The 57,671-nt window shown below is 71.9% G+C and carries 48 protein-coding genes and 2 pseudogenes (1 of these 50 running past the window's edge); 25 read left to right on the top strand and 25 right to left on the bottom strand.

Features of this window, described 5'->3' with window-relative positions; all coding sequences use genetic code 11:
* Positions 1-87 precede the first annotated feature (87 nt).
* From AB0O15_RS43155 to AB0O15_RS43175, 5 genes are all read right to left on the bottom strand, one after another.
* On the bottom strand, positions 88-1,068 hold the full coding sequence (locus AB0O15_RS43155; RefSeq protein WP_364332292.1) for a methyltransferase domain-containing protein: 981 nt from the start codon (positions 1,066-1,068) through the stop codon (positions 88-90).
* Positions 1,069-1,178: 110 nt separating this feature from the next.
* Positions 1,179-1,568 carry a DUF3040 domain-containing protein gene (locus tag AB0O15_RS43160; protein ID WP_364332295.1) on the bottom strand — a complete coding sequence of 130 codons (390 nt, stop codon included), beginning with the start codon at positions 1,566-1,568 and terminating at the stop codon, positions 1,179-1,181.
* A 172-nt stretch (positions 1,569-1,740) separates the two neighbouring features.
* A complete protein-coding gene (gene dinB / locus AB0O15_RS43165) occupies positions 1,741-3,036 on the bottom strand; it encodes a DNA polymerase IV (RefSeq protein WP_364332298.1) in 1,296 nt (431 codons plus the stop codon).
* 10 nt (positions 3,037-3,046) lie between these two features.
* Positions 3,047-4,180 (bottom strand): nucleotide pyrophosphatase/phosphodiesterase family protein, encoded by a 1,134-nt coding sequence (locus AB0O15_RS43170; protein ID WP_364332301.1) that lies wholly within the window; start codon positions 4,178-4,180, stop codon positions 3,047-3,049.
* Positions 4,177-4,920: a methyltransferase domain-containing protein gene (locus AB0O15_RS43175; RefSeq protein WP_364332303.1), complete on the bottom strand. Its 744-nt coding sequence runs from the start codon at positions 4,918-4,920 to the stop codon at positions 4,177-4,179. The genes AB0O15_RS43170 and AB0O15_RS43175 overlap by 4 nt, the downstream gene beginning before the upstream one ends.
* 57 nt (positions 4,921-4,977) lie before the next feature.
* Between AB0O15_RS43175 and AB0O15_RS43180 the strand changes: the two genes are divergently transcribed.
* Positions 4,978-5,799: an alpha/beta fold hydrolase gene (locus AB0O15_RS43180; protein ID WP_364332306.1), complete on the top strand. Its 822-nt coding sequence runs from the start codon at positions 4,978-4,980 to the stop codon at positions 5,797-5,799.
* On the opposite strand, the gene AB0O15_RS43185 is transcribed toward AB0O15_RS43180, so the two are convergent.
* From AB0O15_RS43185 to AB0O15_RS43200, 4 genes are read right to left on the bottom strand one after another with little or no spacing between them, the layout of a single operon-like run.
* Complete coding sequence (locus AB0O15_RS43185; protein WP_364332309.1) at positions 5,791-7,398, bottom strand: serine/threonine-protein kinase; 1,608 nt, start codon at positions 7,396-7,398, stop codon at positions 5,791-5,793. The two genes, AB0O15_RS43180 and AB0O15_RS43185, sit on opposite strands and share 9 nt — an antisense overlap.
* 30 nt (positions 7,399-7,428) lie before the next feature.
* Positions 7,429-8,616, bottom strand: coding sequence for an ABC transporter permease (locus tag AB0O15_RS43190; protein WP_364332312.1), 1,188 nt, complete (start codon positions 8,614-8,616; stop codon positions 7,429-7,431).
* A complete protein-coding gene (locus AB0O15_RS43195) occupies positions 8,613-9,242 on the bottom strand; it encodes an ABC transporter ATP-binding protein (RefSeq protein WP_364332464.1) in 630 nt (209 codons plus the stop codon). The genes AB0O15_RS43190 and AB0O15_RS43195 overlap by 4 nt, the downstream gene beginning before the upstream one ends.
* Before the next feature lie 26 nt (positions 9,243-9,268).
* Positions 9,269-10,474 (bottom strand): hypothetical protein, encoded by a 1,206-nt coding sequence (locus AB0O15_RS43200; protein WP_364332315.1) that lies wholly within the window; start codon positions 10,472-10,474, stop codon positions 9,269-9,271.
* A gap of 89 nt (positions 10,475-10,563) precedes the next feature.
* Between AB0O15_RS43200 and AB0O15_RS43205 the strand changes: the two genes are divergently transcribed.
* Positions 10,564-11,121 carry a hypothetical protein gene (locus AB0O15_RS43205; RefSeq protein ID WP_364332318.1) on the top strand — a complete coding sequence of 186 codons (558 nt, stop codon included), beginning with the start codon at positions 10,564-10,566 and terminating at the stop codon, positions 11,119-11,121.
* Here AB0O15_RS43205 and AB0O15_RS43210 read toward each other — a convergent pair.
* The 7 genes and pseudogenes from AB0O15_RS43210 to AB0O15_RS43240 all read right to left on the bottom strand — a co-directional run bounded on the left by AB0O15_RS43210 (position 11,111) and on the right by AB0O15_RS43240 (position 21,749).
* Complete coding sequence (locus AB0O15_RS43210) at positions 11,111-12,883, bottom strand: HAMP domain-containing sensor histidine kinase (protein WP_364332321.1); 1,773 nt, start codon at positions 12,881-12,883, stop codon at positions 11,111-11,113. The genes AB0O15_RS43205 and AB0O15_RS43210 overlap by 11 nt on opposite strands.
* Positions 12,880-13,554 (bottom strand): response regulator transcription factor, encoded by a 675-nt coding sequence (locus AB0O15_RS43215; protein WP_364332324.1) that lies wholly within the window; start codon positions 13,552-13,554, stop codon positions 12,880-12,882. The genes AB0O15_RS43210 and AB0O15_RS43215 overlap by 4 nt, the downstream gene beginning before the upstream one ends.
* A gap of 55 nt (positions 13,555-13,609) precedes the next feature.
* Positions 13,610-14,005, bottom strand: coding sequence for an SSI family serine proteinase inhibitor (locus AB0O15_RS43220; protein WP_364332327.1), 396 nt, complete (start codon positions 14,003-14,005; stop codon positions 13,610-13,612).
* A 142-nt stretch (positions 14,006-14,147) separates the two neighbouring features.
* Positions 14,148-17,585, bottom strand: coding sequence for an error-prone DNA polymerase (locus AB0O15_RS43225; RefSeq protein ID WP_364332330.1), 3,438 nt, complete (start codon positions 17,583-17,585; stop codon positions 14,148-14,150).
* Positions 17,586-17,597: 12 nt separating this feature from the next.
* Positions 17,598-19,679, bottom strand: a complete 2,082-nt coding sequence (locus AB0O15_RS43230; RefSeq protein WP_364332333.1) for a DNA polymerase Y family protein — start codon at positions 19,677-19,679, stop codon at positions 17,598-17,600.
* An 884-nt stretch (positions 19,680-20,563) separates the two neighbouring features.
* A pseudogene (locus AB0O15_RS43235) lies at positions 20,564-21,193 on the bottom strand (hypothetical protein); the annotation flags it as partial.
* Positions 21,194-21,233: 40 nt separating this feature from the next.
* Entirely contained in the window at positions 21,234-21,749 is a 516-nt protein-coding gene (locus tag AB0O15_RS43240) for an SAV_6107 family HEPN domain-containing protein (RefSeq protein WP_364332336.1), read from the bottom strand.
* A 475-nt stretch (positions 21,750-22,224) separates the two neighbouring features.
* Between AB0O15_RS43240 and helR the strand changes: the two genes are divergently transcribed.
* Positions 22,225-24,339, top strand: a complete 2,115-nt coding sequence (gene helR / locus AB0O15_RS43245) for an RNA polymerase recycling motor ATPase HelR (RefSeq protein WP_364332338.1) — start codon at positions 22,225-22,227, stop codon at positions 24,337-24,339.
* Here helR and AB0O15_RS43250 read toward each other — a convergent pair.
* Positions 24,281-26,227 (bottom strand): amino acid transporter, encoded by a 1,947-nt coding sequence (locus AB0O15_RS43250; RefSeq protein ID WP_364332341.1) that lies wholly within the window; start codon positions 26,225-26,227, stop codon positions 24,281-24,283. The genes helR and AB0O15_RS43250 overlap by 59 nt on opposite strands.
* Before the next feature lie 104 nt (positions 26,228-26,331).
* Here AB0O15_RS43250 and AB0O15_RS43255 point away from each other — a divergent pair, with 104 nt between their 5' ends.
* The 8 genes from AB0O15_RS43255 to AB0O15_RS43290 all read left to right on the top strand — a co-directional run bounded on the left by AB0O15_RS43255 (position 26,332) and on the right by AB0O15_RS43290 (position 35,241).
* Positions 26,332-27,141 (top strand): SDR family NAD(P)-dependent oxidoreductase, encoded by an 810-nt coding sequence (locus AB0O15_RS43255; protein ID WP_364332344.1) that lies wholly within the window; start codon positions 26,332-26,334, stop codon positions 27,139-27,141.
* 141 nt (positions 27,142-27,282) lie between these two features.
* The gene (locus tag AB0O15_RS43260) at positions 27,283-27,978 is read left to right on the top strand and encodes a monooxygenase (RefSeq protein WP_364332347.1); all 696 of its coding nucleotides are present in this window, start codon (positions 27,283-27,285) and stop codon (positions 27,976-27,978) included.
* Positions 27,975-28,550, top strand: a complete 576-nt coding sequence (locus AB0O15_RS43265) for a GNAT family N-acetyltransferase (protein WP_364332349.1) — start codon at positions 27,975-27,977, stop codon at positions 28,548-28,550. The genes AB0O15_RS43260 and AB0O15_RS43265 overlap by 4 nt, the downstream gene beginning before the upstream one ends.
* A gap of 7 nt (positions 28,551-28,557) precedes the next feature.
* Positions 28,558-29,292 (top strand): carotenoid biosynthesis protein, encoded by a 735-nt coding sequence (locus AB0O15_RS43270; protein ID WP_364332352.1) that lies wholly within the window; start codon positions 28,558-28,560, stop codon positions 29,290-29,292.
* A complete protein-coding gene (locus tag AB0O15_RS43275) occupies positions 29,289-30,356 on the top strand; it encodes a glycosyltransferase (protein WP_364332355.1) in 1,068 nt (355 codons plus the stop codon). Before AB0O15_RS43270 ends, AB0O15_RS43275 begins: the two co-directional genes overlap by 4 nt.
* Positions 30,353-31,810 (top strand): phytoene desaturase family protein, encoded by a 1,458-nt coding sequence (crtI, locus tag AB0O15_RS43280; protein ID WP_364332358.1) that lies wholly within the window; start codon positions 30,353-30,355, stop codon positions 31,808-31,810. Before AB0O15_RS43275 ends, crtI begins: the two co-directional genes overlap by 4 nt.
* Before the next feature lie 235 nt (positions 31,811-32,045).
* A complete protein-coding gene (locus AB0O15_RS43285; RefSeq protein WP_364332361.1) occupies positions 32,046-33,551 on the top strand; it encodes a GGDEF domain-containing protein in 1,506 nt (501 codons plus the stop codon).
* 103 nt (positions 33,552-33,654) lie between these two features.
* The gene (locus AB0O15_RS43290) at positions 33,655-35,241 is read left to right on the top strand and encodes a GGDEF domain-containing protein (RefSeq protein WP_364332363.1); all 1,587 of its coding nucleotides are present in this window, start codon (positions 33,655-33,657) and stop codon (positions 35,239-35,241) included.
* 21 nt (positions 35,242-35,262) lie between these two features.
* Here the strand turns inward: AB0O15_RS43290 and AB0O15_RS43295 are convergent, their stop codons facing one another.
* A complete protein-coding gene (locus AB0O15_RS43295; RefSeq protein ID WP_364332366.1) occupies positions 35,263-36,216 on the bottom strand; it encodes an ArsR family transcriptional regulator in 954 nt (317 codons plus the stop codon).
* A 57-nt stretch (positions 36,217-36,273) separates the two neighbouring features.
* Between AB0O15_RS43295 and AB0O15_RS43300 the strand changes: the two genes are divergently transcribed.
* Positions 36,274-37,497, top strand: a complete 1,224-nt coding sequence (locus tag AB0O15_RS43300; RefSeq protein ID WP_364332369.1) for an MFS transporter — start codon at positions 36,274-36,276, stop codon at positions 37,495-37,497.
* 23 nt (positions 37,498-37,520) lie between these two features.
* Here the strand turns inward: AB0O15_RS43300 and AB0O15_RS43305 are convergent, their stop codons facing one another.
* Together AB0O15_RS43305 and AB0O15_RS43310 are read right to left on the bottom strand one after the other, a co-directional pair.
* A complete protein-coding gene (locus tag AB0O15_RS43305; RefSeq protein ID WP_364332372.1) occupies positions 37,521-37,958 on the bottom strand; it encodes a GNAT family N-acetyltransferase in 438 nt (145 codons plus the stop codon).
* A gap of 114 nt (positions 37,959-38,072) precedes the next feature.
* Positions 38,073-39,008, bottom strand: a complete 936-nt coding sequence (locus tag AB0O15_RS43310) for a LysR family transcriptional regulator (protein WP_364332467.1) — start codon at positions 39,006-39,008, stop codon at positions 38,073-38,075.
* 81 nt (positions 39,009-39,089) lie between these two features.
* Here AB0O15_RS43310 and AB0O15_RS43315 point away from each other — a divergent pair, with 81 nt between their 5' ends.
* The 3 genes from AB0O15_RS43315 to AB0O15_RS43325 are packed head-to-tail and all read left to right on the top strand — an operon-like array spanning position 39,090 to position 42,462.
* The gene (locus AB0O15_RS43315; protein ID WP_364332375.1) at positions 39,090-39,788 is read left to right on the top strand and encodes a succinate dehydrogenase cytochrome b subunit; all 699 of its coding nucleotides are present in this window, start codon (positions 39,090-39,092) and stop codon (positions 39,786-39,788) included.
* Positions 39,789-39,790: 2 nt separating this feature from the next.
* Positions 39,791-41,719: a fumarate reductase/succinate dehydrogenase flavoprotein subunit gene (locus AB0O15_RS43320; protein WP_364332470.1), complete on the top strand. Its 1,929-nt coding sequence runs from the start codon at positions 39,791-39,793 to the stop codon at positions 41,717-41,719.
* Positions 41,719-42,462, top strand: a complete 744-nt coding sequence (locus tag AB0O15_RS43325) for a succinate dehydrogenase/fumarate reductase iron-sulfur subunit (RefSeq protein WP_364332378.1) — start codon at positions 41,719-41,721, stop codon at positions 42,460-42,462. Before AB0O15_RS43320 ends, AB0O15_RS43325 begins: the two co-directional genes overlap by 1 nt.
* Here AB0O15_RS43325 and AB0O15_RS43330 read toward each other — a convergent pair whose 3' ends face one another.
* A complete protein-coding gene (locus tag AB0O15_RS43330; RefSeq protein WP_364332381.1) occupies positions 42,463-43,017 on the bottom strand; it encodes a TetR/AcrR family transcriptional regulator in 555 nt (184 codons plus the stop codon).
* A gap of 28 nt (positions 43,018-43,045) precedes the next feature.
* On the opposite strand from AB0O15_RS43330, the gene AB0O15_RS43335 reads away from it, so the two are divergent.
* Positions 43,046-44,422, top strand: a complete 1,377-nt coding sequence (locus AB0O15_RS43335) for an FAD-dependent monooxygenase (protein ID WP_364332383.1) — start codon at positions 43,046-43,048, stop codon at positions 44,420-44,422.
* Here AB0O15_RS43335 and AB0O15_RS43340 read toward each other — a convergent pair.
* Positions 44,395-44,982 carry a TetR/AcrR family transcriptional regulator gene (locus AB0O15_RS43340; protein WP_364332386.1) on the bottom strand — a complete coding sequence of 196 codons (588 nt, stop codon included), beginning with the start codon at positions 44,980-44,982 and terminating at the stop codon, positions 44,395-44,397. The two genes, AB0O15_RS43335 and AB0O15_RS43340, sit on opposite strands and share 28 nt — an antisense overlap.
* 101 nt (positions 44,983-45,083) lie before the next feature.
* Between AB0O15_RS43340 and AB0O15_RS43345 the strand changes: the two genes are divergently transcribed.
* Both AB0O15_RS43345 and AB0O15_RS43350 read left to right on the top strand, forming a co-directional pair.
* Positions 45,084-45,875, top strand: coding sequence for an SDR family NAD(P)-dependent oxidoreductase (locus AB0O15_RS43345; RefSeq protein ID WP_364332388.1), 792 nt, complete (start codon positions 45,084-45,086; stop codon positions 45,873-45,875).
* Positions 45,876-46,257: 382 nt separating this feature from the next.
* On the top strand, positions 46,258-47,352 hold the full coding sequence (locus AB0O15_RS43350) for an IS630 family transposase (protein ID WP_364332391.1): 1,095 nt from the start codon (positions 46,258-46,260) through the stop codon (positions 47,350-47,352).
* A 480-nt stretch (positions 47,353-47,832) separates the two neighbouring features.
* Here AB0O15_RS43350 and AB0O15_RS43355 read toward each other — a convergent pair.
* A pseudogene (locus tag AB0O15_RS43355) lies at positions 47,833-49,546 on the bottom strand (discoidin domain-containing protein).
* A gap of 510 nt (positions 49,547-50,056) precedes the next feature.
* On the opposite strand from AB0O15_RS43355, the gene AB0O15_RS43360 reads away from it, so the two are divergent.
* Positions 50,057-50,521: a MarR family winged helix-turn-helix transcriptional regulator gene (locus tag AB0O15_RS43360; protein ID WP_364332394.1), complete on the top strand. Its 465-nt coding sequence runs from the start codon at positions 50,057-50,059 to the stop codon at positions 50,519-50,521.
* A gap of 44 nt (positions 50,522-50,565) precedes the next feature.
* Positions 50,566-51,951, top strand: a complete 1,386-nt coding sequence (locus tag AB0O15_RS43365; protein WP_364332397.1) for an MFS transporter — start codon at positions 50,566-50,568, stop codon at positions 51,949-51,951.
* Between the two features lie 238 nt (positions 51,952-52,189).
* On the opposite strand, the gene AB0O15_RS43370 is transcribed toward AB0O15_RS43365, so the two are convergent.
* Positions 52,190-53,062, bottom strand: a complete 873-nt coding sequence (locus AB0O15_RS43370; RefSeq protein ID WP_364332400.1) for a polysaccharide deacetylase family protein — start codon at positions 53,060-53,062, stop codon at positions 52,190-52,192.
* A gap of 333 nt (positions 53,063-53,395) precedes the next feature.
* On the opposite strand from AB0O15_RS43370, the gene AB0O15_RS43375 reads away from it, so the two are divergent.
* A complete protein-coding gene (locus AB0O15_RS43375) occupies positions 53,396-53,539 on the top strand; it encodes a hypothetical protein (protein ID WP_364332403.1) in 144 nt (47 codons plus the stop codon).
* Complete coding sequence (locus AB0O15_RS43380) at positions 53,536-54,198, top strand: HAD-IA family hydrolase (RefSeq protein WP_364332405.1); 663 nt, start codon at positions 53,536-53,538, stop codon at positions 54,196-54,198. Before AB0O15_RS43375 ends, AB0O15_RS43380 begins: the two co-directional genes overlap by 4 nt.
* Here the strand turns inward: AB0O15_RS43380 and AB0O15_RS43385 are convergent.
* Positions 54,158-54,571, bottom strand: coding sequence for a DUF4362 domain-containing protein (locus AB0O15_RS43385; protein WP_364332407.1), 414 nt, complete (start codon positions 54,569-54,571; stop codon positions 54,158-54,160). The genes AB0O15_RS43380 and AB0O15_RS43385 overlap by 41 nt on opposite strands.
* 60 nt (positions 54,572-54,631) lie before the next feature.
* Between AB0O15_RS43385 and AB0O15_RS43390 the strand changes: the two genes are divergently transcribed.
* From AB0O15_RS43390 to AB0O15_RS43400, 3 genes are all read left to right on the top strand, one after another.
* Complete coding sequence (locus AB0O15_RS43390; RefSeq protein ID WP_364332409.1) at positions 54,632-55,429, top strand: GNAT family N-acetyltransferase; 798 nt, start codon at positions 54,632-54,634, stop codon at positions 55,427-55,429.
* A gap of 38 nt (positions 55,430-55,467) precedes the next feature.
* Positions 55,468-56,847: a radical SAM protein gene (locus AB0O15_RS43395; RefSeq protein WP_364332411.1), complete on the top strand. Its 1,380-nt coding sequence runs from the start codon at positions 55,468-55,470 to the stop codon at positions 56,845-56,847.
* 93 nt (positions 56,848-56,940) lie between these two features.
* Positions 56,941-57,671, top strand: partial view of an alpha/beta hydrolase gene (locus AB0O15_RS43400; RefSeq protein ID WP_364332414.1) — the start only. The gene runs 1,012 nt beyond the window's last position; 731 of the gene's 1,743 nt are visible here — the first part of the coding sequence; it begins with the start codon at positions 56,941-56,943; its stop codon lies off the right edge, out of view.

Below are 57,671 nucleotides of genomic sequence, written 5' to 3' on the forward strand. Positions count from 1 at the left end.
ATAAGTCACCGCTTCAACCAAGACCCATCCCACGCCGCTTCGCGCCGCGGGATGCTGCCGCGTATCTGGTCACGGTCGATTTTCGAGTTAGGCGGCTGTCACGGTGAAGAGGGTGAAGGTGGCTACGAAGGGGGCGGTGGCCAGGCGGGACAGCCATGCCCTGGTGGCGTGGGGGTCGAGGGCGCCGGACTCGCGGCCTCGGCGGGCCAGTTCGGGCATGCGGAGGATGGCGTCGGCCTCGGCGTAGTCGGTGAAGAGGATGGCCTCGGCGGTCACCTCGACGCGGTCGAAGCCGGCGGTGTGGAGGAGGCGGGCCAACTCGCGGCCGACCGTCGCGTTGCGGATCACGTGGGTGGTCACATAGCGGGTGAAGGCGCGGCTGGTGGCCGTGTCGGGGTCGGCTATGGCCAGGGTGTCCCAGTCGGGGTCGGCGACCACGACGCGGCCGCCGGGGCGGACGACGCGGCGTAGTTCGGCGGCCGCCTTCGCCGGATCGGCCAGGTGTTGGAAGACGCGGTCGGCTCGGGCGCGGTCCACGCTCGCGTCGTCCAGTGGCAGGTGGTGGGCGTCCCCGGCCAGCAGCTCGATCGAGGCGTCGGTTTCGCAACGCCGCCGCGCCTCGTCGAGCATCATGGGATCGCGATCGACCCCGATCACCCGCCCCGCGTCGAACCCGACGAGGCGGCCGGTGTTCGGAAGGGCGCCTTCTGCCGGGGACACGGCGGGCAGGTGGGTGGCCGTGCCAGGGCGGATCGGCCGGGACATGGCGGGGAGATCGGAGGCCGAGCCGAGCGCAGGAGACCTGGGAGCCAGACCGGCCGGGCCGGAGCCCGCCATGGCGGGGAGACCACAGGCGAGGCCAGAGGTAACTGCGGCCGCCATAGCCGGAAGGTCAGGAGCGGCGCCAGAGGCGACCTCGGCCGCCATGGCCGGGAGGTCGGTGGCGGGGCCGCAGCCCACGTCGAGGACGGTCAGGCCGGGATGGAGGTCGAGCGCCGACATCAGGCGGCTCTTGTAGCGGCGGGCGGGGTCGGTGGTGGCGGCATGGTGCAGGTAGGCGACGGTCATGCTCGCAACATGTCAGGCGGATGTGGAGAAGCCGCGCCGGGATTGTGGGGATTGTGGGCAGGAAAAGGCGATGGCGGCCGTGGAGGCCGCCATCGTTGATCGCCCTCGCGCTAGCGGTGGCCCTCGGGGCGGTTCTTCCACCGCTCCTCGAGCCGGTCGAGCAGCCCGCCGGATTTGCGCGGGCGCCCGGTGCGGCGCGTGGCTGTGCCACCGACCGCGTGCAGATCGGTGCTCTGCCCCTTGCGCCGGCTGTGCATGGCGAAGGCGGCGGAGCCCAGCATGACGACGAAACCGCCCACGCCGAGCAGCGTGTTGCGGCTCACGGTGCCGTAGACGAGAAGAGCCAGCCCAGCGATGATCATGAACGCGGCGATCACCAAACGACGCCGTGCATGGAATCGCGGGTCGCTGGCCCGCACAGCCGAGGCGAACTTGGGGTCCTCGGCAAGCGACCGCTCGATCTGATCGAACAGCCGCTGCTCGTGCTCAGAGAGCGGCACGGCTTTCCTCCCCGGGCGCATGTCCGGCCCCGAGGCCGGGGTCGGGTCCGGCCATCTGACCGACACAACCAGTGTGACTGATATAACCACTGGACCCGACACATCGCTGTGGCGGATGTACCAGTGTGACACCGCTGACACCAGACAGACCACCGGCTGCCCTGGAGCAAGTCTACGAGTGGGTAGGCGGGTCGGAAAGCGGGACGACCGTCGAGTGCGGGTGATTTTCGGTTCTGCGCGGATCTCGGCGGCCGAGAAGGCTGGCCGGTCCGACGACAGATCGGCCGAAACGGGCAGCCGCGGCGTCGGCGGCGGCCTCCGCCTCACGCCAGCCACGCTCGGGCTCACCCAGGGTGAGCTGCCGCGATGTGGTTGAGGTGGGGCTAAGACCCTCGACGCGTACGCCGAGCAGCCGGATCTTGTCGGCCGGGCCGAGCGCGGTGAACAAACCCCAGGAGATCTCGAAGATCTCACGTGCCACATCGGTCGCGGTGGCAACTGTGCGGGACCGGTTGACGGTCTTGAAGTCGGCCAGCCGCACCTTGATCGCCACCGTGCGCCCGACCACCCCGGCCGCCCGCAGCCTCGCCCCGACCTTCTCGGACAGCGCCAGCAGGCTGCGCCGGAGCAGCTCGCGGTCGCCGCTGTCGGTGTCGAAGGTCATTTCGGCGCCGATCGACTTCTCGACCTGGTCGGGTTCGACCCGGCGCGGGTCGCGGCCCCAGGACAGCTCGTGGAGGTGGGCCGCGGACGCCTCGCCGAGGGCCGAGCGCAGCAGGCTGACCGGCGCCTGCGCGACGTCGCCGACCGTGGTCAGGCCCAGCCGGCGCAGCGACTCGGCGGCCCGCTCCCCCACGCCCCACAGCGCGTCGACCGGCAGCGGGTGGAGGAAGTCGAGGACCAGATCGGTCGGTACGACGATCATGCCGTCGGGTTTGGCCCGGGTGGAGCCGAGCTTGGCCACGAACTTGCTGCGGGCGACACCGACCGAGACGACGAGCCGCTGTTCGGAGAGGATGCGGTGGCGGATGTCACGGGCGATCACCGCGGGGCGGCCGAGGAGCCGCTGGGCGCCGGCCACGTCGAGGAACGCCTCGTCCAGGGACAGCGGCTCGACCAGCGGTGTCACGTCTCGGAACACCCGCATGACGGCCCGGGACGCCTCTCCATATGCCGCAAAATCGGGCGTCAGGAAGACCGCCTCGGGACACAGGGCGCGGGCGCGCATGCCGGGCATCGCGCTGCGTACGCCGAACCGCCTGGCCTCGTAGCTGGCCGAGCTGACCACCCCGCGCGGACCCGCCCCGCCGACCACGACGGGCCGGCCCCGGAGCTCGGGCCGGCGGCGCACCTCGACCGACACGTAGAAGGAATCCATGTCGGCATGCAGGATCGTGCAGCCCGTGTCGTCGGCCTCGGGCCCGAACCGCGGGTCACGCCCCGTTCCGACCGCCTGGCTGCGTCCCATGATCTGGAGACTACTGAGACCCTCTGACAGAACTGAGCAGCGGAACCGTCATCTCGGCCGCGGTGACCGAGCCGTGGTAGGCGACCAGCCGGCCGACCGAGGGCGGCTCGTAGGCGGACGCCAGGGCGACGACCCGGTCCAGGCAGACGATCACGACGTCGCCGATCCGGCCCAGGTTGCGATCGGCCACCGGACCGAAGACCTCGAGCGCCTCGGTACGCGACAGAACCAGCGCCGAGGAGCCGAACAGCGACGCCGCGGCGGCTTGCACATCCTCCTGCGCGCCCGGGGCCACGTGCAGGTAGCGGACCCGGGGCTCGCCGGCGACGGCGGCCAGTCCCTCGATGGCGGAGACGTCGAGCCGCGTGGTCGGGGGCACGTTGAGCTGCCCGTGGTCGGCCGTGACGAGCAGGGCCGAGCGCGGCGGCAGCCCGTCCACCAGCATCGCGACCAGCCGCTCGACCTCCCGGGCGGCCGCCGTCCACGCGGGCGACGCCACGCCGTCCTCGTGCCCGGCCCGGTCCAGGTCGCCGTGGTAGCCGTACACGATCCCCGGCCCGGCCCGCAGCGCCCCGAGGATGCCGGCGGCCTTCTCGTCGAGGGTCGAGGCGCCGACGAAGGCCGCGCCGCGATACGCCGACACGGTCAGCCCGGTGCCCTCGAACTCGGGCCGGGTGACCTGGGTGCACGCCACCCCGGCGGCCACGGCCCGCTCGAAGACCGTCGGCACCGGCTGCCAGCGCGCGGGCGGCGGGTCGTCGTTCCAGTGGATGTGGTTGAGGATCCGGCCGTCCGGCATCCGCGAGGTGAAGCCGAGCACCCCGTGCTGCCCGGGCGGCACCCCCGTGCCCAGCGTGACCAGGCTGACCGGTGTGGTGGAGGGGAAACCCGAGGTGAGGGTACGCGCGGCGAGCCCGTCGAGGCCCGGGAGCAACGGCAGCTGGTACGACCCCATGCCGTCGACCAGCAGCACGGCCACCCGGTCCACACCGTCGAGGGACTCCCGCAGACCGAGCACGTCAGCAGTGGCCGGAACGCCGAGCACCGCCGCCACCGAGGGCATGATCTCGGCCAGACTGCCCGTCCCGTACGCGGGCCGGACCTGCTCGAACGCGGAGTCGGGCAGGTCGTCCGGCGGCGTCACGGCCGCCGCGCGAAGACGTGCAGCTGGGACGCGATGTCCCGGAACGGCGGCTGGGCCGACAGCGACAGCTCCAGGTCGAGCAGCGCCTGCGGGTCGCCCTCGACCACCGAGGCGGGCAACAGGTCGGCGATCACCCGTACCCCATGGGCCTGCTCCACCTCGAGACCCGCCGAGCGCAACAGCGCCGACGCGCTCTCCATGTCGTAGCGCCGGCGCAGCGTGTCCCGCGGCCCGGACCGGCCGTCGGGGTCGGTGACCAGCGCCGCCGCCGCACCGAGCTGGCCGTTGACGGCCCGGCCGAGCACCGCGGCGGCCCGACCGGCGACCAGCACGCTGACCGCGCCACCCGGACGCAGCGCGGATGTGATCGCGGAGACCACCCCGGCCGGGTCGTCGACCACCTCGAGCACCGAGTGGCAGAGGATCAGGTCGACGCTGCCGGGCTCGATCAGACCGGCCAGCGACTCGCCGTCACCCTGCACGGCGCGGACCCGATCGGCCACCCCGGCGTCGGCGGCGCGCCGGGTCAGCGCGGCGAGCGCGTCGGGGCTGGCGTCGACCACGGTCACCCGGTGTCCCGCCTCGGCGACCGGCACCGCGAAGCCGCCGGTGCCACCGCCCACGTCCAGCACGGTCAGCTCCCGGCCGGCCGGCCGCCCGAGCTCACGGTCCAGAACGGCCCAGACGGCGGCGTTACGCGCCGAGACCGGGCGGGGCGCGCGCGTCGGTGTGCTCTCCACCCGCGCAGCGTAGCGGGCCTGCCCGGGGCCGGAACGGACCGCTGCCATAGTGGGCTGATGGACTTCTACGCCGAGACCCGCGGGCCGTACCGCCTGTGGGCCCGCGCCACCGGCCCCTCGGACGCGCCCGCGCTGCTCCTGATCATGGGTGCCAACGCGAACGCCCTGACCTGGCCGCCGGCCCTGATCGAGGCCCTCGAGGAGAAGTTCCGGGTGATCGTGTACGACCACCGGGACACCGGGCGGTCGACCTGGGCGTTCGACGAGCACCCGTACGGCATCGCCGACCTGGCCGAGGATGCCGTGGCCGTGCTCGACGCGGCCGGCGTTGACCGGGCCCACGTGGCCGGCATGTCGATGGGCGGCGTCCTCGTCCAGTTGCTCGCCGCCGACCACCCCGATCGCCTGCTCAGTGCGACCGCCTTCTGCACCGCCGCGGTGAGCGGGGACGGCCCGCCGATGCTCGACCCCGACCCGCGCCTGCTGGAACTGTGGGAGCACCTCGCCGACGAGCGCGACCGCGAGGCCGAACTGGACTGGCGGGTCGAGCACTGGCGGCTCCTCAACGGCGACAAGCTGCCGTTCGACGCCGCCTGGTTCCGCGCGATCGAGGAGGCCTGCATCGACCACGCCGGCACGCCCCGGAACGCCGCCGCGCACGCCCGCGCCGACCAGTCCGGGCTGGCGCGTGACCTGTCCCGGGTCACCGTCCCGTTCCTGGTCATCGACGCGCCGGAAGACCCGGTCAACCCGCCGCCGAACGCCGCGCATCTGGCCGCTCAGGTTCCCGGGTCGGAGCTGGTCACCGTGCCCGGGATGGGTCACGCCCTGCCCCCGGCCGTCGTCCCCGACCTGGCGCGCATCCTGCGGTCACGGTGACGCGCGCCAGTCCAGCCGGGCGTCGATGAGGTCGGTGAGGTGCTGCCACCAGGCCGCCAGCGTGATGCGGTCGAGCTGGAGCCACTGTCTGATGTGGGCCTTGCGGGGCCGGGCGCCGGCCGGGCGCAGCGCGTCGTCGAGCTGGTCGAGCGGGGCGCCCGGGCCGAGCAGCGGGTAGGCCTCCTGGATGTCCAGGGCCAGCATCAGCTCGTTGGCCATCGTGCCGGTCTTGACCATCAGGTCGGGCAGCCACCGTTCCGGCGGCATCTCCAGGTTGACCGCGGGCAGGCCGAGGTCGTAGCGGTTGGCGTCGAGCAACGGCAGGTACGCCCGGGACAACGACTGGCACAGCCAGTCCCAGTGCGGGATGCCGCTCAGGTCGTGCTCGCGGGTCGCCATCGCGAAGCCGGCCGCCTGCTCGGGGCGCGGCATCAGCGGGAGCCGGCCGGCCGTGCCGGCGAACACCGGCGTGGCCCAGCCGTCCTCCTCGGGGACGTAGGCCCGCAGCGTGTAGCCGGTCCGGTCGCCGATGGTCAGCTCGACGAGTTGGACCGGGAAGTCGGCGGGCAGGAACCCGCGCGGCCCCTGCGGATAGGCGGGCTGCTGGTGGCGCGGCTGCTGATAGGCCGGCGACGGCCTTTGATACGGCGACGGCGGCCCCTGATAAGCCGGCGGCCGATAGGCGGGAGGCGGCGTGGGAGTGGGGGTCGGGGTCGGGGTGGGCGCCGGGCGATACGGCGGGGCCGAGATCGACGGTGGCGGTGTCATCGCCACGGTGGCGTCGGCGCGGGCCGCGGTGGCGAGCAGCGGCCGGGCCTGCTCGGCGGTCAACCGGCGGGCCGGGTCCTTCTCCAGCAGGCCGGCGATGATCGGCCAGAGGTGCCCGGCGTCGGCCGGCGCGGCCGGCGGCATGGCCAGGATGGCCGCGATGGTGCCCTGGGTGTCCTCCCGCTGGAAGGGCGAGCGCCCGTTCACCGCGGTGTAGAGCGTGATGCCGAGCGCCCACAGGTCGGCCGGCGGGGCCGCGGGCACGCCGTTGATCCGCTCCGGCGCCATGTAGGCCGGTGAGCCGATCATCATCCCGGTCGCGGTCAGCGCGGAGGCGTCGTCCATGGCCGCGATGCCGAAGTCGGTCAGCATCGCCCGGCCGGTCTCGATCAGGATGTTGGCCGGCTTCACGTCCCGGTGCACGGTGCCGCGCTGGTGTGCGGCCGTCAGCCCGTCGAGCACCTGGAGCCCGATCTCGGCGACCCGGCCCGGCGGCAGCGACCCGGACTTGGCGATCAGATCGGCCAGCGACGGCCCGTCGACCAGCTCCATCACGATCCACGGCCGGCCCCCGTCGAGCGCGACGTCGTGCACGGCCACGATGCTGGGGTGCCGCAGCCGGGCCGCGGCCTGCGCCTCGCGCATCGCCCGCCGGATCCGCGGGTCGTCCTGGTCGACCGGGCCGGAGTCGGCGCCCGCCAGGTAGATCTCCTTGACCGCGACGTCGCGGTCGAGCAGCGTGTCGGTGCCCTGCCACACGGCGCCCATGCCGCCCCGGCCCAGGATGCGATCGAGCCGGTAGCGGCCGGCGATCACCCTCGCGTCCGTCACATCGGAAATCTACCGAACGGGTCAGGCCGCCTAAAGCGCCAGTGCCTCCGTAGGCGGGAGAGCCGCCGCACGCATCGACGGATAGACACCCGCGAGCACGCCGACCACCACCGCGCTGACCGGGCCGGCCAGCGTCGCGGACAGCGGGATGACCGGCGGCCAGCCGTGGTAGGCCGCGTAGCCGACCGTCGCCAGCACGCCGAGCAGCGTCCCGGCGAGGCCGCCCAGCGCCGCCAGCGCCACCGCCTCGGTCAGGAACTGGCCGCGGATCTGCCCCTTGGTCGCGCCCAGGGCCCGGCGCAGGCCGATCTCGCCGCGGCGTTCGAGGACCGAGATCACCATGGTGTTGGCCACCCCGATGCCGCCGACCAGCAACGCCACCCCGGCCAGGCCGAGGAACAGGGCCGAGAACGCGTTCTCGGTGGCCCGTTTCGCGGCCAGCGCGTCGGACGGCCGGCTGACCACCACGTCGGCCGGCTGGGCCGGGTTCACGGTCTCCGGGAGCACCCCGCGCACCTGCTCGATCGCCGGTTCCCGGGACTGCACGTAGAGAACGGTGGGGTGGCCGTCGAAGCCGAGCACGGACTGGGCCGCGGGCCAGCCGACGAACACCGACCGGTCGATCTCCGGCAGCAGCGGGACGGCGGCGAGGATGCCGACGACGGTGAACCAGCGCTTGCCGATCATCAGTTGCTGCCCGGTGCCGGTGACGCCCAGGCGGACGGCCGAGACCGAGCCGAGCACGACGGCCGGGAAGTGTGATGTCGCCTCGTTCAGCCACTGCCCGTCCTGGACGCGGGCGTTGATCGCCGGCAGCAGGTCGAGGCGGCTGGCCAGCACGGTCAGGCCCGAGCCGTCCTGCGGGTCGGTGCGGTCGGACCGGCGTACCACGGTGTGGGTGTTGGCGACCGCGCTGGCCCGGGTCACCGGCGCGATCCGCCGCACCATGCCGACCGACTCCTCGGGCAGCAGCACCGGCGGCTGCTGGTCGGGCAGCGCGCGGACCTCGAGCATGTTGGTGCCCAGGGCGCTGAGCTCGCGCATGAGCTGGGCCTGGCTGGACGCGGGGATGCCGGTGACGACGATCATGGTGGCGATGCCGATCGCGATGCCGAGGGCCGACAGCGCGGCGCGGGCCTTCCGCGTACGCAGGCCGAGAAACCCGAGTCCGAGCAGGTCGGTGACGGCCAGCCGGACCGGCGTGGTGTCCGGGGTCACGAGACCACCCGGCCGTCGCGCATGAAGACCCGGCGGGGCAGGGACGCCGCGATGTCCCGGTCGTGGGTGATGACCGCGATCGTCGTGCCCTCCTCGTGCAGCCGGTAGAGCAGCTCCAGCACGGCCTGGCCGGTGCGCGTGTCCAGCGCGCCGGTCGGTTCGTCGGCCAGCAGCAGAGCGGGATGGTGTACGAGGGCCCGCGCGATCGCCACCCGCTGCCGCTCACCACCGGAGAGCTGGTGCGGCCGATGCGCCACGCGATGCGACAGCCCGACCCGGTGCAGCGCCTCGACGGCCAGCGCCCTGCGTCGGCGGCGCGGCACACCGGCGTAGAGCAGGCCGGTGGCCACGTTCTCGGCGGCGCTGAGTCCCGCGGTGAGGTGGAACTGCTGGAACACGAAGCCCAGCCACCGGCCGCGCAGCGCGGAGAGGCGCCGGTCGGGCAGCCCGGCGATGTCCAGCCCGCCCAGCTCGACGGTGCCGGAGGTCGGGCGGTCGAGGGTGCCCATGATGTGCAGCAGCGTCGACTTGCCCGAGCCGGACGGGCCGACGATGGCCAGCATCTCGCCCGCCTCGATGTCGAGCGAGACACCGGCCAGGGCGACCACGCCGCCGGGATAGCGCATGGTGACGTCGCGTACGGAGAGGACGGTCACGAGGTCGTCACCACCTGGACGCCCTCGCCGATCCCGTCGCCGGTGACCTCGACCAGGCCCTTGGCGAACAGTCCGGTCTCGACGCCGACCAGGCGGTGGTCGGCGAGCTGCACGCCGTACCCGCCCTCACTGAGCGCCACCAGCGCGCCCACCGGGACGGCCAGGACTCCCTCCCGGGTCTCCCCGGCCAGGTCGACCTGCACCTGCGCCTGGTCGATCCCGCCCAGCTCGGCATCGCTGTCCAGGGTCACGGTGACGGTCCGCTTGGGTTCCGCGGTCCCGGCGCCGCCCTGCTCATCCTGCTGGATCTCGGTGCCGACGGCCGCCACCTCGCCGGGCACCGACTTGTCGCCGGGCAGCACGACCGTGACCTTGTCGCCGGCGCGGATCGTGCCGGCCTCGGCGACGGCGGCCGAGACGGTGACCACCTTCGCGGTCGACGTCACGGTCAGCAACGGGGTGGCGGCACTGTCCCCTTTGATCGCCGTGACCGAGTCGACCCGCACCGCGCCGGACAGCACCACGACGTCCCCCACGCCGATCCGGCCGGTCACGGGCATCCCGGCGTCCTTCTGCCACCGCTTGAGGGCCGATTTCAGGGCCGAGGTCAACACCCCTTCCCCCTTGCGTACGGTGACCCGCACGGTTTTGGCCTTGACCTTCGCCCCCGGGGAATTCGTCTCCCGGGAATCCGCCTCCGGGGAAGGGGCCGGGCCGGGGATCGACCGGGTGACCGTCTCCCCCGCGCCCGGCTGGTAGCCGATCGAGTACCCGAGGGCCTTCAGGTTGGTGGCGACGATCTTCACGTCGCGGCCGGCCGTCCCGGTCTCCCCGAGGTCGCGGTAGAGCGGCATCGACCCGTAGAACAGCGGCACCGGCCGGTCGTCGGCCCGATAGAGCTGCTGGCCGCGCTTGACCGCGGCGCCGGCGCGGGGCAGCCAGGTGATCACGCCGTCGCGCCCACCCTTCACCGGCTGCGCCCGGCCGTACCCGAGGCTGCCGGTCAGCGACTCGGTGACGGAGAGGTCGGTCTTCACCACGGCCACCGTCTGGACCGCGACCGGGGCGACGGCGGCCGGCGACTGCGGGTCCCGCCGCTCGTACCAGAGGACGCCGCCGGCGACGATCAGCACGAGGATCAGGACCGGCACGACGATCCATCGGCGGATCCGGCGCGGGGACGGGGATTGGTCGGGATGCACGGCCGAGATCCTGCCGACCGATTGTCAGAAGCCGGTTAGCTTCGGCGGATCTGACAGCCCTCTGACAATGCTCTGTGATGGTGCTCGGCATGCCTCAGAGAAAAATCGTCGCGGCGCTGGTCGCCGCCAGTCTTCTCGGCGGTGGTACCGGCCTGCTCGGCGGTTGCTCCGGTGAGAAGGCCGAAGCCCCGCCGGTGGCGACGCTGCAGAGCGCCGCCGCCCCGGCGGCGAGCTCGCCGGCCGTCAACGACGACCTGCGTCCCCTGGTGCGGCTGGACGCGACCGACGAGGAGCAGACCGCGCTCGTCAAGGTCTGGTCGACCTGTGTCCAGAAGGAGGGCGGCCCCGGGTACGAGGAGCCGAAGATGCTCTTCCAGTACTTGGCCGACAAGGACCCCAAGGCGATCCGGGTGGAGGCGGCCTGCCACAACAAGTTCCCGGAGAGCTACGAGGAACGGCAGAGGCGCAAGGACATCGCGGCGTTCCGGGACAACCAGCGGCAGTGGTACCGGTGCGCCCAGCAGGCCGGCTACAAGCTGACCACCCCGGACGAGGACGGCCAGTTCGGGATCACCGAGATCGGGCCGCAGGGCGACTTCCAGTCGCCCGGGATGGAGAACTGCCGCAAGGAGGCGTTCAAGGACTGAGCGGCAACCGCAGCGTCATCGTGGTGCCCTCACCGGGACGGCTCGCCGCGGTCAGCGTCCCCCCGTGTGCCTCGGCGAGCTTCCGGGCGATCGGCAGGCCCAACCCGCTGCCGCCGGTCGCCCGGGTCCGGGAGGAGTCGGCCCGCCAGAACCGGTCGAAGATCTTCGGCAGGTCGTCCGGCGCGATGCCGGTGCCGGTGTCCCGTACGGCGATGATCATCTCTTTTTCCGTTGAGATGGCCGACAGCGTGACCGTGCCGCCCGCCGCGGTGTAGCGGATCGCGTTGGACAGCAGGTTGCCGACCATCTGCCGGAGGCGCATCGGATCGGCCTCGACCGGAGGGTCACCACGCAGATCGGTGACGAGCTCGACCCCCGCCTGGTCGGCGGCGCCGCGCTGCGACTCGCCGATGTGCGTCAGCACGTCCCGCACCCGGATCGGCTCGGGGTGCAGCCGCAGGTCACCGGCGTCGGCGGCGGCCAGGTCGCTGAGGTCGTCGATGATGTGGTGCAACATCGTCGCCTCGTCGTGCAGCAGGTCCAGCAGGGCCGGGTCGGCCGGGACCACCTCGTCCTGGGCCGCCTCCAGCCACGCGCGGATGTTGGTCAGCGGGTTGCGGAGTTCGTGGGCGACGTCGCTGACCAGGTGGCGGCGCTGCTCCTCGGCCCGTTCGCGCCGCTCGGTCGCGTCGCTGAGGGCGCGCGCCAGGTAGCCGATCTCGTCCCGCCCCTTGATCGGCATCGGTGCGGGCGCACCAGCCGGTTCCATGGCCGCCTCGGTGAGCGCCCGCAACGGCCGGACCAGCCGGCGCCCGGTCAGCACGGTGAGCAGGATCGTCGCCAGCAGCACGGCGACGGTCACCCAGACGATCCGGACGGCGTTCTCGCCGGACAGGCTGAACACCGGCTCGTCGGCCGCGCCGGTGTGCGGGTCGGTGACGAAGAGCAGGGCGGGCTTGGCCACGTACGGCCGCAGCTGCCGGATCCGGGCCTGCGCCACGCACGACTGCACCTTGCGCAGGTCGAACCTCCGGTCCTTCAGCCCGAGCACCGAGAAGTTCCGGTCCAGGATGAGGATGCCGTGCTCGGTCACGTCGAGACAGTCCTCGGCCAGCCAGGCCAGGTCCTCCAGGGCCAGCGTCTCGGTGCCGGTGGTGCCGAGCGGGGCCTTGGCCCGGCAGAAGCCGACGACGAAGTTGGTGTCCGCGGTGGTGATCCGCACGGCCGGGCGGCCCTTGGCGTCGTCGATCACCTTGGCGTCGACCCCGCCCCCGCGGATGCAGTCCAGCTGGGTCCGGGCGGTCCGGCGGAGCTTCTCGCGTTCCCGCTCCGGCAGCAGGTAGGGGCCGGTCACCCGCGGGTCGATGCGGTCCGAGCTGTCGCTCAGCCCCGGGTCGAGCCGCAGGGCGTCGACCGTGGCCGAGGCCCGGGCGGTAGCCGGCGGGCGTTCCGGATGCGAGTCGGCGATGACCTGCCGGTCGTCGGTCATCAGGGTGATCCGCCGGCCCAGGCGCCGGGCCTCGCCGGCCACGGTCGGCTGGACCTTGGTCCAGTCACGGTGCGTGGCGGCGTACCCGATCATGGTGTCGTAGATGCTCTTGTCGTCGGCCAGCGAGCGGCCTTGCTCCTGGCGGATGGCCCGGCTGGTCGACTGGACGGCGAGCCAGGCGGTGGCCGCGATCGCCGCGACCGCGATCAGGATCGAGGTGGCGAGCAGGCGTCCGAGCAGGCTGCGGTGCAGGGGCACGCGGCCTGGGGTCACGTCGGGCTCGCCAGCTTGTAGCCCACGCCGTACACGGTCTGGAGCAGGGCGGGGTCGATCTTGCGGCGCAGGTTCATCACGTGGACGTCGATGGTGCGGCCGGTCGAGTGCCGGTCGATGCCGCGGGTCCGGGCGAGGAGTTGCGTCCGGGTGAAGACCCGGTCGGGCTGCCCGGCCATCGCGGCCAGGATCGCGAACTCGCCCGGTGTGCACTCGACGGGTACGCCGCCGGCCTCGACCCGGCGCCGCCCCGGGTCGACCACGAGCGGGCCGACCGTCAGCACCTCGCCCCCGGCCGGCGCCGTGGTGCGCCGGCGACGCAGCAGCGTCCGCACCCGGGCGACCAGCTCGCGAGGACTGTACGGCTTGGTCAGGTAGTCGTCGGCGCCGACGTCGAGCCCGGCCAGCAGATCGTCCTCGGCCGTCCGGGCGGTCAGCATCAGCACCAGCAGCTCACTGTCCCGGCGCAGCTGCCGGCACACCTCCAGCCCGTTCAGCCCCGGCATCATCACGTCGAGGATCAGCAGGTCGGGCGCCTTCCGCCGGGCCCGGTCGAGCGCGGCGTGACCGTCGTGCACCACGGTCACCTCGTGCCCACCGGCCAGGAGGTACTGCCGCAGCACTTCGGCCTGCCGTACGTCGTCCTCGGCCACCAGCACGTGCGCACACACGACGGCGACTATAGGTCGGTTCTTCCAGCCGTCGGAGAATCTGACAGGTTCCTGATCAGAACGTGAACAGGACGCCCGTCGCGCGCTTCATGTCGCAGGTGTTGCTGAACTTCTTCGACCAGGTGACGGCCTGACCGCGCCAGGTGCCGGTGACCGCGGCGGTGATCGGCGCGTACTCGAGCGTGCACATGGTCTTCGCCGGCTTGATCGTGGCCGGGTTGCCGTTCACCTTGGCCAGGGTCCGGCACACCTTCTCGGCCTGCGGGTGCACGCCGCCGGCCGGGTCGCAGGTCACCACCACCGCGGCGGCGAACCCGGCGGCGGCCTGGTAGGACAGCGTGAGCTCGGTCCTCGGCGCGCGGGCGCTCTCCTCCGGCCCGCCGGCCGCCGCGTTCGCCGGGCTGCCGATGAGAACCCCGATCAACGCCGCCGCCAGAACAATCTTCCGCATGATGCTCTCCCCCCGCTGGGTGGTGCCTATACGCGCTCAGAGCAAGACCCCTTGCTCTGAGCGCGTATAGGCACCGCTGGTCCGCATCCGGTATAGGGCACCAAAGGTGCAAAGGTTGCGGAACGGAATAAAGTCTGGCCGTTCAGCGGAAGTCGCGGGAGGGACCCACGATCGGCGGCGTGACCCCTTCGAGCCGGTCGGCGACCAGGTTGAGCACGCCCTCGGCCTTCTCCAGCCGGCCCCGCACGATCAACGCCGTGCTCGTCCTCGCCACCTTCCGGTAGCGCTGCCACAGCCCCGGCGAGCAGGTCACGTTGAGCATGCCGGTCTCGTCCTCGAGGTTGACGAACGTGACGCCGCCCGCGGTGGCCGGGCGCTGCCGATGGGTGACGATGCCGCCGACCCGGATCCGGGTGCCCGCCTCCACCGCGCCCAGCCGGGAGATGGGCAGCACGCCGGCGGCGTCGAACCGGTCCCGCACGAACTGGGCCGGGTGCGCGTCCGGGGACAGGCCGGTCGCCCAGACGTCGGACACCAGCTTGCCGACGTCGTCCATGCCGGGCAGGGCCGGGGCGTCGGTGCCGGTCACCGTACCCGGCAAGCGGTCGGGTTTGTCCTGCGAAGCCGCGCCCGCGGCCCAGAGCGCCTCCCGGCGGGAGAGCCCGAAACCCGCGAAGGCGTCGGCGGTGGCGAGGGCCTCCAGGCGGGCGGTGGAACATCCGGTACGCCGGGCCAGATCGGTCATGCTGCGGTACGGGCCGTGCGCTCGCCGTTCCTCCTCGATCCGCTTCGCGAGGTCGTCGCCGATCGTGCGTACCCGCTGAAGCCCCTGCCGCACCGCGGGCCCGTGCAACCCCCACGCGTGCGGCGCCTCCCCGGCCAGCGCGCCCCACCTGGTCCGCGCGTCCGACTCGAGGGTGGCCGCGGCGGCGCTGAGGTTGATGTCCGGGCGGCGCACCTCCACCCCGTGCCGGCGGGCGTCGTCGACCAGCGTCTGCGGCGAGTAGAAGCCCATCGGCTGCGCGTTCAGCAGCGCCGCGCAGAACGCCGCCGGGTGGTACCGCTTCAGCCACGCGGACGCGTACACCAGGTAGGCGAAGCTCATCGCGTGACTCTCCGGGAAGCCGTAGCTGGCGAACGCGGAGAGCTTGACGTAGAGGTCGTCGGCCAGTTCGCCGGTGATGCCCCGCTCGGCCATCCCGTCGTAGAGCCGCGTCTTGATGCGCTCCATCTTCTCCATCGAGCGCTTCGAGCCCATCGCGCGGCGCAGCTGGTCGGCCTCGGACGGGTCGAAGCCGGCCACGTCGATCGCGAGTTGCATCAGCTGCTCCTGGAAGAGCGGCACGCCCAGCGTCTTCTCGAGCGCGTTCCACATCAACGGGTGCGGGACGGTCGCCTTCTCCTTGCCGTTCTTGCGGCGGATGAACGGGTGCACCGAGCCGCCCTGGATCGGGCCGGGCCGGATCAGCGCCACCTCCACCACCAGGTCGTAGAACTCGGTCGGCTTGAGGCGGGGCAGGGTGGCCATCTGGGCGCGGGACTCCACCTGGAAGACGCCCACCGAGTCGGCCCGGCACAGCATCTCGTACACCTCGGGGTCGTCCAGGCGCATCGTGCTGATGTCCAGATCGGACTCCAGCATGTCGTACGCGTAGTGCAGCGCCGACAGCATGCCCAGCCCCAGCAGGTCGAACTTGACCAGGTCGATCGCCGCGCAGTCGTCCTTGTCCCACTGGAGCACGGTCCGCCCCGGCATCCGCCCCCACTCCACCGGGCACACCTCGATGATCGGCCGGTCGCAGATGACCATGCCGCCGGAGTGGATGCCCAGGTGCCGCGGGAAGCTCTGCACCTCGTTCGCGAACTCCACCACCTGCGCCGGGATGTCGTCCACGTCCAGCGTCGCGATGCTGCCCCAGCGGTCGATCTGCTTGCTCCAGGCGTCCTGCTGGCCGGGCGAAAATCCAAAGGCCTTGGCCATGTCGCGTACGGCGGAGCGCGGGCGGTACGAGATCACGTTCGCCACCTGGGCGGTGTGTTCCCGGCCGTACTTCTCGTAGACGTACTGGATGGCCTCCTCGCGGCGGTCCGACTCGATGTCCACGTCGATGTCCGGCGGCCCGTCCCGCTCCGGCGCCAGGAACCGCTCGAACAGCAGGTCGTACTCGACCGCGTCGACGTTCGTGATGCGCAGCGCGTAGCAGACCGCCGAGTTGGCCGCCGACCCCCGCCCCTGGCAGTAGATCTTCTGCTCCCGGCAGAACCGCACGATGTCGTAGACGACCAGGAAATACCCCGGGAAGTCCAGCTCCTCGATCATCCGCAGCTCGTGTTCGATCTGCGCGTACGCCTTGGGATGCGCCTCCGGCGGCCCATAACGTTCCCGGGCGCCCTCCATGGTCAGGTGCCGCAGCCAGCTCATCTCGGTGTGCCCGCCGGGCCTTCGGAAGTCGGGCAGCTTGGGGGCGACCAGCCGCAGGTCGAAGGCCAGGTCACCGCCGAAGATCGCGGCGTTCTCGACCGCCTTCGGCCAGGCCGCGAACCGCCGGCTCATCTCGGCGCCGGACCGCAGATGGGCGGTGCCCGCCGCCGGCAACCAGCCGTCCAGCTCGTCCAGGCTGCGCCGGGCCCGCACCGCCGCCAGCGCGGTCGCCAGCCGCCGCCGGCGCGGGGTGGCGTAGTGCACGTTGTTCGTGGCCACCGGGAGCAGACCGCGGCTGTGCGCGAGCTCGAAGAGGAAGTCGTTGCGCTCGTCGTCGTACGGGTCGCCGTGCGCCGTCAGCTCGACCGCGACGTTCCCCTGGCCGAACAACGCCACCAGCCGGTCCAGCTCCCGAGCAGCCGCCGCGGGCCCCTGCTCGCGCAACGCCTTCGGGACGCTCCCCTTACGGCAGCCGGTCAGCACCAGCACGTGATCCCGGAGCTCGCTCGCGACGTCCTCCAGGTCGCCGTAGTCGGGCTTGCCCTTCTCGGCCCCCCTGAGCTGGGCCCGCGAGATGGTGCGGGCCAGCCGCGCATAGCCTTCCGCGCCGTGCGCCAGGCACAGCAGGTGCCGGCCTTCCGGGTCGGCCTCGCCGTTCTGCGGTTTCGTCAGATCAAGCGAGAGCTCCGCACCCACAATGGTCGGCAGCCCCAGCTCACGGGCCGCCTCGGAGAACCGCACCACCCCGTAGAACCCGTCATGGTCGGTGACGGCCAGTCCCTTCAACCCGAGCCGCGACGCCTCCTCGGCCAGTTCCTCCGGATGACTGGCCCCGTCCAGAAAACTGAAGTTGCTGTGGCAGTGCAGCTCGGCGTAGTCCACCGTGGACTCGGTCCTGACCAGCGCCGGCGCCTCATACCGTTGCCGCTTCCGGCTCCAGGCCGGCGAGTCCCCGCCGTCACCATCCCCCGCCAGCGGATCAACAACCCGCGGCTCCCCCCGCGGCCACCCGCCACTCCCCGCCTTCCCCCCGCCCTCTTCCCCGTCGCTCTTTCCTCCTCCGCCCTTTCCCCTCTCGCCCTTTTCGCCCGGCTTCTTCTCCCCGGAGAGCAACCCTTCGAGTTCCGACCAGGACATCTTCGGGTTGTGGAAGCCCATCAGCCCGCCGCCCTAGTCATAGATCGCCTCGACGGCCCAGTGCCCACCCGCGAGCGAGAGCAACATGGCCCGCCCATCGGCGAGCGCCACCTGGAACCGGGCCCGCCGCCGCATCTCCTCAGCCGCCCACCACCGCTCCTCAACCGGCCAGGGCCCGGCCCACCCCACGATCTCCACCGCCGCCGCCCGCCCCAGCAACAACCCGACCGGCACCCCCGTCAACTCCAGCCGGGCACTGACCCGGACCGGCTCCCCCACCGCGTCCACCACCACCGCCCCCGGCTGCGGCAGCAACACCACGGCCGGCGCCGGCTTGGGCAACCGCCCCGGCCAGGGCGGCAACGCCGGCGCAACCCGCGCCTTCCGCCCCCGTCTCGCCACCGCCCCATCCCTCGTGCTCGGCCCAGCCGCGCCGGCAACCTCAGCTTTCGCCGCCACCCCACCGATTTCACCGGCCTTCCCCGCCGCGCCAGCCCTTCCCTCAACCGCCTCTTCCCCACCTTCGTCCTCGTCCTCATCCGCGCCAGGCATCGGAAGAAGCGACAAGGCCGCCCTTCCCTCTGATGTGGACACCAGCCGCAGGTCACCATCACCGCGACTTCCTCGCCCCTCGATGACCCGAAGGGCGGGCCTCTCCGCGCCTCGCGTTCCCTCTCCCGAGCCGGCCGCGGGGTTCGACATCGCCGCCTTCCCTTCCCGCACCTCGGACAAGGAGATCAACCCCGCCCCACTCTCCTTCCGCGGCGCCCCTTCCGCGGAGGGCCGGTCACCCAGGCCGGAAACCAAAGGCCCGCCGTCCGGGTCGGGGACGGCGGACAGCGGGAGCGGGATCGGGTCTGGGGTCACGGCCGTGATGGGGATGGTGGTCAGGCCCGGGTAGGGGTCTTGGGGGGCGGCGTTCGCGCGGGGCGGGGTTCGTTCGTCGCCCCAGGGGATGAGGGTGGTCTGGTCGTCGGCGGAGCGGCCTCCGGTGCGGACGGCGGTCATCACCGCGTCGGGGCCGAGCAGGCCCTGGATGCGGCTGAGGGCACGGTGGGCGCGTTCCCGCTCGGCGCCGGCGTCGCCCCACAGGCCCGGTTGCAGGCCCAGGTGGACGAGCACCCCGTCGGGAATCAGGCGCAACCGGACCAGTCCGGCGGTCGGCCGGTTGACGGCGCCGCGCCGCGCGCCGGTGAGCCAGCCGTCGAGTTGCCAGCGGACCCGTTCGGCGATCGCGGCCGCGGTGAGGGTGCCGTCGTGCCGCCACACCCGGTGCAGCTCCTGGCCGTCCGCGGTGACCGCTTCGATGCCGAGCCGGGTGCAGGCCAGCCCGTGCCCGGCGAGGATCTCGTGCAGCCGTTCGGCCAGCACCCGTCCCGCGAACGCCGCGACGTCCACCCGTTCCAGCGGTTCGTCGTACGTCTCGGAGACGTCCAGGTCCGGCGGCGGCCGGCGCACCGCGAGCGGCCGATGGTCGAACCCGGCGGCGAGCCGGTGGGCCAGCGCCCCGTCGAACCCGAACCGTGTCAGCACATCCGACGGCGGCAGCGCGGCGAACTCCCCCAGCGTCGTCACCCCGAGCCGGCGCAGCAGATCGGTCAGCTCCGGCCGGTCAAGAGCTTCGACCCCCACCCCGGAAAGAAATTCCCGGGTACGCCCCGGCGGAACGATGCGCCCCGCCCGAGCCGCCAGCCCCGCGGCGAAGACTCCTTCGGCGACCCCGGCCTGGCTCTCCACCTCACAGACCTGAGCCACCTGCTCGACGATCCGCTCGGCGGCCGCCTCCTCGCCCCCGAAGTACCGGGCCGGCCCCCGGGCCGCCAGCGCACAGGCCCCCGGCCGGATCACCTCGACCCCGACCGCGACCTCCTCGATCGCCGCGACCACCGGTTCGAACGCCCGGGCGTCCCGCCCCGCATCATGATCGACGACGACCAGCCGGGAACACCGCCCTTGCGCCTCCCGCCGCCGGAGCCCTCGCCGCACCCCGTCCGCCCGGGCCGCCTCCGAGCAGGCCACCACCCGATTCGCATGCAGCACCGCCACGGCCCCGTCGGAGGGAATCCCGTCCACGATCTCCGCCGCGACAACCGGCCAGTCCGGACACCAGATCATCAGCGTCCGAACCCCGGCCCGCTCGCTCACTCCCGCCCCGGCCCGGCTCCCGCCAACCCGAAGCCCCTGCGAATCCTGGCCACCCGGGCCGCCGAGCCGGCCGACAACCCCGACGCCCGAGACCTGGCAGGAACCCTCAAAGCCCTGGCGCCCGCAGACCGAACGCCTGCCGACGACCTCGAACCCCCGACGCCCAAGGACGACCTCGAAGCCCGGGCAACGGAACGCGCGGTCGCCGATCGCTCCGGCGCGGAGGCCCGAGCCGGAGCCCGAGCCGGAGTCGGAGTCGGAGCCGGCACAAATTCCCACCACACGGGCACGGCCGGCCGCACCGGCACCACCCGAACCGAACGAAGCCGACCCGCGGGCCGCGAGTCGCGAGTGGATCCGCGAGAACGCGACGGACGAGCGCCAACCGGCCGGACGCCCCCAGTCGGCGAGACATGACTCGCCACACACGACTGCGCCCCCGCCGCCGAGCCCGGCATCACCGCCAAACCAGACACCCCAAGATCCGCGGCATCATCCACGGACAAATCCACCACATCATCCGACCGGCGAAGCCGATCCGGCTCGCTCAAGGCGGAGGAGGGAGCCGGGGAGGAGAGAGCCGGGGAGGAGGACACAGCGGAAGAGGACACCGCCGAAGAGGACACCGCCGAAGAGGAAGCGGACACGGCGGGAAGGGAAGACAGCGAGGGAGAACCAAGCGGAAGGAAGCGCGGGGGCAGCGCCGAGGATGTGGGAGCAGGGAGGGCCGGGGACGGTGCGGGAGAGGCAACCGCCGGGGACGGCGCGGAGGCGGAGGCCGGGGACAGCGGCGGACCGGGCAGGGTGAGCGGACCGGCCGGGCCGAGGGGCGGGAAGGTCGGCGGGGCGGTGGAGCCCGGCATCCACATCGTCGCCTCGCGCGGGCGGTCGGCGGCGCCCCGGCCCCGGGCCAGGACCGTGACGCGGCGGCGGCGCAGGCGGCCGTGGCCGTGGCCCAGGCCCTCCCAGGCGCCGGCGGTCACGCGCAGGGTGACGTCGGCGCCGGGCCAGGCGCCGAACGGCATCAGGACGCTGCCCCGCTGACGCGCCCGCGCCACCAGGCGGGCCGCCACCGGCGCGGCCACCGGGCCGGGGATCGCCGCCACCACCACGTCGACGCCGTCGATCAGGGCGCCGGCCACCGTCGGCCAGTCGGGGCCGGGGTTGGGGATCAGGGCGAGGCGGTCGAGCGCTATGCCGCTCTCTTCGGCGGCCAGGGCGCCCAGGTCGGGCACGCCGACCACCGCGCACCAGGAACCGGCCCGGGACGCCGCGGACAGCAGCGCCAGCATCAGCGAGACGGTGCCGGACCGGCCGGCGGCCACCGCGATCGTGCTGCCGCGGCGCAGGCCCCGGCCGGGCAGCAGGGCGCTCAGCTCGGGCACCACCGGCAGCATCCGGTGGAGGCCGGGCGCGTCGGTCTCGCTCGCCGGGCGGACCAGCTCGGACAGCGCGGCCGCCCCCTTGATCAGGCGTCCCGCCATGAAGCTCGCCTCTTCTCGGAAGGAAGGAAAGGGTGATGGATCAGGCGGCCAGGCGACCGGCGGCGGGCAGCGGCGGCTGGTAGGCGATGCCCAGGGCGGTCTCGACGACCACCACGAACTGCTCGGCGGCGCGCAGCAGGTCGTCGGCCTCGCGCGGGCTGACCACGCGCGGGATGCCGGCCTCGGCGGCGGCGCGCTTGCCGGCGCCGAGGGCGAAGTAGTCGGCCCACTCGCTGAACTCGGGCGCGACCAGCACCAGCAGCGACCAGACGCTGGTCACCCGGGTGCGGCGGCCGGGCGCGGCGGGCCGGGCGCGGGCGGCGAGCACCGCGGCGGCGGCGCGCAGGGCGGCCATGTGTGCGCCGGCGTATCGCAGGCCGTCGGGACCGGTCTGTGCCGCCTCGGCCAGCCCGCCGCGAGCGATGCTCAGCAGCTGGGCGGGCGTGCGGTGGGGCAGCATGTGGGCGGGCACGGTGGGCGCGTCCGCGGACCGGGCCGCGGCGGTCGGCGCGTGTGCCAGACCGGTCACCACACCGGGGGCCGAGTTGCTCGCCATGGTCTTCTCCTCAGTACGTCACACATCCGATGAAGATGTCCGCCACGGAGGAAGAAACGCAGCGGGGAGGCCGTCGGCCGGGTGCGGGAGCTTCCCCACAACCACACCCGGCCGGACAGCGCCGGCGGGTCCGTCGCCCACCCCCGGGGGTCGGAGGGGGCGGGCGACGGTCCTGCCTTGGTGCGGGCCCGGATCCGCGAAAATCCAGGCCGCCTGCGGCGCTTCGCGGGCGCCGCACCGGGGCGGGAGCCGCGAATCTCCATCCCCGATCGCTAGCACGGCCGTTCTAATGATTCGAACAGACGTTCTAACTAGGGAAGAGAGTAACACCCGGGTACGACAAAAACGCAAGGCCGGAAAGGGGCTGGGGAGAAGGTGGCAGAAGGGGAGGTGTGATCACTCCCCGCCACTAAGAACATATATCAGACAGGGGGTCTTGCCGCAAGACCCCCGTAACCCCGCAAAATGGTCGACCGTGGCCACGAACCAGCGGGAGAGCAGCGTGTTCGACGTACCCCAGACCAAGGCCGACCCCGACCTGATCGCCCGCGACGAGGCGCACTTCGCCGCCATGGCGGACAGCCTCACCCGGACGATCGCCGGCCTGGCCGACCGGCTCGAGGTCGAGCGCCGGCGGCCGGCCGGCAAGGGCCGGCAGGCGGTGGACCGGGACGAGGAGGTGCAGCGGCTCTCGGCCCGCCTGCGTACGCTGCGCCGCTTCAGCCTCGACCTCTGCCTGGGCCGCATGATCGACGCCGACCGCCCGGACGAACCGATCTACATCGGCCGCCTCGGCCTGACCGACGACGACGGCCGCCGCCTGCTGGTCGACTGGCGCTCCCCGGCCGCCGAACCGTTCTTCGCCGCCACCCACGCCAAGCCGCTGGGCCTGATCAGCCGCCGCCGTTACCGCTGGTCGACCGGCTCGCCGCAAACGAGAGGGCGGATCACCGACTACTGGGACGAGGTGTTCACCCCGGAGGGCCTGGAGGGCCACGCCGCCCTCGACGACCAGTCCGCCTTCGTCGCCAGCCTGGGCAGCATCCGCTCGGCGCGGATGCGGGACGTCCTCAGCACCATCCAGGCCGACCAGGACGCGATCATCCGGGCCTCGTCGCACGGCGCCCTGGTGGTCGACGGCGGGCCGGGCACCGGCAAGACGGTCGTCGCGCTGCACCGCACGGCGTACCTGCTCTACTCCGATCCGAGGCTCGGCCGGCGGCACGGTGGCGTGCTGTTCGTCGGCCCGCACCAGCCCTATCTGGCGTACGTCTCGGACGTGCTGCCCAGCCTCGGCGAGGAGGACGTGCAGACCTGCACGCTGCGGGACCTGCTCCCCGAGGGCGCCGCGGCGCGCCCGGAGACCGATCTGGAGGTGGCGCGCCTGAAGTCGTCCGCGGCGATGGTCCGGGCGGTCGACGCGGCGGTCCGGTTCTACGAGGAGCCGCCGGCGACCGGAATGACGGTTTCGACAGAAGACGCCGAGGTACGCCTGACCGCCCGCGATTGGGCCGAGGCGTTCGCGTCGGTGTCCCCCGGCACCCCGCACAACGAGGCCCGCGAGGAGATCTGGGCCGAACTGGTCGCGATGACCGGCGGCGGGAGCGCCGAACTGCGTACCGCGCTCCACCGGGCCTGGCCGATGCTCGACCCGGCCGACGTCGTCGCGGACCTCTGGTCGGTGCCCGCCTACCTGCGCCGGTGCGCGCCCTGGCTGAGCGCGGGGGACGTACAACGGCTGCAGCGCGCCGAGGCGAAGACCTGGACCACCGAAGACCTGCCGTTGCTGGACGCCGCGCGGCAGCGCCTCGGCGACGCGGAGGCGACGCGGCAGGAAGCCCTGCGTACGGCGACCAGGAAAGCCGAACGCAAGCGGATGGACCGGGTGGTCGACGAGCTGATCGCCTCGCACGAGATGGACGACGGCCAGGGCCTGATGCCGATGCTGGTGCAGCCGGACCTGCGGGAGGTGCTGGACGACGACGCCGTGCTGCCGGGGAAGGATCCGGATCGGCTGGCCGGTCCGTTCGCGCACATCGTGGTGGACGAGGCCCAGGAGCTGACCGACGCGGAGTGGCAGATGCTGCTGCTCCGGTGCCCGTCGAGAAGCTTCACCATCGTCGGCGACCGGGCCCAGGCCCGGCGCGGCTTCCCCGAGTCGTGGCCGGAGCGGCTGGAGCGCATCGGCCTGAGCCGGGTCGAGATGACCCGGCTGACCATCAACTACCGCACGCCGGCCGAGATCATGGCCGAGGCCGAGCCGGTGATCCGGGCCGCGCTCCCGGACGCCAACGTGCCCACGTCGATCCGCACCGGCGGCATCCCGGTCCGGTACGGCGACCCGGCCGACCTGGACGCGATCGCCGGCGCGGACACCGAGGGCACCACCTGCGTGATCGGCGTCCCGGGCCGGGGCCTCACGCCGGAGCTGGCCAAGGGGCTGGAGTTCGACCGGGTCATCCTCGTCGACCCGCAACGATGGGGCGCGGTCGACCGCTACGTCGCGATGACCCGGGCGACCCGGGAGCTGGTCATCCTCCGACGTGGATACCGGGACGCCTCGCCGGGTCGGGCTCGGACGAGCGGATGATCTCGCGTACGACCGGAGCGGTGTCGCCCCGGCCGAGGAGCAGGTAGCGGAACAGGTGCTTGAGCGGGCTGCCCTCGGCCCACTCGAAGTAGCACCGCGGGCGTACCCCGGTCGCGTCGCGCAGCGCCAGCAGCACCGCGGCGATCGCGTTCGGCGCGGCCGGGCTCTGCACCCGCAGGATCCGGAAGCCCTCGACCTCGACCCCGCACACGTGCAGGGTCTCGCTGAACTCCGACGGGTCGACCACGTCCACCTCGAGGAAGAGCAGGTCGGCGACGCCGGGCACCGGGTTCAGGCCGCGCTGCTCGCGCTCCTTGGCCGCGTATTCGGCCTGGTCGCCGGCCTGGCGGCGGTTGGCCACGATGTTGAGCTGGCCGTCGTGGGCGATCGAGTCGGCGATGAACGTACGCGCCGGCCCGTCGAACTCGATCTTGTCGGCCCGGAGTTCGGTGGTTCGCGCGACCCGGGACACGAGGGACACCAGGATGATCCCGGCCACGAAGACGGCGGAGATCGCGATGCCGTCCGGCTTCTCGATGATGTTGTCGCCCAGGGCGTACACCAGAACCAGGGTGAGCACGGCGAAGCCGATGCTCGCGCCGCGCTGCCGGGACCGGATCGCCGAGATGGTCACCGCGACCGCCCCGGAGACCATCATCGCCAGGATGCCGGTGGCGTAGGCGCCGGCCTGCGCGTTCACGTCGGCCTGGAAGACCAGCGTGATGCCGATGCTGATGGCGGTGTAGACCAGCACGACCGGCCGCACCGCCCGCGCCCACTCCGGCGCCATGCCGTACCCGGGCAGGTAGCGGGGCACGATGTTGATCAGCCCGGCCATCGCCGAGGCGCCGGCGAACCAGAGGATCAGCACGCTGCTGATGTCGTAGACGGTGCCGAAGCCCTCGCCCAGCATCTCGTGCGCGAGATAAGCAAGAGCACGCCCGTTGGCCGGGCCGCCGGGCTCGAAAGCGGAATGCGGGATCAGCACCGTGGTCACGAAGCTGGTCAGGATCAGGTAGACGCTCATGATCAGCGCGGCGGTGGTCAGCAGCTTGCGGGTGTTCCGGATCCGGGCCTGCTTGTCCTCGGCCTTGATCAGCGGCATCATGCTGACCCCGGTCTCGAACCCGGACAACCCCAGGACCAGCGCCGGGAACGCCAGCACGGCCGGGCCGAAGGCGCCGAAGAAGCCGCCGTGCCCCTGGCTCAGCGCGTCCGTCCAGCCGCTGTAGTGGTCGGGGACGTGGGTCAGGCCGACGATGGTGACCACCGTGTTGAGGCCGAGGAAGATCGCGACCAGCGGGATCGCCACCACCACGGCCTCGGTGAAGCCGAGCAGGAAGACGAAGCCGAGGATCAGCAGCAGCACGATCGTGATCAGCACGTTGTGCCCGTGCAGGAAGCCGGGGAGGTTCGGGTTCTCGGCCATGTGCACGGTGGCGTCGGCGCCCGACAGGGTGATCGTGATGATCCACGAGGTGGCCACGAACCCGAGCAGGACCAGCACGAACAGCTTGCCCCACCAGAACGGCAGCAGCTTCTCCAGCATCGCCACCGAGCCCTGGCCGTTCGGGCTCTCGTGCGCCACCCGCCGGTACATCGGCAGCATGCCGGCCAGGGTGAGCGCCACGATCAGCAGCGTCGCGAGCGGGGACAGCGCGCCGGCCGCGAGCGCCGCGATGGCCGGCAGGTAGGACAGTGTGGAGAAGTAGTCCACCCCGGTCAGGCACATCACCTTCCACCAGGACTGCTGGTGGGTGCCCTCCTCGGACTCGGGCCCGACCGGCTGGACCCGGTTGGCGAGCAGCCACCGGCTCACCGCACGGCGCGGGACGTGCGGCCGGACGGGGCTGTCCACAGACTCCGGGACATCAATGTCAGTACTCACTGTGCTCTTTCCGTCACGTTCCGGGCTGCGCGTTCGATCGTCCGGTGCCAGGATGCACCAAGGAGAGTGCCAGGATGCACCAGGGAGACCAGCGGGGGGTACGCATGGCACGCACGATCCTGATCACCGGCGCGAGTTCGGGAATCGGCCTGGCCGCGGCCGAGCAGCTCGCCGCGCGGGGCGACGACGTGGTGCTGGTCGGCCGCGACGAGAAGCGGCTGGCAACGGCGGTCGACCGGGTCACGGCGGCCGGTCGGGGGCGTGAGCCGCGGTGGTTCCGGGCCGACTTCGAGCGGCTGACCGAGGTGCGGAAGCTGGCCGAGCAGGTGCTCTCCGCGTACCCGAAGATCGATGCTCTGGCCAACAACGCGGGCGCGCTGGTGCCGTCGAAGCGGATCACCGAGGACGGCTTCGAGGCGACCATGCAGGGCAACCACCTGGCGCCGTTCCTGCTCAGCGAGCTGCTGCGGGAGGCGTTGCGGGGCGGGCGGATCGTCACCACGGCGTCCGACGCCCATCGCGGCGCCCGGGTCGACCCCTCGTCGTTCACCGGGCCGCGCGGACGTTACATGGGCTTTCCGGTGTACGGCGTGAGCAAGGCCGCGAACGTCCTGTTCGCCGCCGAGGCGGCCCGGCGGTGGCCGGACATCACCAGCGTGAGCTTCCACCCGGGCGTGGTCCGGTCCAACTTCGGCGGCGGGCCGCTGCTGAAGCTCGCCTTCCGCTTCACGCCGTGGCTGCGGAGCGCGGCCAAGGCGGGCGCCGACCTGGTCCACCTGCTCACCGCGCCGTCCCTGGTCAACGGCGCCTACTACGTACGCGGCAAGGCGGCCTCGCCCTCCGCGACGGTGACCGACCCCGCGCTGGCCGCCCTGCTCTGGGACGCCAGCGCGGAGGCGGTTCACTCGCGGTAGAGCGAGGTCACCCGGATGTGGGTGAGCGGGCCGGTCGGTGGCCGCGATTGAGGCGTCCTGACCAGGGCATGATGGCGGAGTGTGGAACCATCTCAACGTGATCGCCGTGCCGGACGCCCCGAACGCGGCCGCGTAGACGCGATGTCGGTCAGCCTGCACGTCTGGCGGGTGCCGCGACGCCGGCTCGGTGCGGCCTTCCTGCGGATGGCGCTCGATCCGCGGCGGGTGCGGGCGCTGCCCGGTGTCACGTTCGCCAAATTCCTGGGTACGGGAACGGGCGTGTCCTTCGGCCCCTTCGACGCCGATCTCACGCGGTTCGCCGCGCTGGTCGTGTCCCGGGAAGCGGTGCCGTTGCCCTCGTGGGACCGCATCTGCTCGTCGTCCGCCGTGGTCGATCTGGTGCCACTCCACAGCGTCGGGACGTGGTCGGGGCGAAAGCCGTTCGCCGCCGCTCCCGACAAACCGGACGGCCTGGTGCTCGCGCTGACCCGGGCGCGGCTCCGGCCCTCGCGGGCGCTGACCTTCTGGCAGGCCGTGCCCCCGGTGGTCGCCGCGCTCGACCGGGCGCCCGGCCTGCTCGCCCGGTTCGGCGTCGGCGAGGCGCCGATCGGCTGGCAGGGCACGGTCAGCGTGTGGCGGGGCGCGGCGGAGCTGAGGGACTTCGCGTACCGTCAGCCCGAACACCGTGCGGTGATCGATCGAACACCCACGGACAACTGGTATGCGGAAGACCTGTTCGCACGGTTCGCGGTCCGGGGCATCACCGGCGACCGCGACCTGCTGGGCTGGGTGAACGAGAACAAGAACGAGTACGAGAAAGGGCGGGCGCAGCGATGAGGCTCGTGCCGTGGCAACCGGACGATCTGCTCCGGCGGCTGGACGACGTGGTGACGGTGTACGGCGAGGCGATGGGCTACCGCACCGAACTGCTGCAGACCCGCCGCGGCTACATCGGGGCCCACGTCCGCCGGCCCGGGTTCCGGTCGGTCGCCACGCTGTCCACCGAGGGGGCCCTGGCCGGTTTCGGGTACGGCTACACCTCGGGCCCCGGCCAGTGGTGGCACGACCAGGTGCGCGCGGCGTTGCCCACGGACTCGCGGGAGCAGTGGCTGTCCGACTGCTTCGAGGTCGTCGAACTGCACGTCAAGCCGGCCGCCCAGGGGCACGGCGTGGGCGCCCGGCAGCTGCGGGCGCTGCTGGCCATGGCCGACGGGCGTACCGTCCTGCTCTCCACCCCCGAGGCCGACGAGCAGCGGTCCCGGGCCTGGCGCCTGTACCGCCGCTTCGGGTTCGTCGATGTCCTGCGCGACTTCATGTTCCCGGGCGACGAGCGGGCCTTCGCGATCCTCGGCCGGGAACTGCCGCTGGCCGAACGCCCGGTCGACGCGCCGGGCATCGTCGGCATCTGAGGCCTTGATGCGGCGACTCCCCTGGGTGCTGCTCGGCGCCCTGGTGCTGGTGCAGGTCTGCTACCCGCTCGCTTCCGACCGCGCTCTTTTTTCGGTGGCGACGGTGGTGCTCGGCTACTTGTTCTCGATCGTCCACGCTTTTCTCAGTCGGGGCCTTCCTGCTTTGCTGGCCCTTCTCGGCGTGACCGTGGGCGGGTTCCTGATCGAGGCGCTCGGGGTGGCGACCGGGTTCCCGTTCGGGTCGTACTCGTACTCCGGCGCCCTCGGGCCGCAACTGCTCGGCGTACCGTTGATCATTCCCCTGGCCTGGACCTGGATGGCCTGGCCGGCGTGGCTGGCCGCGACCCGCCTCGGTTCCTCCCGGTGGGCGCGCATCGCGGTCGGGGCCTTCGGGCTGGCGGCGTGGGATCTCTTCCTCGACCCGCAGATGGTGGCCGAGGGGTATTGGCGATGGCTCGACCCCACGCCCGCGCTGCCCGGGCTGCCCGGTATCCCGGCGGCCAACTTCCTCGGGTGGCTGGGGTTCGCGGTGCTGGTGATGGCCCTGTTGTCCACCGTCGGCGGGTTGTCCACAGGGGACGATCGACCGGCTCTGGCCCTCTGGTTCTGGACGTACGCTTCCTCCGTGCTGGCCCACGCCGTGTTCCTCGACCTCCCCGCCTCCGCGGCCTGGGGCGGCGTCACCATGGGCCTGGTCGTGCTTCCGCTGGCGGTCCGTCTCGCCCGCCGGCGGCCGGCGTGAGCTGGCTCCTCCTGGTGCCGCTGGTGCTGCTCACCGGGCACACCGTGGTGAACGCGCTGCTGCTGCGACGGCCGCCGCGGGGCGCGGTGACCGACCGGCGGGTGGCGGTGCTCCTGCCGCTGCGCGACGAGGCCGACCGCGTGACCCCGTGCCTGTCGGCGTTGCTCGGGCAGCGTGGGGTGCCACAGCTCGAGATCGTGGTGCTGGACGACGGGTCGTCGGACGGGACGGCCGAGGTCGTGCGGTCGGTGGCGGGCGACATGGTGCGGCTGCTGACCGGGGCCACCCCGCCGGACGGGTGGCTGGGCAAGCCACACGCCTGCGCCCAGCTCGCGGCGGCGGCGCCCGACGCCGAGGTGCTGGTGTTCCTGGACGCCGACGTGATGCTCGCCCCCGACGCGGTGGCCGGTGGCGTGGTCGCGGCCGAGGGATTCGAGCTGCTCAGCCCGTACCCCCGGATCGTCGGCGCCGGCCGCCTGGTCCAGCCGCTGCTCCAGTGGTCGTGGCTGACGTTCCTGCCGTTGCGCGCGATGGAGCGGTCCCCCCGGCCGTCGCTGGCCGCGGCCGGTGGGCAGTGGCTGGTGGTGACCCGCGACGGCTACGACCGGGCGGGCGGCCACGCGGCGGTGCGCGACGAGATCCTCGAAGACATCGCCCTGGCCCGGGCGGTCAAACGCGCCGGCGGCCGGATCGCCCTGGCCGACGGCTCGGCGCTGGCCACCTGCCCGATGTACGACTCGTGGCCGGCCCTGGTCGCGGGCTACACCAAGTCGCTGTGGGCGTCCTTCCCCACGCGGCCGGCCGCCGGCTTCGTCGTGGTCCTGCTCCTCCTCCTGTACGCGGTCCCGCCCGTCCTGCTGCTCACCCGGTGGTGGCCGGTCGCCGCCGCGGCCTACCTCCTGGGCGTGACCGGCCGCCTGGTCACCGCCCGCGCGACCGGCGGCCGCGCCGTCCCCGACGCCCTGGCCCACCCGGCGTCCATCGTCACGTTCGCCTATCTGATCGCCGCCTCCTACCGGCGCCGCCGCAACGGCACCCTGACCTGGCGGGGCCGCGCCGTATGAGCCACGTCGTCGTGATCGGCGCCGGGGTCGGCGGGCTCGCCACCGCGATCCGTCTCGCCGCGGCCGGCCACCGGGTCGTCGTCCACGAGCAGGCCGGCGTCGTCGGCGGCAAGCTCGGCGTGTACGAGCGAGCCGGCTACCGCTTCGACACCGGTCCCAGCCTGCTGACGCTGCCGCGGGTGTTCGACGACCTCGGCCTCGGCCTCACGCCGGAGCGGCTGGACCCGGTGGTACGACACGTCTTCCCCGACGGCAGCGTGCTCGACTCGTCCTCCGATCCCGACGTGTTCCGCGAGCGGATCGCCGACGCCTTCGGGCGAGCGGCCGCCGACGACTGGGCCGCGTTCTGGGCGCGGGCCGAGCAGATCTGGGCCGCGTCCTGGGGCCCGGTGCTGCAACGGCCGGTCACCGCGGCGACGCTGCTGCGACTCTCGTGGCGGGTCAAGGACCTGCGGGCGATCGCCCCCGGCGCCTCGCTGCGCGGGCTCGGCCGCCGCTACCTGCGCGATCCCCGGCTGCGGGTGCTGCTCGACCGCTACGCCACCTACACCGGGGCCGACCCGCGCCGGGCGCCCGCCGCGCTGGCCGCGATCCCCTACGCCGAGCTGGCGTTCGGCGGCTGGTACCTGCCCGGCGGCCTCGGCACCCTGGGCGCGGCGCTGGCCCGGCGCGCCCGCTCGCTCGGCGTCGAGATCGTGCTCGACTCCCCCGTCGCCGCCATCGAACAGTCCGGCGGCCGGGTCAGCGGGGTCCGCCTCGACAACGGCCTCCACGCCGCGGCGGACGTCGTCGTGTCCAACGTGGACGCGCTGGTCACCTATCGCGACCTGGTGCCGTCGGCCGGGCGGGTCGCCGGGCTGGCCGACCGGAGCCTGGCCGGCTTCGTGCTGCTGCTCGGGGTGCGCGGTGCGACGCCGGAACTGGCGCACCACACGGTGTTCTTCCCCCGGAACTACGACGCCGAGTTCGACGCGATCTTCGGCGATCCCGGCCGGGGCCGGCGCGCCCGGCCGGCCGACAACCCGGCGATCTTCGTGACCCGGGCCGACGACCCGGCGGTCCGGCCGGACGGGCGCGAAGCGTGGTTCGTGCTGGTCAACGCGCCGCCGCACGGCAGTGGGTGGAATGCGGTCGACTGGCGGCGGCCCGGGCTCGCGCCGGCGTACCAGGATCGGATCCTCGCCCTGCTGGCCCGGCGCGGCCTCGACGTGCGCGACCGGCTGGAGTTCGCCGAGGTGCGCACGCCGGCCGATCTGGCCGCGGCGACCGGCGCGCCCGGCGGCTCGATCTACGGGACGGCCGGTGGGCTGATGCGGCCGCCCAACCGCGGGCCGGTCCCCGGCCTCTACCTGGTCGGCGGCTCCACCCATCCCGGCGGCGGCCTGCCGATGGTCACCCTGTCGGCCCGCATCGTCGCCACCCAGATCGAGGCCGACCTCCGTCAGAGGTCGTAGGTGTAGACACGCTCCGATCCTCTCCCGCCCCACCGGCACCATCCGGCCCACGTGGCGCATCTCTCGCCCAAGATCCACAATGCAGTGACCAGGGGCACACGGGTTGATCGGAACTCACCGTCGATGGCACGGTCACGCTACGGTGGCATGGCAACCGGACGGCAACCGGGTTGCGACGGTGACGCGACCCCAGAAACGCGACGATGGGGCGTTGGCGGGCGGAGGCGGGGGTGAGATGACGGCCGAGGTGGCGGTTCGTGACCATGTCGCGCTTCTGGCCGCGCTCGAGTGCTCCAGCAGCATCGACGAGTTCGCCGCCGTCCGCGCTCAGGCCGCTGAGCTGCGTGTTCTCGCCTCGGCGGCGGGAGATGACGAGGCGGCACACCGGTGCGACATGCTGATCGCCGACGTGCTCCTCCGCGAGGGGCAGCTGGGCGCCGGCGGCCGCAGCGCGCGGCGTACGCAGACGTGGGCCGAGCAGCACGCGAAGCCGTACGTCCTGGCCCGCGCCCATCGGGTGCTCGCGAACTTCTACCGGCTGCTCGGCGACTTCCCCGAGGCGCTGGCCCACGCCGTGCAGGGGGTGGCGAACCTGCCGGCCGACGCGCCGCCCGCGGTCCGCGCCCGCCACCTGCTCATGCTGGGCTGCGCGCTCGACGACAACGGCTCGTTCGACGAGGGTGAGCTGCGCTATCGCGAGGTGCTGCGGATCGCCGGCGAGCTCGGTGACGACGGGCTCACCCTGCGGGCGTTGAACAACCTGGCCTACAACGCGTACGAGGCGGGTGACGAACCCACGGCGAGCGCGCTGACCGGCCGGATGCGGGAGGTGGCGCGGCGCGGGCGCCCGCTCGCGGCGAAGGAGCTCGACACCATCGCGCGCGTGGCGTTGATGGCCGGCCGCCATGACGAGCTCGAGGCCACGCTGGCCGGGGCGGTCGACGGCACCATTCTGGACACCGACGGCGACGGCGCGGCGGAATGCCTGCTCACGCTGGCCGAGGCGCGTCGCGAGACGGGACGGCCGGCGGCGGCGCAGGCCGCGTTGGACCTCGCGGTGCGGTGGTGCGAGCGCAACGGCCTGACCCGGGTACGCGTTCAGGTGCGCCGGGAGCAGGCGGCGTTGTTCGCCGCCGCGGGGCGATACCGGGACGCGTACGAGGAGTTGCTGCTCTTCAACGACGGGCTGGCCGCCCTGCAGAGCACCCAGCGTGAGGCCCGCGCCCGGGCGATGCAGGCGGTGTTCGAGGCCGACGAGTTCCGCGAGCTGGCCAACCACGACTCGCTGACCGGGCTCTACAACCGGCGGTACGTCGACGAGCAGCTGCCCGCCCTGCTGGCGCGCGGCGGGTCGCTGTCGGTGGCGATCCTCGACCTCGACCACTTCAAGCAGGTCAACGACACGTTGTCGCATGCGACCGGTGACGCCGTGCTGCGGCAGATCGGCCGGTTGCTGCCCGACGGCACGGACGGCCCGGCGCTGGCCGCGCGCCTGGGTGGCGAGGAGTTCCTGCTGATCCTGCCGGGCTTCGACGCGGTCGCCGCGGTGCGCTGGTGTGAGGGGCTGCGGCTGACCATCCGCGACTTCCCGTGGGCCACGATCACCGGCGGGCTGCCGGTGACCGCGAGCATCGGCGTCGCCACCGCGTCCGGCCAGGTGACGGTCTCGGCGCTGCTGGCGGTGGCCGACGACAACCTGTACGCCGCGAAGCGGGCGGGCCGCGACCGCGTCGCCGCCTGAAAAAGCTCGTCCCAGCGGCAGGCTCATGGGCGGGCCGGGCCTGCCGATGGGAAGCGGCGAGTCCGGTGACCCACGCCGACGCCATCGCGAGGGAGGCGGCCCCGTGCCCAGTGCCGGCCAGCTGGACGACGCCCACGCGGCGGCGATCGAGCGGGCCTACGATCTGATCGGGCTGGCGCAGGGGCAGAACGTGGACGCCGAGATCGGCGCGGCCGAGGCCGAAGGGGCCGCGCGGGGCTGGACCGACGTACGGCTGCTCCTGAAGTGGGCCCGCACGATGGCCGCGCGCGAGTCCGGGAGCGACAACTCGGCCTATCTGCAAGCCATGCACGACCTGGCCGAGTCCACCGGCGAGACGTCGTTGCTCGCGCTCGCGCTGGCCACGGCGGCGGCCCGGCGCAGCAAACTCGAGCGGGCCCTGGACGTGACCGAGTCCACCGCCACCCCGCTGGTGCGCGCCGTGGCGCTGCTCGACGAGGAGAGCGGCCCGGTGATCCACCGCGCGGCCGCCCTGATCGAGGTCGGCGTGGCCGCGCAGGACCGGGGGTTCTGGGAGCTGGCCGTCGAGTACTACGACCGGGCCGAGCGGTACCTGGACGGCGCCGACGATCCGCGCCTGGCCGCGACGGTCCGGCTGCAGCGCCGGGTGCTCAGCTACAACCGGGCCGAGGTGGTGCTCGACTGGGCGAGCGCACAGGCCATGATCGGCGGCTGGGACTCGGCCGCGCTGAACGCCGCGGGTGCGCTGCCGTGCGGTTACGACGCCATCGACGGGGACTGGCCGGCCAGCTGGGAGATGGAGCACCGGGCCCATCTGCACCTGCTCACGGCCCTCGCCGGGATGCGCCCGTCCGACTTCGCCCGCCGGCGGGAGGAGGCCAGCACGGGCGTCTCGCGGGCCGCGGTCGTCGCGCTGGGCGAGGCCATCGGCGCCGCCCGCGCCGCCGATACCGCCGGCGCGGCCCGGCTCGCCATGGACCTGGCCGACCGTCTCGGCTGGGCCACCCCGCAGGGCACCCGGCTGCTGTGCATGAGCATCGCCGCCCGGCAGCCGGGAACGCCGGCCGCGGTGGCCGCGTACGCCGACGAGCTGGCGCTGCTGCGCTGGAACGCCCGGCTCGACCAGGCGACCGGCCTGCGGGACGCGATCGACGTCGAGCGTCAGCGGCGCGACCACGAGCAGCTCCGCCGGCAGGTGCTGGTCGACGAGCTGACCGGCCTGGCCAACCGGCGGGGCTACCGCGCCTATCTCAACGCGAGGCTGAACCCGGGGGCCGCCTCGGAGGAGCCGCGGGAGTACGCCGTCATGATGGTCGACGTCGATCACTTCAAGCGGGTCAACGACCGCTTCGGCCACGATGTCGGCGACCTCGTCCTGGCCCGGATCTCCCAGGTCCTGTCCGCGCAGGTGCGCCCGGTGGATCTGGCCGCGCGGCTCGGCGGCGACGAGTTCGTCGTGGTCCTCGCGGGGGTCGGGCCGGACCATCCGGAGAAGCGGGCGCAGGAGATCATCGACACGGTCCGAGAGCAGGCGTGGGACGAGGTGGCGCCCGGCCTCACGGTGTCGATCAGCATCGGTGTCCACCGCGGCGGCGTCCAGGAGCTGCCGACCCTGCTGACCGACGCCGACCGCAACCTCTACCACGCCAAGAACACCGGCCGCGGCCGGATCGCGGCGACCCGGCGGTAGGGCGTACGCCCTGATCGTTTTTCAAGCGAGAAGCGAAAGACCCAGATCGGTCACCGCGTACGTGACCGAGCGCCCGGTTCGCGTCCGGCTGACCAGCCCGGCCGCGTGCAGCACGGCCAGATGCCCGCCGACCGTGCCGAGACCCACCCCGAGCTGCGCGACGAGCTGACTGGTGGTGGCGGGCGCGGCCAGGGCCCGCAGCACGGCCGCCCGCCCGGCCCCGAGCAGCGGACCGAGCGCGTCGTCGTGTGGTGGAACCGGCGGCCCGAGCAGGTCGGCGATCCCCCGCGCGCGGTAGACGATGGTGAACGGCTGCGGCGGCTTGGACCGGACGATCAGGTCGCTGAAGATGCTCGGCGTGAACATCAGGCCCTGGCCCTTCACCTCGTACACCTCCGGATCGGACATCCGGATCGCGATGCCGCCGCCGGCCCACGTCACCCGCGGGTGCAGCTGGTCGAGGGCGGACGCCCAGCCGTAGGCGGCGAGGCGGCCGGCGCGCTGCACGATGTCGCGTTCGAGGACGGCGCGCAGCCGCGGCCATTCCGGCTCGATCAGGGTGTGCCAGGCCATCTCGAAGGCGTCGGCCAGCGCGTCGACCACCTCCGGGGCGTCGAGGATGCCCGGCTTCTGCCGCCCCGGGAAGGTGAGGTCGATCTCGGTGCGGGCCAGCGCGAGCGGCGTGGCCCGCAGCCCGGCCAGCTCGCCGGCGAACGAGCTGTGCGGTCCGATCGGCGGCGGCAGCAGGAAGTCGGCGTTGTAGCCGCCCTTCCGGAACATCGCGATCAGCGCGCCCACCTTGGGCTCGGCGCGGCGCAGCTCGGCCAGCCGCGCCCGGCGCCGCTCCACCCACGGCCGGATCGCGCCGGCCGGATCGACACCGCTCAGCAGGCGCAGCGCGGTGTGCGTCTCGATCAGCGGCGAGATCGCGTAGCTGCACGAGGCGAGCCCCGACTCACCCAGTTTGATCAGCATGTTTCGCCCACCGACGAAACCTTAGACGCTGGGATACGCGGTGACGACAGTGTTCCCATGACGACCTACCGGCAGGTCTTCGCCGTGGGCGAGTTCCGGGCGCTGCTCGGCGGCTTCGCCCTGATGCTCACCGGCGAGACCGTGAAGATGCTGGCCCTGGCCGTGCTGGTCTACGCCGGCACCGGCTCGCCGCTGCTGGCCGCGCTGGCCTACGTGGCCGGCTTCCTGCCCCAGGCGTTCGGGGGCACCCTGCTGCTGTCCCTGGCCGACCGCTGGCGTCCCCGCACCGTCCTGGTCGCCTACGACCTGCTGCGCCTGGCCGCCGGCGTGGTGCTGGCCGCCGGTTGGCTGCCGCCGCTGGGCATGATGCTGCTGGTCTTCGTGACCGGCGCCGTGTCACCCATCGCGATGGCGGCCCGCACCGCGGTGCTGCCCGACCTGCTCACCGGCGACCGGTACGTGCTCGGCCGGTCCCTGTTCACCCTGGTGTCGGCCGGGATGCAGGTGGTCGGCGCGGCGGTCGGCGGCGTGCTGCTCGCGGTGGTCGGCCCGGCCGGCGCCCTCTGGCTCGCGGCCGCCTCGTGTGCGGCGTCGCTGCTGGTCAGCCGGTTCGGCGTTCGCGACTGGCCGGCCCGCGGCGTCTCCTCGGGCGGAGCGGTCCGGGAAACCTTGCGGGTCAACGGCCTGCTGTTGCGCGACCGGCCGCTGCGGGGCCTGCTGCTGGCGCACTGGGCGCCGGTCGTGATGATGGTCGGGGCCGAGGGCGTGGTCGTCCCGTACGCCGCGGGCCTCGGCCGGGAGTCGGCCACCGGCGTCCTGCTGGCCGTGGCGGCCGGTGGGATGCTGGCCGGCGAGTTCCTGGTCGGCCGCTTCCTGCCGCCCCGGCGCCGCGAGCGCCTCACGCCCTGGCTGGCGCTGCTCCTCGGCGTACCCCTGTTGCTCTTCCTGTGGCAGCCCGGCGTGCTCGTGGCGGCGGTGGCCCTGGGCCTGGCCACGGCCGGGATGTCCTACCACCTCGGCCTGGCCCGGCGCTTCCTGGAGGCGGCGCCCGAGGCCCACCGGGGCCAGGCGTTCGGACTGCTCACCACCGGGATGATGACCCTGCAGGGCCTGACCATGGCCGGCGCCGGCGCGCTGGCCGAGTGGTGGTCCCCCGGCACAGTGATGGCCATGGCCGGCGTGGCGTCCCTGCTGGCGACGGCCACCCTGTGGCCCCGCCTCCGCCCGCCCACCGCGAACGCCCTGCTCGACGCCCCGGAGCGGTCCGAACCTCGACCGTGAACCGAAGGCGCCGGCCTCTCCGATCAGGACGGCCGGGCCACGTAGCCCGTCTTGACCGTGGACGAGAAGCCGCAGGACCGGTAGAACGCGTGCGTCGACTCCCGGCGCGAGCCGGTCATCAGCATGGCCTTGTAGCAGCCCGCCGCCCAGGCCGTCCGCAGCGTCTCGGCCATGATCCGCTTGCCGAATCCCTGGCCCCGCAACGACTCCTCGACCACGACATTCTCGATCACCGCGTACGGGGACGCCGACCGGCTGATGTTCGGGATGATGTTGAGATAGGTGGACGCGATCACGGCGCCCTCATGTTCGAGGACGAACAGGGTCAGCACCGGATTGCCGAGGATCCGGTGGAAAGCCGCCACATCGGATCCGTCGTCGAGAATCGGGTCGTCGGGGGCCAGCTGGCGGTAGAGGCGCATGACGTCGTCGAAATCGCCCGGCTGGGCCGCACGGAACATCGCCTGAGCGTAACAACCGGCCGGACCACCGATCTCCGCCCGGCGGTCGCGGCACGGGCCGGACCGGCCGCCTCCTCGCGGAGTGGGGACAGGGCCGTGGTGTGCGCGTACCCGTCAGAGGTTTTTGAGAACCGTCACGCCGGCGGGGAGGGCGTCGGGCAGAGAGATGTGGGTGAGGACGACGTTGCGGAGCGCGGCGGCCGCGTGGGGGAGGACGACGCGGCGGCGATGGGCCAGGGCGATCGTGCGGCGCAGGCCCGGCGCGGCCAGCGGGGTGGCGCGGAGCAGGGGGCGTTTGGCCAGCACCATGCTCGGGACCAGCGCCACGCCCAGGCCGGCCTCGACGAAGGCCAGGACCGCGTCCATCTCGCCGCCCTCGACCGCGAAGCGTGGTGTCACGCCGGCCTCGCGGCAGGCCGCCAGAGTCACCTCGCGCAGGTCGTAGCCGGGGCGGAACATCACCAGCGGCGTGTGGGCCAGCTCGGTCAGCTCGAGGTGCGGGGAGATCGTCGGCGGCGGGCCGGCCAGGCGGGAGGCCACGACCAGGCTCTCGGTCAGGATCGGCTCGGCCCGCAGCGCCGGGTCGGCGCCCGCGCCGGGCTCGACGATCAGGGCCAGGTCGAGGGTGTGTTCGAGCAGGCCGGCGCTGAGGTCGGGCGAGCTGCCCTCGGTGACGTGCAGGCGGATGTCGGGGTGCGCCTTCCGGTACGTACGCAGGACCGCCGGCACCAGCGACGAACAGAGGCTGGGCGTCGCGCCCAGCCGTACCTCGCCCCGGCGCAGCCCGACGACGTCGCGCACCGCGCCCACCGCCGCGTCGGCGTCGGCCACCATGCGCTGGGCCATCGGCAGCAACGTCTCGCCGGCCGCGGTCAGCGTCACCGCCCCGCGCACGCGGTCGAAGAGTGGCGCGCCGAGCGACGCCTCGAGCGTGTGAATCTGCTTACTCAAGGTTGGCTGCGCCACACCCAGCAAATCGGCTGCTTGCGTGAAATGCCGGGTTTCCACCACTGCGAGGAAGTAACGCAGCTGTTGCAACTGCATCTGAATAGCCTCCCTCTATCGAAACCTACCCCATCATGCATTGGACGAATCACGCCGCCACGACCTACCGTCCGGGACGTGGCGGTAATGACAAAAGCGCCGGTTCGCAGACCGGTCCCGGCGGCGCGCAGCACGGTCTCGCTGAAGCTCCTCATGGCGGTGACCGGTGTCCTGCTGGTCGCGTTCCTCTTCGCGCACATGGCCGGCAACCTCAAGCTCTTCGTGGGGGCCGAGAACTTCGACCACTACGCACACTGGCTGCGCACGCTGGGCACGCCGCTGCTGCCGGAGGCCTGGTATCTGTGGATCCAGCGGGCCGGCCTGACGGTCGCCCTGATCGGGCACGTCGCGGCCGCGGTGATTCTCGCGCGGCGCGCTCGCAAGGCCAGGCCCGTCCGGTACGCGCACCGCCCCAAGGTCCAGGGCTCGTACGCGGCCCGGACCATGCGCTGGGGCGGCGTCATCATCCTGCTCTTCGCGATCTTCCACATCCTCGACCTGACCACCGGCACGGTGAACCCGGCCGGCGGCGACAGCGAGCCCTCGGCCCGGGTGATCGCCGGCTTCGCGCCGGACCGCTGGTACGTGACGCTGTTCTACACCCTGGCCATCGTGGCGGTCGGATTCCATCTGCGGCACGGCATCTTCAGCGCCGTGCGTACCCTCGGCCAGCGCTCGGCGCGTGGTGAGCGACGTGCCCGTCAGGTCGCGCTGGTCCTGTCCCTGATCCTGGTGATCGGCTACCTCTCGGTGCCGTTTGCCGTCCTCACCGGATTGGTGAAATGACCATGGACCTCTGGCAGACCGGTGACCCCATCCGTGACCAGGCCGCGCCGGACGGGCCGGTCGAGACCCGCTGGGAGCGGCGGCGCTTCTCGGCCAAACTGGTCAACCCGGCCAACCGTCGCAAGCTTTCGGTGATCGTGGTCGGCACGGGACTGGCCGGCGGCTCGGCGGCGGCGACGCTGGCCGAGGCGGGCTACCGGGTGCGGTCGTACTGCTATCAGGACAGCCCGCGGCGCGCGCACTCGATCGCGGCGCAGGGCGGCATCAACGCGGCCAAGAACTATCGCAACGACGGCGACTCGGTCTACCGGCTGTTCTACGACACCGTGAAGGGCGGCGACTTCCGCGCCCGCGAGTCCAACGTGTACCGGCTGGCCGAGGTGTCGGTGAACATCATCGACCAGTGCGTGGCGCAGGGTGTGCCGTTCGCCCGGGAGTACGGCGGGCTGCTGGACAACCGGTCGTTCGGCGGCACGCAGGTGTCCCGCACGTTCTACGCCCGGGGCCAGACCGGTCAGCAGTTGCTGCTCGGGGCATACCAGGCGATGGAGCGGCAGATCGCGGCCGGGAACATCGAGATGCACGCCCGGCACGAGATGCTCGAGCTCATCGTGGTCGACGGCCGCGCCCGCGGCATCGTGGTCCGCGACATGGTCACCGGCGAGATCACCACCGACCTGGCCGACGCGGTGGTGCTGGCCTCGGGCGGGTACGGCAACGTGTTCTTCCTGTCCACCAACGCCAAGGGCTGCAACGTGACGGCGACCTGGCGGGCGCACCGCAAGGGCGCGCTGTTCGCCAACCCGTGCTACACCCAGATCCACCCCACGTGCATCCCGGAATCGGGTACGCACCAGTCGAAGCTGACGCTGATGAGCGAGTCGCTGCGCAACGACGGCCGGGTGTGGGTTCCGCTCTCGGCCGCGGACTGCGGCAAGCCGGCGGCCGAGATCCCGGAAGAAGCTCGCGACTACTACCTCGAGCGGATCTATCCGTCGTTCGGCAACCTGGTCCCCCGCGACATCGCGTCGCGTGCGGCCAAGAACGTCTGTGATGAAGGTCGTGGGGTCGGGCCGGGTGGGCTCGGGGTCTATCTGGACTTCGCGGACGCGATTTCACGGCTGGGCCGGGACGCGGTGGAGGCCAAGTACGGCAACCTGTTCGAGATGTACCAGCGGATCACCGGCGAGGATCCCTATGAGGTCCCGATGCGGATCTATCCGGCGGTGCACTACACGATGGGCGGGCTCTGGGTCGACTACGACCTGCAGTCCACGATCCCGGGCCTCTTCGTGATCGGTGAGGCCAACTTCTCGGATCACGGGGCGAACCGGCTGGGCGCGTCGGCGCTCATGCAGGGGCTCGCCGATGGCTACTTCGTGTTGCCCAACACGATCAACAACTATCTGGCCGCCGGACCCTTTCCTGACATTTCTGACAGTGATCAGGTCTCGGAGGCGACCACGGCGGTCAAGGAGCGGATCGACAAGCTGCTGGCCGTGAACGGCGACCGGACCGTCGACTCCTTCCACCGCGAGCTCGGCCACATCATGTGGGAGTACTGCGGCATGGAGCGCACCGAGGAGGGCCTGACCAAGGCGATCGGCCTGATCCGCGGCCTGCGCGACGAGTTCTGGACCCGGGTCAAGGTGCCCGGCGCCGGCGAGCAGCTCAACCAGAACCTGGAGAAGGCCGGCCGGGTCGCCGACTTCTTCGAGCTGGCCGAGCTGATGTGCATCGACGCGCTGCACCGGCGGGAGTCGGCCGGCGGCCACTTCCGCGCCGAGTCGCACACCCCCGACGGCGAGGCGTTGCGCCACGACGACGAGTTCTCGTACGTCGCGGCCTGGGAGTTCGGCGCTGTTCCCACCCTGCACAAAGAAAATCTTGAATTCGAGTACGTCCACCCGAGCACCCGGAGCTACAAGTAATGGACATCCAGGTTCGCGTCTGGCGCCAGTCCTCAGCCGAGGACCGCGGCCGGATGGTCAGCTACGACGTCAAGGACATCTCCCCCGACGCCAGCTTTCTGGAGATGCTCGACGTACTCAACGAGAAGTTGATCCTCGACGGCGACGACCCGGTCGCCTTCGACCACGACTGCCGCGAGGGCATCTGCGGCATGTGCGGCATGATGATCAACGGTGTGGCGCACGGCCCCGAGCGCGCCACCACCACCTGCCAGCTGCACATGCGCCACTTCAACGACGGCGACGTGATCGACGTCGAGCCGTGGCGCGCCGCCGCCTTCCCGGTGATCAAGGACCTGGTGGTCGACCGCGGCGCCTTCGACACGATCATCCAGGCCGGCGGCTACATCTCGGCGCCCACCGGCACCGCCCCCGACGCCCACGCGACGCCGGTGCCGAAGTCCGACGCCGACGCCGCCTTCGAGGCCGCCACCTGCATCGGCTGCGGCGCCTGCGTGGCCGCCTGCCCGAACGGCTCCAGCATGCTGTTCACCGCGGCCAAGGTCACCCACCTGGGCCTGCTCCCCCAGGGCCAGCCCGAACGCGACACCCGCGTCATCGACATGATCACCGCCCAGGACGAGGCCGGTTTCGGCGGCTGCACCAACGCCGGCGAGTGCACCACGGTCTGCCCCAAGGGCATCCCGCTGACCCTGATCGGCCGCCTCAACGCCGACTATCGCAACGCCCTCCGCAAGCGTTAGTCAGTTCTTGCCGGCGATGGCGGCGTGGATGAAGTCGGTGAGGGTGTCGACGACCTCGTCGCCGCCCTCCCAGGTGGCGATGAAGCCGTGCAGCAGGGTGGTGATCATCCTGGCCACGGTGAGCGGGTCGGGCAGTGCCAGCTTGGCCAGGTGGTCGGCGATGTGCTGGACGTCGGGCTCGACCATCTCGCGCATCCGGCGGGCGAAGGACGCGTCCACCGTGGCCGCCTGCTCCAGGGCCACCATGACCGTGCGGTGCCGGCGGTAGAAGTCCCAGTAGACGGCCACGTGCCAGCGGACGGCGGACCGGTCGCGGAAGTCGTCGCTGTGGCCGGCCGCCGCCGCGCTCTCGTCGCCGATCTTCAGCAGGTCGGCCAGGAGCGCCTCGAGCAGCGCCTCCTTGTTGGCGTAGTGGGTGTAGAACGAGCCCGCGGCCCGGCCCGCCTCGGCCGTGATGTCGGTGATCTTGGTGTTCAGGTAGCCGAGCCGGCCGAACGCGCGGACCGCCGCCAGCTTCAACTCGGCCCCGGTCTGAGCCGCCTGCTCCTTGCGCACGGCGACGAGCCTACCGTACGGTGAATCCATGTTCAGTGAATCGCAATTCAGTGAATCCGTAACCATCGTCGGGGCGGGGGCGACCGGGCTGACCCTGGCCATCGAGCTCCAGCGCCGCGGCGTACCCCATCGCATCTTTGAAGCGTCGCCCGGGCCGTTCGAGGGATCGCGGGGCAAGGGCCTGCAGCCGCGGACCCTGGAGGTGCTCGACGACCTGGGCGTGCTCGACCGCTTCCTGGCCCACGGCTCGGAATATCCGGCGATGCTGGCGCACCTGCCCGACGGCGAGCGGCGCGTGTGGCGGATGGGCGATTTGCACCCGCCGACGCCGGAGGTGCCGCGCCCGAACTCACTGATGGTTCCCCAGTGGCGCACCGGCCAACTCCTGCTGGAACGGCTCGTCGAGCTGGGCGGCCGGGTCGAGTTCGGCGCCGCGGTGACCGGCCTTCAAGACACCACGATCACGCTGGGTACGGGTGAGCAGGTGCACGCCGGCTACGTGGTCGGCTGTGACGGCGGGCGCAGCACCATCCGCAAGCTGCTCGGCGCCACGTTCGAGGGCGAGACGTACGAGTCGGAGCGGATGCTGATCGCCGACGTGCGCCTGACCGGCCTGGACCGCGACTACTGGCACGTCTGGCCGGTCGGCCAGGGCTTCCGCCTCAGCCTGTGCCCGCTGCCCGGCACCGACGACTACCAGCTCACCGCCCCCGGCGCCACGGTCGGCGAGATCGAGTCGCTGCTGCCGCCCGGCGTCACGCTCACCCACGTCGGCTGGACGTCGGAGTACCGCGCCAACATGCGGATGGTGTCCCGGTTCCGCTTCGGCAACGTGTTCCTGGCCGGCGACGCCGCCCACGTGCACTCGCCGGCCGGCGGGCAGGGCCTCAACACCGGCATCCAGGACGCCTACAACCTGGGCTGGAAGCTGGCCACCGGCTCGTCCGAGCTGCTCGACACCTACCAGGCCGAGCGCCTGCCGGTGGCCGTCGGCGTCCTCGGCGTCAGCACCGCCCTGCACCGCTCCCCCTCGACCGACCGGAACGACCCGAGGCTGCGGCAGCTGTCACTGTCCTATCGGGACGGTCCGCTGGCCGGCCCGACGCTGCCCGGCCCGGTGCAGTCCGGCGACCGCGCTCCCGACGCGCCGTGCGGCACGCTCCGCATCTTCGACGCGCTCCGCGGCCCGCACGCCACGCTGCTGGCCTTCGACGTTCCCGACGCGGCACTTCCCGCGGACACACCCGATCTCCACGTCCGCCGCGTCGTCCAGCCCGACGCGCCGGCCGGTCCGCGCGCCCTGGTCGACCTCTCCGGTCACGCCCATCGCGCCTACGGCGTTCAAGATCCGACCCTGTTCCACGTACGCCCGGACGGCTACGTCCGCAGCGTCGCCAGGCCCTGACCGCCCAGGGCGCCGATCACGCTCCGCACCAGCAGGTCGACCCGCGCGCCCTGATCATCGTCCACGCCCGCCAGATCGGGCGCGCCGGCCGGCAACTGGTCGACCTCGCTCAGCAGGGCCAGATAGACCCGGCAGCACCAGGCCGGCCCGGCCGCGGTGATCAGGCCGGCGTCGTGCATCCGGGTGAACAGCAGTTGCAGCCCGGCCACGACCTCCGGGCTCAGCGACGGGCAGAGGGTCACCGGGTCGGCGGTCGCGTTCATCGCGAACCGGTGGGTGACCTTGAGCTCGAAGACCGTCTCGGTCAGCCGGTGCAACGCGACGATCGGCGGCGCCGTGTCGACCCGGGCCTGCTTGAGACCCTGCAGGTAGCGCTCGTTCAACTGCACCGTCAGGGCCTCGACCAGCGCTTTGCGCGAGGCGAAACGCCGGTGGACGGTGGCCCGGGCCAGGCCGGCCACGTCGGCGACCCGCTCCAGCGAGGCGTTCGGATCGTCGGCCAGCACCGTGGCCGCCGCCTCCAGGATGCGCGCCGTGCTGCGTTCCGCGTCTGCCCTCATCACACCTCCCTGCGTCACCGCACACTCTACTAGACCATTAACTGAGTCTCGTACGTCTCATTTATTGACATTACGCGTACGTACGTGATGCAGTTTCTGGCATGGATCTCAAACTTTCCGGCAAGCGCGTCCTCGTCACCGGGGGCAGCAAAGGCATCGGCCTGGCCGTCGTGCGGGCCTTCCTCGACGAGGGCGCCGAGGTCGTCGCCGCATCACGGACCAAAACCCCCGAACTCGACGCCACCGGCGCCACCTTCGTGGCCGCCGACCTCGCCGAGCCCGACGGCCCGCGCCGAGCCGTCGAGGCCGTCCTCGCCGCCGACCCCCGGCTCGACGTGCTGGTCAACAACGCCGGCGGCGGCACGATGCCGGACGGCGCCTTCGACGACCTGCTCGATGGCAGCGACGACGCCTGGACCGACGCGTTCGCGCTCAACCTCAACGCGGCCGTACGCACCACCCGCGCCGCCCTGCCGGCCCTGCTCCAGACGCGGGGCGCCGTCGTCACCATCGGTTCCACCGCGGCCCGCGACCCCCGCGGCGGGCCACTGCCCTATGTGGCGGCGAAGGCGGCGGTCACCGCGTTCTCCCGGGGCCTGGCCGAGAAGTACGCCGGCGCCGGAGTCCGGTTCAACGTCGTCACACCGGGCACCACCCGCACCGACGTCTTCGAGAGCAAGGACGGCTACGCCGCCCAGCTCGCCACCCACCTGGGCCTCGAACACGCCGCCCTGGTGGCCGCGCTGCCCACGCAGAACGGCATGCTCACCGGCGCGATGATCGAGCCCGACGAGATCGCCCGCGCGGTGCTCCTGCTGTCGTCGCCGACCATGCCCAGCGCGGTCGGGTCGAACTGGCTGGTGGACGGCGGGGCTCTCAAGACCGCCGCCTGAGTGACCCCGACTGTCCGCCACTCCGGCTGTCCCGCCACTCCGGCCCACTTGTGGGGCGCCCGGTCTGTGGGCCGCTGTCGGCTCCGGCCGAAGCTGGGGTTGGGCGCGCTAGCGCCCTGCTCCCTATCGCCCGGAACGCGACCACCTGTGGATAACTCCACAGATCGTCACAATCGCGCGCTACATTTCCTGCCCACCCACAGGGGTGGGGGTGGCGGCGGTGGCCGCGACAATTTCAAGATCGGCTGTTCCGCCACTCCGGCTCATTGTGGGGCGCCCGGCCCGTCGGCCGCTTTCGGCTCCGGTTGTGGCCGGGGTTGGGCGCGCTAATGCATCGTGATGCTGTTGTCTTTACGTGATGTTGGTGTGGTTGGCTGGTCGGGTGGATCTGACGGCCGACCAGCGTGTTGAGCTTCGTGCTCTGACCACGAGCATCGAAGTCTCGGCGGCGGTCGGGACGCGCGCGCGGATTGTGTTGTGGCATGCCGAGGGCCGGATGAAGAAGGACATCGCGGTGTTGGCCGGGGTGTCGCGGCCGACGGTGGATCTGTGGCTTGCTCGCTACGGCGCTGATGGTGCAGCCGGTCTGCTCGCGGCTCGGCCTGGTGGGCCTCGTGATCAGGTGCCCGCGGATGTCCGGTCGAGGGTTTTGGCTCTGACCCGCACGACACCGCCGGCTGAGACAGGTTTGTCGCACTGGTCCACCCGGACGATGGCCGACTACGTGACCCGCACCGGCACCACACCGGTGTCGCATCACTGGGTTGCGAATCTGTGGCGTGAGCACGGCCTGAAACCGCAGCGGCAGGGCACCTTCAAGCTCAGTAAGGATCCGCGGTTCGCCGAGAAGGTCGCCGACATCGTCGGGCTGTATCTGGACCCGCCCGGCGGGGCGGTCGTGCTCAGCCTGGATGAGAAGACCCAGATTCAAGCCTTGGATCGCACCCAGCCGTTGCTGCCGATCGAGTTCGACCGCAGCGAGCAGCGCACCCACGACTACGTGCGGCACGGCACGACCAATCTGTTCGCCGCGTTGAACGTGGGCACCGGTGAAGTGCTCGGCGATTGCGTGCCTGCCCGTAACGGGCCCGCGTTTCTGGCCTTTCTGAAGAAGGCCGTCGCCCCGCACACCGGCCGCGAGATCCATGTGGTGCTGGACAACCTGTCCACTCACACCACCCCCGGCGTGATGGCCTGGCTGGACGCCAACCCGAACGTGCACTTCCACTTCACCCCGACCGGCTCCAGCTGGCTGAACCAGATCGAGACCTGGTTCGGCATCATCACCCGCCAGGCCATCCGCCGCGGCACCTTCGCATCCGTCCAGGTCCTCGTCCGGACCATCCGCGCCTACATCGCCTCCTGGAACACCAGGCCGCGACCGTTCACCTGGACCGCAACCACCGACGAGATCCTCGCCAAGGTCCGCCTCACCCAGATCAACATCAAGAAACTCGTCGCGAACAACTCAAAGTAAATCGGTCAGCATCACGACGCGCTAGCGCCCTGCTCCCTATCGCCCGGAACGCGACCACCTGTGGATAACTCCACAGATCGTCACAATCGCGCGCTACATTTCCTGCCCACCCACAGGGGTGGGGGTGGCGGCGGTGGCCGCGACAATTTCAAGATCGAGTATTTCGCCACTCCGCCCTTTTGTTCGGTGCCCGCTTGGCGGGCGACTCTCGGCTCCGGGCGGGCCCGGCGCGCGGACGCCTCGCTGCTTCTTGTGGGCGGGGCGCCCGCGCTCGGGTGGCAAGGGACGACGGTTGCGCTCAACCGGCAGGGCGATTGTGCCCAGGCGGCGGGGCGCGGCTAGACGCCTGCGCTCAGGCGGCGGGGCGAGGCTTGACGCCTGTGTTCAGGCCGTGGGGCGAGGCTTGACTCCTGCGCTCAGGCGGCGGGGCGAGGCTTGACGGCTGCGTTCAGGCGGCGGGGCGAGGCTTGACGGCTGTGTTCAGGCGGTGGAGTAGAGCTCGAGGGTGGAGAGTTGGCCGGCGGGCCAGCCCGTGTTGGCGGTGAAGGTCAGGCGCACATATCGGGCCGACGTTGGTGTCCACGTCGCCGTCACCGTGTTGGCGGCGGCCGGGTCGAAGGTGCGGGCCGTGGTGGCGGCGAGGGTTGTGAAGGACGAGCCGTTGGTGCTGCCCGCGATCGTGAGGGTCTGCGTTCGGGCGCCCCACGCCGGTGGGAGCTTGAGGACCGCGCGGCCGACTGTTGACGTTGCGCCCAGGTCGACCTGGATCCACTGGGGGAACGCGTTGTTGGCGCTCTCCCAATAGCTGCCGCTGTCACCGTCGACGGCGTTTGCGGGTACGTAGCCCCTGGGTGTGACCGCCGGCCGAGGTCGCGCGCCCGCGGGCCAGGTCGGTGACCGGGGGCGGCGGGGTGCCGGTGGTCGGCGGGGTGGGGCGGACGGCGGTCAGGGGGATCTGGCCCTTGAGCATCCGGCCGCCGTCCGTGGTGATCCGCAGGTAGTAGTCGGCGGAGCAGAAGGTGCCGTCCTCGTCGAGGGCCCGGATGCCGCTGCCGGCCGGCACCGAGGCGGCCGTCTCGGCGGTCTTGGCGATCTGGTTGCCCTCGTTGTACTCGTCGAACATCGACACGTAGAGGCCCTGGGCGCCGAGCCGGATCATGTTGTAGAGGCTGCGCCAGTAGAAGTCGCCGTGCCGGCGGGCGCCGCTGGACAGGTCGCCGGGCAGCACACAGGGCTGGTAGTCGATGCCGTGCGCGTTGCAGTCGGCCTGGTCGGCGGTGTTGACGTTGGTGTAGAACCAGTCGAGGCCGTCGAGTGTGCCGGTGCGGCCGACCATCCACGGCGAGATCATGTGGAAGGCGTGGTAGACGTCGAGGAAGCCGGGCCGGCTGTCGTTCTTGCCCTCGCGCCAGTAGGTCGGCACGCCGCCGATCACGTAGAGGCCCAGCGCCTTGAGCCGGTTGACCACGTCGAGGCAGGCGGCGGGTGCGAACGGGCGGCCGTCGTCGTCGAAGCCGAAACCCCAGACGCAGACGACCGGTTTGCCGTTCTGCCGGGCGTACGCCGGGGACGAGGCGTGCGCCGACATCTTGGTGACCCAGTCGTTGGCCAGCTCGGACTGCATGTTGGTCCAGCCGGTGACGTCGTACATGACGTAGAACTTGCGGCCGGTCGCCTCGGCCGCCGAGCGCACCTTCTGGGTCATCGCGTCGCGGGTCGGGCCTTCGTCGCCGACCGGGTTGAACCGTTGCAGGGCGGCGGTGTCGATGCCGTACGTCTGCATCCAGCGGAAGTGGGTGTCGACGGTCTGCTGGTCGTACGAGGAGAACAGCGTGGCCGGGCGGCCGTCACCGAGATTGGGGTACGCGGTCGGGTAGACGTGTGTGTAGTCGCGGTTGTCCGGCCAGGACACGATCGTGGTGTTGCTGGGGGACGGCGGCTGGAAACGGTCGCGGCTCCAGTGCCACCAGCCGCCGATCGGCGCGCCGTCGCCGGGGCACGAGAACCAGCCCTGGTAGCCGACGCTGATCTTGCCGACGACGTCGCCGGGCGGCGACCCGAGGACGTCGCCGGGCGGGGACCCGAGGACGTCGCCGGGCGGGGACGCGGCGGAGGCTGGTGTGAAGCCGGCGAGCAGGGGCGCGGCCGAGCCCAGGGCCGCGGCGGAGAGAACGGTACGTCGGGTGACGGCCATGGGGAACTCCAGCGATCCGAGAACGGGGATGGGGACAGATCGACAGTTATCTTTACAGTCGTCGTCACGCGCTCGCAATAGTTGGACCGTTCATTGCAATAGCTCGTGTCTTGCGCTGGAAATCTGACGCAGGGCGATCAGGCCGGCCGCCGCGCTCACCACGATCGCCACGACCAGGGCGACCGGCGCCCCCAGATGCACCGCGGCTGCGAACTTGAGCTGACCGGGGTCAATGTTGTCAACGGAACGTTGACGGCTCGACCATCATCCGAGCCGGATGGCGGGGAACGGCCTGGCGTCGCAGCAAGGCCGCCGAGAGGGCGGGACTGTGTGCCCGCCGTACCCCACCTGGCGTTGACTTTGATCTTTATCTAGTTGTCCGGGATGGAGGGTCGCCATAGCGTTACTGGCAGCGACGTACGGCCGGCGGGTTGGCACGGGGGCAGACCCGCCGGCCGTACCTGTCACGGGATTATCCGGAAGCAGATGATCCCGCGATAGGATCAGTTCATGGCCACTCACTCCCCCGAGCGCACCGAGCGTGACATCACCGGCCTGCTCAACATGGCCGGTCACGCCCTGTCCAACCGGCTCGCCGCCGCCCTGGCCGACATCGACCTGACCCCACGCATGCAGTGCGTGCTCGTCCACGCCATGGAGGGTGAGCGCACGCAGATCCAGTTGGCCGCCCTGGCCGACCTCGACAAGACGACGATGGTCACCACAGTTGACGAGCTGGAACGCCGGGGTCTCGCTGAGCGACGACCGTCGAGCACGGACCGTCGCGCCCGCATCATCGCCGTCACCGAGGGTGGCCGGGCCGCGGCCGAGCACGGGCAACGGATCGTCGACGCCGTGCACGCCGACGCGCTGTCCGGCCTGCCGCCGGCCGAGCGGGAGGCGTTCCTCGAGACCCTCGGCCGGCTCGCCGACAACCGGGAGACCGGCCCCGTGCGCCGGGCCCGAGGTAGGTGACTTACAGATAGTCTACTAACAGATTATCTGTTACGGTCGGAGCCATGACTGCTTCGACCGATCGCCGCGGCGCCGCCCTCGCGGTGCTCTGCGCCATGGCCCTGATGATCGTCCTGGACAGCACGATCGTGGCCGTCGCGATCCCCGACATCCAGCGTGACCTGGGCTTCTCCGAGGCCGGCGTGGCCTGGGTGGTGAACGGCTACCTGATCTCCTTCGCCGGCCTGCTGCTGCTCTCGGGCCGGCTCGGCGACCTGATCGGCGCGTGGCGCGTCTTCCTGGCCGGCCTGGTCGTGTTCACGCTGGCCAGCGCGCTGTGCGGGTTCGCCCCGACGGCCGGCCTGCTGGTCGCCGGGCGCTTCCTCCAGGGCGCGGGCGGCGCCCTGGCCGGCGCCGTCGTCATCGGCATGATCGTGCGGCTCTACCCCACGCCCGGCGCGCAGGCCCGAGCGATGGGCATCTACAGCTTCGTGCAGGCGGGCGGGGCCGCGGCCGGCTTCGTGCTCGGCGGCATCCTCACCGAGGCGGCCGGCTGGACCTGGATCTTCCTGATCAACGTGCCGGTCGGCGTGCTGGTGGCGATCTTCGCGCTGCGTACGCTCCCCCGCGAGCCCGCGCCCGGCCTCGGCCGCGGCCTCGACGTCGCCGGCGCGGCGCTGATCACCGCGGGCCTCTCCGCCGGCGTGTACGCGATCGTGCAGACCACCTGGCCGCTCGGCCTGGTCGCGGTGCTGCTGATCGCCGCCTTCGTCCTCCGGCAGAGCCGCGCCACCGAGCCGCTGATCCCGCTGCGCCTGCTCGCCCGCCCCTGGTTGCTCCTGGTCAACGCCACCGTGGTCCTGGTCTTCGCGACCGGCATGGGCTTCCAGTTCCTCAACGCCCTGTACGTACAACGCGTGATGGGCTTCGACGCCCTCGGCACCGGGCTGGCCTTCCTGCCCACACCGATCGTGATCGGCCTGGTGTCACTGTTCGTCGCGCCGCGCGTCACGGCCCGCTTCGGCCCACGCCCGGTGCTCGCGGCCGGCCTGACCCTCCTGCTGGGCGGCCTGTTGCTTTTGGGTCAGACCCCGTCCGCGTACGCCACCGGCATGCTGCCCGCCCTCATCGTCATGGGCCTGGGCGTCGGAATCACCGTCCCGCCGATCATCATGCTCGCCATGGCCTTCACCGCCCCGTCGGACACCGGCCTGGTCTCCGGCCTGACCAACACCGCCCAGCAGGCCGGCGGCGCCCTGGGCCTGGCCGTCCTGGCGGCAACGGCGGCCGCGGTGTCCGGCCCGAACCCCACAGTGGACGCCCTGCGAACCGGCTACGGGGTGGCCTTCCACGTCGACGCGGCCTTCGTCCTGGGCGCGCTCCTCCTGACCCTGCTGGCCCTCCCGTCAGCGCGCCCTGACGAAGTCTCGAATTATTTGCTGAACGCGTGAACCGGGGCGGTTTGGCGCCCGTGGTGGCGGTGAACCCGGGCCGCTCCGGACCGGGTGATCACCCTGTGGAGGGCATCATGCGGAAAGCGTCTTTCGTGACCGGTCTGGCGTCGGCGGCCCTGGTGACCGGTGTGGCGTTGGTGCCGGCGTCGGCGGCCAGCGCTGCGACCTACGGGCCGGTCGCCACCGCTGACATCAATCGCGCAGTGAGGAGAACTTCCCGTCTCCTCGCGGACTCTCACGCAGGTGGCGGATCCGGTGGCAGCGCGGCCATTTCGAAGCGCTTCCGCAGCCAGGGCAGAAGTTGCCGGTACGCGACCAGGGTCTGCGGCTTGTCCAAGTCGTGGCTGAGGATGACCGAGCCGGCCTTTGTCTCTCGCCGCACCCGTGCGGTCATGTGCCGGACCATCGCTCTGCCGGTGCCGTAGCGGTCACTGAGGTAGCACTGGTCGTCGACGCTCCAGCCCAGTGGAATCATGTTCAGACGGCTCGCAACGTGGATCAGCCCCGGGGTGAAGTTTCCGTACGGTGCCCGGAAATATCGGATCGGCACACCCGGCACGGCCCGGTGGATCTCGGCGCTCGTCCGTTCGAGATCCCGCGCCATCTGCGCGTCGCCGCGTTTGTACAGGTACTCCGCGTGGTCCCAGCTGTGGTTGCATAACGTGTGCCCCTCGGCGGCGATGCGAGCCGTCAGTCTCGGATAAAGCTTGACCCGCTCGCCGACCAGGCAGAACGTCGCGGACACGTGATGGGTCCTGAGCAGGTCCAGCAGTTGCGGTGTGACCCTCGGATCAGGGCCGTCGTCGAAGGTCAGCGCAACCATCGCCGAGCCCGTGGTGAGCCGGCTGCCGGCGAGACCCGCCGTGACAGGCTCGGGCCGCGGCTTCGGCGAGGTCACCGGCGGCGACGGGGGCGCTGACGACGCCGCGGACGGCGCCACCACTGTCGGCGACGGCACCGCCGAGGCCGGCGGGATTCCCCGAGCTGCGGGAGGAGTGCCAGCACCGCCGCACGAGGCCAGCGCCAGCAGTGTGGCAGCCCACGCGACCATGTGGACGTACGAGCGCAAGGCGCCTGTCGATATCTGCTCAGCCATCCGGCGCGTCACACTACCCGCTCCGCGCCGAGTTCGGGTCGCCGGACCGCCCGGCCGTGCCGTCGACGACGTCGAGGCGCCCCGAAAGCGGGGAACTCATTCCGTGATGGTCTCGGGGCGAGCGGCCCATGCAGTGCGATCCCGCGGCGTGCACATGGTGGAGACACCGCTGGACACCTGGGCGCGGTCCGGCCGGATGCCTCGTCGCAGTCCTTACCAGCGCACACACGTCCACGGACTGGTCTGCCCTCGGCGGTCCGTACTGGGTTCCGGTCCAGCGGGTGATGCGCAGCCTCGACCAGGCCGGAGGTTGCCGGGCGGCCGTCGCCGAGGCAGGGTCGAGGCATGGGGCTTGATCAGATGTCGGCGGTCGCGTTGCTGCGGCGGGTCGAGGCGGATCCGGGGTGGGATCGGCGGTTCGTGCGGGCGGCGCTGGCCCGGGTCCGGCAAGCGCTGCGGGCGGCCGCCCCGATGGCCGGCGCCCGGTGATCCGTGGAGTCCTGTTCGACGCCGGTGGTGTGCTGACCCGGCCGGTCGGTGGGCGCTGGAACCCGCGCCACGACTTCGAATCCGTCGTCATGAGGCATCGTCCCGATGTGGACGCGGGGCGCTTCCCCGAGGCGATCGCCGCGGGTCAGCGCTTCCTTGACGCCGGGGACCGGACGGCCGACCGCGCTGACTACCATCGCGTGCTCCTCGGCGTACTCGGCGTCTCGGCTTCGAAAGATCTGCTCACCGAACTCGAAGCACCGGCGAGCGGGCCGGTTCTCGAGCTCTACCCGGACGCCCGGCCCGCGTTGGAGCGACTGCACGCCGCCGGCATCCGCATGTCGGTGGTCTCGGACAACTGGGCGGCCGGGTTCGACGAGACGTTCCGCGAGCTGGGGATCGCGCGGTTCTTCGCCGGCTACGTCATCTCGGAGCTGATGGGGTGCACCAAACCCGACCCGCGGATGTACGCCGCCGGCCGCGACCTGATCGGCCTCGAAGCGCACGAGTGCCTGTTCATCGACGACGACCCGGCGCTGGTGGCGGCCGCGGTCGACCTCGGCCACGACGGCGTGGCCCTGATCCGCGCGGGTGAGCGGCCCACCGCGGTCGAGAGCATCACGACGTTGGACGCTCTTCCGGCTCGGTGCACCCGGTGACGTCGAACGACCTTTCCTTCGCCGTGATCCCGGTACACGTCTCGACGGTGATCCGCCGGGGGCCGAATTTGTCCTGGCGCGTGTCGGTGACCACTTCGACGCGGCCGTCCGGACCGCTGCTGTAGGTGGTGATGATCGGGTCGCCCTCGTCGGTGTTCGAGGAGATCTGGAGCCGGGCCGGCCGCCCCTCCGCCACGGATTCGGTCAGGCACCGGGCCGCCGTGGCCGGAAGCGGATCGGTCAGCTTCAGGTCGAAGGTGCCGCAGCTGACGACGAGCGAGGTCACCGGAACGGGTTGCTCGGTGCGGGGCATGTCATCGGGCGCGCAGGCGGCGAGCGCCAGCGGTACGGCCAGGATCAGGACTCGTCGCATGTGAGGTGGGACGCCGCCGCGCGGTTCACCGTTCCCGGCCGGATCCGGCACCATGTGACCATGGTCGACACCGCTGCCCTGCTGGCCGCCTACGACGCGCAGATGCGCATGCCGGTCGGCGCCGTCCCGGCCGGCCTGACCTACGAGCACGACGGCCCGGTGCTCCGGATCGTCGGCGGGCACATGGGCCGGATCCGGGCGCCCCGCGACGTCGGCGTCACCGGCGCCGAGCTCGACCGTCTGATCGTCCGCCAACGTGACTTCTTCCAGGTCCGTGGCCAGGCCGTCGAGTGGAAGCTCCGGACCCACGACCGGCCCACGGATCTGGCTGAGCGCCTGGTCGCGGCCGGTTTCGTCCCGGAGCAGCCGTGGACCGTGCTGGTCGGCCTCGCCGCCGAGGTGGCCGCCGAACCGGTCCTACCCGGCGGCGTCGTGCTGCGACAGGTCAGCGAGGCCGAGGACCTACGCCGCATCGCCCTTCACCAGACCGAGGTGTGGGGGTTCGACTGCTCCTGGGTGGCGTCCGACCTGGTGGGCCGGGTGTCGGCCGATCCCGGCCAGATCTCCATCCTGATCGCCGAGGCCGGCGGGCGGATCGTCAGTTCCGCCTGGTCGGTCTACTGGCCGGGCACCGAATTCGTCGCGCTGCTCGGCGGCACGACGCTGCCGGAATGGCGGGGACGCGGTCTCTATCGCGCCCTGCTCGCGGCCCGGGCCCGGGAGGCCGTCGCCCGCGGCTTCCGGCTGCTGCACGTCGACGCGTCGCCGGACAGCGCGCCCATCCTGCGCCGGTGCGGTTTCCACGAGATCGCCACCTCGAGGCACTACCGGTGGACGCCACAGGATCTGCACAACTGAGGCACACCGGCTCCATGAGCCGGGCCTACCTTCGGGGCGTGCGTGTGACGATGATTCTGCCCGCCCTGACCGAGGCGACCAGCCCGCTGTTCCGGCCGATCAAGTACTCGCTCTTCCCGCCGCTCGGCCTGGCCACCCTGGCTGCCTATCTGGACGATGCCGACGAGGTGACGATCCTCGACGAGCACGTCGAGCGGATCGACCAGGTCATCGCCGACGACCGGCCCGACCTGGTGGTGATCCAGGCGTACATCACGTCGGCCCGGCGGTCGTACGAGATCGCCGACCGCTACCGCGCCCATGGCGTGTTCGTCGCCATGGGCGGCCTGCACGTGACCTCGCTGCCGGACGAGGCGGCCGAGCACGCCGACGCGATCTTCCTGGGTCCCGGCGAGGACACCTGGCCACGTTTCCTGCGCGAGTTCCGGCGCGGGCAAAGCGATTCACGGTACGCGTCGTCCGAGCGTACCCTCGCGAATCTCCCACCTATCCGGCGCGATCTCATCAAGCGCAACCGCTATCTGGTGCCGAACTCGATCGTCGTCTCGCGTGGCTGCCCGCACCATTGCGACTTCTGCTACAAGGACGCGTTCTTCGAAGGCGGGAAGTCGTTCTACACCCAGCAGGTCGACGACGCGCTGGCCGAGATCGAGCGGCTGCCGGGAAAGCATCTCTACTTTCTCGACGACCATCTGCTCGGCAACCGGAAGTTCGCCGAGGCGCTGTTCGACGGGATGAAGGGCATGGGCCGGGTGTGGCAGGCGGCCGGCACGGTCGACTCGATCCTGCGCCCGGGGCTGCTGGAGAAAGCGGTGGAAGCGGGGCTGCGCAGCATGTTCGTCGGATTCGAGACGATCAATGCGGCCAATCTGGCGGAACAGCGCAAGCGGCAGAACGTGGGGCACAGTTACGAAGCGGTCGCGCGGCGGCTGCACGACGCGGGCGTGATGGTCAACGCCAGCTTCGTGTTCGGGATGGACGGTGACGGGCCGGACGTCTTCGACCGCACGGTCGAATGGGCGGTCGGGGCCGGGCTGGAGACGGCGACGTTCCACATCATGACGCCGTATCCGGGGACGGCGTTGTTCCGGCGGATGGAGGCGGCCGGGCGGATCGTGCACCGCGACTGGCACCGCTACGACACGCGGCATGTCGTCTACCGGCCGCAGGGGATGACGCCGGACCAGCTCGAGGCCGGCTACTGGCGGGCGTACCGCGACTTCTACCGGTGGAAGAACATCTGGCGTGGCGCCGCCCAGAAGGACGCCTTCGGTGACCGGGCAAGGCACCTTTCGTACGCGGGAGCCTGGAAGAAGTTCGAACCGGTGTGGGACTTCCTGATTCGTACGCGACATGTCCTGCACGCCCTGCCCTTGCTCGAGAGATCGCTGAGCAGTTTCGGCAAGCGTCCACTTTGACAAGTGCCTACATATCGAGACTTGTCGACGTATCGTACGGTCGTCGGGGTCGCCGGTGCCCGCCGGCGACTCACCGTTCGGAAGGGCATCTGAATGAGAGCCACACACCGATTCCTCGCCGGAGGAATCGCCGGCCTGCTCATCACCGGGCTGGCCGCCGTACCGGCATCCGCGGCGGCCGCACCAGCCGCCGACCGCACCAGCGCCGCCGAGGCACGCCGCGTCGACCGGGTGCCGACGCCGCAGCTCGACTGGTACTCGTGCTACGAATGGGCCGAGTGCGAGACGGTCGACCTGCCGCTCGACTACGACCGGCCGAACGGCCCGACCACCGAGGTCGCCGTGCTGCGGGTGAAGGCCCGCGACCAGGAGCACAAGATCGGCAGCCTGTTCCTGAACCCGGGCGGCCCCGGCGGCTCCGGCACCTCGATCGCGCTGTCGTCGCCGTTCTTCCTCGGCTCGGAGCTGCTCGACAAGTTCGACATCGTCGGCTTCGACCCGCGCGGCATCGCCAGCAGCGACAACGTGAAGTGCTTCAAGAACACCCAGGAGCAGACCGAGAAGCTGCGCGGGATGAACGTGCTCTTCCCGTACACGCCCGAGGAGGAGGCCGCGTACATCGCCTCCGCCAAGGAGCTCGGCAAGGCCTGCTCGACCACGGGCAAGAAGCTGGCCGGGGCGACGTCCACGGCCGAGGTGGCCCGCGACATGGACGTGCTGCGCCGCGCCGTCGGTGACGAGAAGCTCAGCTACCTGGGCTTCAGCTACGGCACCGCGCTGGGCCAGTACTACGCGAACATGTTCCCGGACCGGTTCCGGGCAAT

Source organism: Actinoplanes sp. NPDC089786, from assembly GCF_040684855.1.
Lineage (GTDB): Bacteria > Actinomycetota > Actinomycetes > Mycobacteriales > Micromonosporaceae > Actinoplanes.

Coding starts and splice junctions, on each gene's coding strand:
- AB0O15_RS43155 (WP_364332292.1), bottom strand. CDS start 1,068: ATGACCGTCGCCTACCTGCACCATGCCGCCACCACCGACCCCGCCCGC.
- dinB (WP_364332298.1), bottom strand. CDS start 3,036: ATGGGACGCAGCCAGGCGGTCGGAACGGGGCGTGACCCGCGGTTCGGG.
- AB0O15_RS43180 (WP_364332306.1), top strand. CDS start 4,978: ATGGACTTCTACGCCGAGACCCGCGGGCCGTACCGCCTGTGGGCCCGC.
- AB0O15_RS43195 (WP_364332464.1), bottom strand. CDS start 9,242: ATGCGCTATCCCGGCGGCGTGGTCGCCCTGGCCGGTGTCTCGCTCGAC.
- AB0O15_RS43205 (WP_364332318.1), top strand. CDS start 10,564: ATGCCTCAGAGAAAAATCGTCGCGGCGCTGGTCGCCGCCAGTCTTCTC.
- AB0O15_RS43220 (WP_364332327.1), bottom strand. CDS start 14,005: ATGCGGAAGATTGTTCTGGCGGCGGCGTTGATCGGGGTTCTCATCGGC.
- AB0O15_RS43225 (WP_364332330.1), bottom strand. CDS start 17,585: ATGGGCTTCCACAACCCGAAGATGTCCTGGTCGGAACTCGAAGGGTTG.
- AB0O15_RS43230 (WP_364332333.1), bottom strand. CDS start 19,679: ATGATCTGGTGTCCGGACTGGCCGGTTGTCGCGGCGGAGATCGTGGAC.
- AB0O15_RS43240 (WP_364332336.1), bottom strand. CDS start 21,749: ATGGCGAGCAACTCGGCCCCCGGTGTGGTGACCGGTCTGGCACACGCG.
- AB0O15_RS43255 (WP_364332344.1), top strand. CDS start 26,332: ATGGCACGCACGATCCTGATCACCGGCGCGAGTTCGGGAATCGGCCTG.
- AB0O15_RS43260 (WP_364332347.1), top strand. CDS start 27,283: ATGTCGGTCAGCCTGCACGTCTGGCGGGTGCCGCGACGCCGGCTCGGT.
- AB0O15_RS43265 (WP_364332349.1), top strand. CDS start 27,975: ATGAGGCTCGTGCCGTGGCAACCGGACGATCTGCTCCGGCGGCTGGAC.
- AB0O15_RS43270 (WP_364332352.1), top strand. CDS start 28,558: ATGCGGCGACTCCCCTGGGTGCTGCTCGGCGCCCTGGTGCTGGTGCAG.
- crtI (WP_364332358.1), top strand. CDS start 30,353: ATGAGCCACGTCGTCGTGATCGGCGCCGGGGTCGGCGGGCTCGCCACC.
- AB0O15_RS43285 (WP_364332361.1), top strand. CDS start 32,046: ATGACGGCCGAGGTGGCGGTTCGTGACCATGTCGCGCTTCTGGCCGCG.
- AB0O15_RS43295 (WP_364332366.1), bottom strand. CDS start 36,216: ATGCTGATCAAACTGGGTGAGTCGGGGCTCGCCTCGTGCAGCTACGCG.
- AB0O15_RS43300 (WP_364332369.1), top strand. CDS start 36,274: ATGACGACCTACCGGCAGGTCTTCGCCGTGGGCGAGTTCCGGGCGCTG.
- AB0O15_RS43305 (WP_364332372.1), bottom strand. CDS start 37,958: ATGTTCCGTGCGGCCCAGCCGGGCGATTTCGACGACGTCATGCGCCTC.
- AB0O15_RS43315 (WP_364332375.1), top strand. CDS start 39,090: ATGACAAAAGCGCCGGTTCGCAGACCGGTCCCGGCGGCGCGCAGCACG.
- AB0O15_RS43320 (WP_364332470.1), top strand. CDS start 39,791: ATGGACCTCTGGCAGACCGGTGACCCCATCCGTGACCAGGCCGCGCCG.
- AB0O15_RS43325 (WP_364332378.1), top strand. CDS start 41,719: ATGGACATCCAGGTTCGCGTCTGGCGCCAGTCCTCAGCCGAGGACCGC.
- AB0O15_RS43335 (WP_364332383.1), top strand. CDS start 43,046: ATGTTCAGTGAATCGCAATTCAGTGAATCCGTAACCATCGTCGGGGCG.
- AB0O15_RS43340 (WP_364332386.1), bottom strand. CDS start 44,982: ATGAGGGCAGACGCGGAACGCAGCACGGCGCGCATCCTGGAGGCGGCG.
- AB0O15_RS43345 (WP_364332388.1), top strand. CDS start 45,084: ATGGATCTCAAACTTTCCGGCAAGCGCGTCCTCGTCACCGGGGGCAGC.
- AB0O15_RS43360 (WP_364332394.1), top strand. CDS start 50,057: ATGGCCACTCACTCCCCCGAGCGCACCGAGCGTGACATCACCGGCCTG.
- AB0O15_RS43365 (WP_364332397.1), top strand. CDS start 50,566: ATGACTGCTTCGACCGATCGCCGCGGCGCCGCCCTCGCGGTGCTCTGC.
- AB0O15_RS43375 (WP_364332403.1), top strand. CDS start 53,396: ATGGGGCTTGATCAGATGTCGGCGGTCGCGTTGCTGCGGCGGGTCGAG.
- AB0O15_RS43385 (WP_364332407.1), bottom strand. CDS start 54,571: ATGCGACGAGTCCTGATCCTGGCCGTACCGCTGGCGCTCGCCGCCTGC.
- AB0O15_RS43390 (WP_364332409.1), top strand. CDS start 54,632: ATGGTCGACACCGCTGCCCTGCTGGCCGCCTACGACGCGCAGATGCGC.